Here is a 57671-nt window from a genome sequence, read left to right on the forward strand (position 1 = left end):
TTATTCGGGTTTTTCAGAAGGTGCTTCGGGGGCGATGCGGGCGCGAAAATTAAAATTGTTTAATTTCAATCGTATGGACGCTACACCTATGTGGCGAAGCCATGGGAAACAGACGCAATGGTGTATTAGATAGGCAGTTTTTCTTGCCAGACAACATGCGCTGTTTCTAACATCTCAGGGCAAGCTACCAGCCCGCTACTCTTTCTACGTCGCATCGAAGGAGGGCACCGATGGGCGCAACCGGGTAAGGCGACGGGTTTCTCGTATGGACATCACGTTTCTTCTGAACGGAGAGACAGTGGAGCTGGCGGATGTTGATCCGACAGTGACTCTGCTGGACTGGCTGCGCGAGGATCGAGGCCTGACCGGCACCAAGGAAGGCTGCAACGAAGGCGATTGCGGTGCCTGCACCATCATGGTGACGGATGAGGGCGGCCACAAGGCGCTGAACGCCTGCATCCTGTTTCTGCCGCAACTGCACGGCAAAGCAGTGCGCACCGTCGAAGGGGCCAGCGGCCCGAATGGCGAGGCGCATCCGGTGCAACAGGCGATGGTCGATCTGCACGGATCGCAATGCGGATTCTGCACCCCCGGTTTTGTCATGTCGATGGTCGCAAGCCATGCAAATGGAGCGACGGACCACGACACCCGGCTTGCGGGCAATCTGTGCCGCTGCACCGGCTATGCCCCGATCATCCGCGCCGCCGAAGCCGTCCAGGACCAACCCGTTCCCGTCTGGGTCAAAGACAAACCCGCCGCGGTACAACCATCGTCACCGATGCTGCCGGGCTCGTCCGACGAATTGGCGGCCGTCTTTGCCAACCACTCCAACGCCACACTGATCGCCGGCGCAACCGATGTGGGCCTGTGGGTCACCAAGCAACTGCGCGACCTGGACCCGGTTATTTTCCTCAACCGCTGCGAAGACCTGAAACAGATCACCATCACCGAGGACGAAATCCGTTTCGGTGCGATGGTCGATATGAACCGGATGGGCGAAGCACTGACCGACCTGCACCCATCCTATGCCGAGATGATCCGCCGCTATGCCAGTGTGCAGGTCCGGCACGCGGCCACGGTGGGCGGCAATATCGCCAACGGCTCTCCGATCGGAGACAACCCGCCCGCGCTAATCGCCTTGGACGCGACGCTGCATCTGCGCAAGGGCGACACCCGCCGGACGATCCCGTTGGAAGAATTCTTCATCGATTATGGCAAGCAAGACCGCGCGTCAGGCGAATTCGTCGAAGCCGTCAGTTTCCCACGTCAGGCCGACCGGTTGAAAGCTTACAAACTCAGCAAGCGGTTCGACCAGGATATCTCGGCCGTATGTGGGTGCTTCAATATCACCATTTCGGACGGCACTGTCACCCAGGCCCGCATCGCGTTCGGCGGCATGGCAGGCATTCCGAAACGGGCAACAAACGTCGAGGCCGCGCTGAACGGCAAACCGTGGACGGCTGAGACCATTCAGGCCGCGCTGCCTGCCTTTGCCGAGGACTTTTCACCACTCACGGACATGCGCGCCTCGGCCACTTATCGCCTTGAAACCGCGAAAGCGATGCTGGAACGATACTATCTGGAAGATCAGGGCGAAGTGACCAATGTGCTGGAGGTATCGGCATGAGCGTGACCAAACCCCTGCCCCATGACGCCGCGCCCCTGCATGTTTCGGGTACTGCGCGCTATGTAGATGATATTCCCACGCCAAAAGGCTCGCTGCATCTTGCATTCGGCCTCAGCCCGATTGCCAAGGGCAAGATTACTGCGATGGATCTGTCAGCAGTGAAAAAGGCTGAGGGCGTCGTGCTGGTGATGACCGCCGACGACCTGCCTTTTGCCAATGACGTTTCACCTTCGATCCATGATGAGCCGCTGCTGTCGGACGGCACAGTGCATTATATCGGCCAACCGGTTTTCCTAGTGGTCGCCACCAGCCATCTGGCTGCCCGCAAGGCGGCACGGCTGGGCAAGATCGACTATGCCAAGGAAAACGCGATTCTGACGATCGAAGACGCCCTTGCCGCCGACAGCCGGTTCGAGGAAGGCCCGCGCATCTACGCCAAAGGCGATGCGGATGCGGCCATTGCAGGGTCAGCCCATGTGATCGAGGGCGGATTTGAGCTCGGCGGGCAAGAGCATTTCTATCTGGAAGGTCAGGCTGCGCTGGCGGTGCCGAATGAAGGCGCGGATATGCTTGTGCATTCCTCGACGCAGCACCCGACCGAGATTCAGCACAAGGTGGCTGATGCTTTGGGCGTGCCCATGCATGCGGTCCGAGTTGAAACCCGACGGATGGGCGGTGGCTTTGGCGGTAAGGAAAGCCAGGGCAACGCACTGGCCGTCGCCTGTGCCGTGGCCGCACGCATCACCGGCAAAGCCTGCAAGATGCGTTACGACCGCGATGACGACATGACCATCACCGGCAAGCGCCATGCGTTCCGTATTTCCTATCGCGCCGGATTCGATGAGAATGGCCATATTCAGGGCGTATCGTTCCTGCATCACGCCATCTGCGGCTGGGCACAGGACCTGTCCCTGCCCGTCGCCGACCGTGCTATGCTGCACTCGGACAACGCCTATCTGCTGCCAAATGCGCGGATCGAAAGCCACCGGCTGAAAACCAACACTCAATCCGCTACCGCCTACCGCGGGTTCGGCGGCCCTCAGGGAATGGTAGGGATCGAGCGGGTGATGGATCACGCCGCGCATACGCTGGGCATGGACCCAGTCGAACTGCGGCGCCGCAACTATTACGAACCTGCCCATGCTCCGACCCTGGAACCGGAACATCTGGCAGAGCGTCCACTGGAACGTGTCGACCCGCATGAGGATCTGACAAGCCTGGGCGCCGTTGAGCAGGTTGAGACTGCTCCGCCCGTCCGCCCCGTGCCGGAGGGTGGCAATACAACGCCCTACGGAATGGAAGTGACCGATTTCGAGCTGCACGGAATGACCGAAGCATTGCTGAAATCCAGCGACTATGCCGCGCGCAAAGCGGCAATCCAGCAATGGAACGCTGAGAATGCCGTGGTCAAGAAGGGTATTGCCTTTTCTCCGGTAAAGTTCGGGATTTCCTTCACGCTGACCCACCTGAACCAGGCGGGTGCGCTGGTGCATGTGTATCAGGATGGCTCGGTCCACCTGAACCATGGCGGTACCGAGATGGGTCAGGGCTTGTTCCAGAAAGTGGCGCAGGTTGCGGCCTCGCGTTTTGGCATCCCGCAAGAGATGGTCAAGATTACCGCCACCGATACCGCCAAGGTGCCGAACACCTCGGCAACGGCGGCATCCTCGGGAAGCGATCTGAACGGTATGGCCGTCAAGGCGGCCTGCGATACAATCCGCGACCGGATGGCGAACTATCTGGCCGAACGGCATCAGGCTGATCCATCGACCGTTGTGTTTTCGGATGGTCACGTTTCGGTTGGCGAAGAACGCTATAGCTTCGCCGAAGCCGCGGCGCTGGTTTATCAGGGCCGCGTCAGCCTGTCGGCGACCGGGTTCTACAAGACGCCCAAAATCGAATGGGATCGGATCAAAGGCCGGGGCCGCCCGTTCTTTTACTTCGCCTATGGTGCGTCGATCACCGAGGTTGCCGTAGACACGTTGACCGGCGAGAACCGCATCCTGCGCACCGATATCCTGCATGACGCGGGTGCATCCCTGAACCCTGCGCTGGATATCGGGCAGGTCGAAGGTGCCTATGTGCAGGGTGTCGGCTGGCTGACGACCGAGGAACTGGTCTGGGACGACAGCGGCAACCTGCGCACCCACGCGCCCTCGACCTACAAAATCCCCGCCTGCTCCGACCGGCCCGACATCTTCAATGTCGCGCTCTGGGATGGTGAGAACCGCGAGGACACGATCTATCGCTCGAAAGCGGTGGGTGAGCCACCCTTCATGCTGGGCATCTCGGCCTGGCTGGCGCTGTCGAATGCGGTGGCTGCCTGCGGCGATGATTACCCGGCCTTGGATGCCCCCGGCACAGCCGAAGAGGTCTGGCGCGGCCTCCAAAGGATGAAGGGAGGCATCTGATGGGATTTGACCTAGAGGCTTTGAGGGAGGCGGTCAAAACCCACGGGACAGTGGTCCGGGTGGTCATCGCCGGGATCAAGGGATCGTCACCGCGCGAAGTGGGTGCCGCGATGCTGGTCTGGAAAGACGGACAATACGGCACCATCGGCGGTGGCACGCTGGAATTTCAAGCGGCTGAGGCGGCACGGGCACAAACGGTTCCGTCCCGCCTGACGCAGCACGCACTTGGGCCCGATCTGGGCCAGTGCTGTGGTGGCGCGGTTCAGCTTTTAAGCGAGGTTTATGACACCAAGTCCGTAAATGCACTGGATGATACGATCATCGCCCGCCCAGCGTCCAAGGATGTTATGCCGCTGTCGGTCACGCGTTTGCTGACATCGGCACGGGGTCAGGGTGTCACACCCGAACCTCAGCTTATCGACGGTTGGATGGTTGAACCGGTGCACAAACCAACCCGCAACCTCTGGATCTGGGGGGCGGGCCATGTGGGTCGGGCCTTGGTCTATGTGCTGTCACCTGTACCCGATCTGGCAATCACCTGGGTGGATACCGGCCCCGAACGGTTTCCCGATTTCATACCCGCCGGAGTCACCGCAGTACCCGTTGCCAAACCGGCTGAGCTGGTGCGCCACGCCCCGCAGAACGCCGAGCATTTGGTGCTGACATACTCGCACACTTTGGATCTGGAACTGTGCAACCGGCTGCTTTTGCACGATTTCCACTTTGCGGGGTTGATCGGCTCGGCTACGAAATGGGCGCGATTCCGGTCACGGCTGGCAGCCCTCGGCCATACGCCCGAACGGATTAACCGCATCACTTGCCCAATCGGTGATCCGTCGCTGGGCAAACACCCGCAAATGATCGCCGTCGGTGTCGCCGCGCAAGTGCTGCGCCCGGCCCGGCAGAACGAACTGAAAAAGGACCTGAGCGCGTGACCACTCCTCTATTAAGCTTGCAAGGGCTGACCAAAGCCTACCCCGGCGTCGTGGCCAATGATCAGGTGTCTTTCGACATCGGCGAAGGCGAGGTTCACGCTTTACTGGGCGAAAACGGCGCGGGTAAATCGACGCTGGTGAAAATGATCTACGGATTGGTAAAGCCTGACAGCGGCACAATGGTGCTGCGCGGTCAGCCCTTTGCCCCGCCCGAGCCGCGCGCGGCCCGTGCTGACGGAATCGCGATGGTGTTCCAGCATTTTTCACTGTTTGACGCCCTGAATGTGGCCGAAAATATCGCATTGGGAATGGAAAACCCGCCTGCAATGGGCGATCTCGCCTCGCGCATTCGCGAAGTGTCCGAAACCTACGGGCTGCCACTGGACCCGTATCGCACAGTGGGTGACCTGTCTGCAGGCGAACGTCAACGGGTCGAGATCATCCGCTGCCTGTTGCAGGACCCCAAGCTGCTGATCATGGACGAGCCGACCTCGGTTCTGACCCCGCAGGAGGTGGATATCCTGTTCGAAACGCTGAACAAATTGCGGTCCGAGGGCACGTCGATCCTGTATATCTCGCACAAGCTTGAGGAAATCCGCACCCTATGTGACCACGCCACGATCCTGCGCTTGGGCAAGAATGTAGGGGAATGTGTCCCCGCCGAGACCTCGGCCCGAGACATGGCCGAGATGATGGTGGGCTCGACCTTGCAAACGCCCGAGCGTGGCGGCCGTGACTTTGGCGAAGTGGCGCTGGATGTCAGTGGGCTGTCGGTGCCCTCACCATCGGAATTCGGAACCGCTCTGCGTAACGTTCATATGACCGTGCGCAAGGGCGAGGTTCTGGGCATCGGTGGTGTCGCAGGGAACGGGCAGGATGAGTTGCTGGGTGTGTTGTCCGGTGAAATCCAAACCTCGGCAGATGCGATCAAGTTCAATGGCCAGCCGATCGGCAAACTTGGCCCAACGGCACGCCGCAAACTGGGTGTACTGACCGCTCCCGAGGAACGGCTGGGCCATGCCGCCGCACCGGATATGAGCCTCACCGAAAACGCCCTTTTGACTGGATCGGTTCGGGAGGGGCTGGAAAATAACGGCTTTCTGAAATGGGCTGATACCAAGAGCTTTGCCGAAAGGATCATTCAGGATTTCGACGTTCGCACACCGGGGCCGGAAAATGCGGCCCGGTCTCTTTCGGGTGGAAACTTGCAGAAATTCGTGATCGGACGTGAGGTGTTGCAAAACCCCGACGTGCTGGTGGTAAACCAGCCGACTTGGGGTGTGGATGCGGCGGCTGCGGCGTCGATCCGGCAAGCCATTCTGGATCTGGCAGCAAAGGGAACGGCGGTTGTCTGTATCAGCCAGGATCTGGATGAACTGATGGAAATTTCGGACAGCTTTGCCGCCCTGAATGAAGGCCGCCTGAGCGCACCGCGTTCAACCACCGGTCTGACGGTGGATGAGATCGGGCTGATGATGGGCGGCGCGCATGGAATGGAGGTAGCCCATGTTTGAAGCGTGGAACCGCCATTGGTGCGAAAGTTTACAAAAGATGAAGACACTGGGGGGATGAGCAGATGATTGTCTTGGAGAAACGGCCACAGCCGTCAAAGGCGTGGTCCTATGCGACCCCGTTGGTGGCGGTACTGGCAACAATGTTTTTCGGCGGCTTGTTGTTCGCCATTCTGGGTAAAAACCCGATACAGGCTATTGGGACTATCTTTTGGGAACCGCTGTTCGGCGAATTCGCCTTTTATTACCGCCCGCAATTGCTGGTGAAGGGTGCGCCATTGGTGCTGATCGCAATTGGTCTGTCGCTGGGTTTTCGCGCCGGTATCTGGAATATCGGGGCCGAGGGCCAGTATATCATGGGTGCCATCTTTGGCGCAGGTGCCGGTCTGGCCTTTTACCCTTTGGACGCGTTTTACATCTTCCCGATCATGGTAATCGCTGGCGCATTTGGCGGTTGGCTGTGGGCGATGATCCCGGCCTTTCTGAAAGTGCGCTTTGGCACCAATGAAATCCTTGTCTCGCTGATGCTGGTCTATGTGGCCGAGCAGATGCTGGCCTCGGTATCGCTGGGCCTGCTGAAGAACCCCGAAGGGTTCGGCTTTCCCGGCTCGCGTAACCTTCAATCCTATGAAAGTGCCTATAATGCAGAACTGATTGCCGGTTCCGGCATGCACTGGGGTGTCGTGACGGCCCTGATTGCCGTGATCTTCGCCTATATCCTGCTGAACCGCCACATGCTTGGCTTCCACATCCGCCTGACGGGTGAGGCTCCACGTGCTGCAAAATTCGCAGGTGTGAACCCGGCGCGTCTGATCCTGTTCTGCTTGGGTCTGTCTGGTGCTCTGGCAGGGCTTGCGGGAATGTTCGAAGTGTCTGGTCCCTCGGGCGTGGTCAGCATCGACTTTAACGTAGGCTATGGCTTTACCGCGATCATCGTGGCTTTTCTGGGCCGCCTGCATCCGGTGGGTATCCTGCTTGCCGGTGGCCTGATGGCGCTGACCTATATCGGTGGCGAAATCGCACAATCCCAACTGGGTCTGCCCGCCGCCGCCATTCAGGTATTTCAGGGGATGCTCCTGTTCTTCCTGCTGGCCTTCGATCTTTTGACAAACTACCGCATCCGTGCGGCCCGTAGCGAGGTGGCGTGACCCATGGACCTTGGTGAAATCAATCCCGTACTTCTAGTGGCCTCGCTGATGGTCGCTGCTACCCCCCTGCTGCTGGCCGCAATCGGAGAGCTGGTCGTTGAAAAAGCAGGTGTTCTGAACCTCGGCGTCGAAGGTATGATGATCGTCGGTGCAATCAGCGGCTTTGCAATCTCGGTCGAAACCGGATCGCCCTGGCTGGGCTTTATCGCGGCTGCCATAGGCGGAGCGGTCCTGTCCCTTCTGTTTGTCTTGCTGACGCAATTCGCGCTGGCCAATCAAGTGGCCAGTGGTCTGGCGCTGACCCTGTTCGGGTTGGGGTTCAGTGCCCTTATGGGTCAGAGCTATGTGGGCGTTAAGCCCCCCGACATGGGTGAAATCCACATCCCGTTGATCAGCGATATCCCGGTGATTGGTCCGATCCTGTTCCAGCATGACCCGATCCTCTATGTCGGCATCGCATTGACCGCTGCGGTCTGGGCCGTCCTGAAATACACCCGCGTGGGTCTGATCCTGCGGGCTGTTGGCGAAAACCACGATGCGGCGCATGCCCTGGGCTACAAGGTCATCAAGATCCGCATCCTAGCGATCCTGTTCGGCGGTGCCTGTGCCGGGATGGGTGGAGCCTATATCAGCCTGATCCGGGTTCCACAGTGGACCGAGGGGATGACTGCGGGTGTAGGCTGGATTGCCCTGGCGCTGGTCGTCTTCGCCAGCTGGAAACCGTGGCGTGCCTTGCTGGGTGCCTATTTGTTCGGCGGAATCACAGTGTTGCAGCTGAATCTGCAGGCAGCAGGCGTTGCCATCCCGGTCGAGTATCTGGCAATGTCGCCCTATATCATCACGATCCTTGTGCTTGTGATCCTTTCGGCCGACAAGAGCAGCGCACCTGCCTCACTGGGCCGAACCTTCCATGCTTCGCACTAGGCGGGGCCAACTGAACCAACTTGGGGAGTAACCACATGAAATTCACATCACTTCTGGCAAGCGCCGCCATGGCGCTGGGTCTGGCGACTGGCGCCATGGCCGAAGACAAGACCAAGGTCGGTTTCGTCTATGTCGGCCCCGTAGGCGACGGTGGTTGGACCTATGAACACAACAAAGGTCGTCTGGCCGTGGAGGAGCACTTTGGCGACAAGGTCGAGACCGTGTTCGTTGAATCGGTGCCTGAAGGTCCAGATGCCGAACGCGTGATGACCCAGATGGCACTGGAAGGTGCTGATCTGATTTTCACTACCTCGTTCGGATACATGGATCCAACAATCAACGTGGCCAAGAAATTCCCGAACGTGAAGTTCGAACACGCCACCGGCTACAAAACCGCGCCGAACGTGTCGGTATATTCCGCTCGCTTCTATGAAGGGCGCGCCGTGCAGGGCCACATCGCCGGTAAAATGACCGAGTCGAATATTATTGGCTATATCGGTTCCTACCCGATCCCCGAGGTGATCCGCGGCATCAACTCGGCCTATATCCACGCCAAAAAGGTCAACCCGGATGTCGAATTCAAGATCGTCTGGGCCTATACGTGGTTCGACCCGGCAAAGGAGGCTGACGCCGCATCGGTTCTGATCGAACAAGGCGCAGATGTGATCCTGCAACATACCGACTCGACCGCACCGCAGGCCGCTGCGCAAGAAGCCGGCAATGTGATCACCTTTGGTCAGGCCTCGGACATGAGCGAATACGCCCCTAAACCACGCGTATCCTCGATTATCGACAACTGGGCGCCCTACTACATTGCGCGCACTCAGGCAGTCATGGATGGCTCATGGGAAACCGTGAACACCTGGGACGGCATCAAAGAAGGCATGGTTGAAATCGGTGAGATTTCCGACGCCGTTCCTGCCGACATCAAAGAAGAAGCGCTCGCCATGAAGGCGGCGATGGCTGCAGGTGAATACCACCCCTTCACCGGCCCGCTGAAAAAGCAGGACGGCAGCGATTGGCTGGCCGAAGGCGAAACCGCAGATGACGGTACGCTGGCGGGCATGAACTTCTATGTCGAAGGGCTGGAAGGCGAAATTCCGCAGTAAGCCTCGGAACATCTCAAAAGAAGGGCTGGCCGTTTGGTCAGCCCTTTTTCGTTTCCGACCAAAATCTTATTCAGTTGAACTTGAGCCTTGACGAAAGGCCAAGCGGCGGACCTGATAACCCTAAGCAGGCTAAATCAGACGGCTCGGGAAAAACCGATGGAAACCAACACGAAAGACCACAGCCGCTGGTGGATTCTTGGCGCGATGGGAGCCATCCTTGGGGTGATCCTGCTGGACGAAACGGTTATCAGCGTCGCGTTGCCCACGATCCAGACCGACCTGTCCCTTTCTCCGCTAGAGGCACATTGGGTGGTGAACATCTACTTATTGGTGCTGGCCTGCTTTGCGGGTGCTGCGGGTCGGCTGGGCGATATTCTGGGCATCCGAGTATTGCTGGGTGCGGGTCTTTTGATTTTTGGCCTGTCATCGGCATTGGGCGGGTTTGCCAACAATGGCTTAGAAATACTCACCGCACGCGCAGTTCAGGGCATTGGGGCTGCACTGATCTTTCCTTTGTCGCTGGTGGTCCTGATCCAATCCTTTGCTGAAAATGAGCGCGGCCTGGCCCTGGGTTTGTATGGAGGTATCGGGACAGTCTTTCTGTCGCTGGGCCCGCTGGTCGGAGGGGTTTTGACCGAATACCTGTCGTGGCGATGGATTTTCTGGGTCAATCCGCCAATTGTTCTGGCCGTCGCGGTGATCGCCTGGACATTCTGGAGGGACCCGCCGCATCAGCCTGAAACTGGGTTCGACTGGAAGGGACTCATATTGCTGGTGCCCGGACTGGCCGCTTTGGTGTTCGGTATCATGGAAGGCCCTGACCGGGGGTGGATCCAACCCGAAGTGCTTGCGGCCCTTTGGGCGGGCTTTGCAGCCTTAGTTCTGTTTGTCCGGGTCGAACGAATCTCGGCAACGCCGCTGATCGCAATATCTCTGTTCACCACCCCCGGTTTTGCAGCGTCGAATATGATCCTGTTCACCGCACAGTTTGGCAAAATATCCCTGTTCGTTTTTGGCGCAGCCTACTTTCAGACAAAGCTCGGATTTTCCCCGCTGGCCGCAGGTGCCGCGCTGCTGCCCATCGCGTTTCCGCAAATTTTCGTGGCCCCCATGGCAGGGAAAGTGGCGGACAAATTCGGCAATCGCGGGCCATCCCTGACAGGTACAGCCTTTGGTACCTTTGCTATTGTTCTTGTCGCATTGGGCATGCAACTGAACATTCTGACCTTGATCTACGCAGGGTACTTTCTTTGGGGCTGCGCGGTGCCGTTTCTGTTCGTCTCGCCCCGGCGTGCCATCATGTCATCCGTACCGCAGGACCTGCACGGGCAGGCCAGCGGCATCACCATGACATTTCAACTTTTGGGAGGAACCGTCGGTATGGCCTTGGGCAGTTCGGTCTATGCCATTACCACATCATACCCGATGGTCTTTTGTTTCGTCGCTGCCTTTGCGGCCTGCGTGCTGGCCTATGCCTACGCCTCGATACCTGCCGAGAAAACACCCGGCCGCGCATCTGGTTAAGGCGCGCGGCCGGGTTCTGTTCAGTGACCGGTAAGTACCAGAGTGTTCACCGGCATCAGGATCAGCCGCAACCGCAGCCCAGCCGCGTGGACCACACCGATCGTATCGATCACATGCAGAACTGCGGATTCCCAAAAGCCTAGATCCCCATGTTCCAGTTTTTCATGGTTATCTGTGTAGACATTGGCCAGACAGTTGCTGCCCGGCGGGATGTCGTCGGCCATGCCTTTGTAGAGCGGCTCAAAATAGACCAGAATTGAGCCCGGATTGGTGTTGCTCTGTACGTCCCGCAATTCATCCGAGGGGCGAATTTGTCCCGATGGAATAACATCCTGCACCTCGACTACGACAACAGGAATTACGGTGAAGGGCTTAGTCATGCAGCCCAGCTCACCGATCATGCCCGGCTTGATAACTTGTGCCGCCATCTGGTTGAACGCGGCCTGAAACCGGTCATGACCCGAACTTGAGGGTACCAAAATACCTGCAGGCCGAAGCAACGGGCTGACATAGTCACCAACCTGCAAACCGAACTGTTCGACCCGACCGGTTACCCCGGCACTGATCACTGTTTTGTCCAATTCGGTCAGCGCGGCGTCCAGCTGCGCGTTAGCACTGGCCAGCTGGGCGGGGATCAGTTCTTCGATCTGTTGGATAACGGCAGCCCGCTGCGCGTGCGCCGCGGTCAGTTGCGCCTCGCGCTCGGCTACCAGATTTTCCAGCCGGTCGATTTCTGCCAAGCGCACAGCGCTCGAGCCTTCGTCGCGCAGGGTGGTGTTGCGATCCAGATCCTCAAGCGACTGATCCAGCGCAGCCCGGGCCCCGGCTATTCCGGCCTCAGACTCGGCCAAATCGGTTTGCGCCACTTTCAAAGACGCCTGAACCTGCGCGATCTGAGCATGTGCGGATTCGACCATAGCAGTCTGAGTGAAGTCCTCGATGCGGAAAATCGGCTGCCCTGCAACGACCTGCTGGTTGTTCGTCACGTAGACCTCGGAAACCCGCCCCCCAAGCTGCGGCAGGATCGTTACGGTGCGGAAATATGAAGCCGCCGTTTTGCTGGCCGGGTGGAAATAGAACAGCGTGGTGATCACGGTCAGCGCCATTATGGCACAGGTGGTCAGCCCCCAGCGCAATTCGTACCACATGGTAAACAGCGTAATCTCGTGCCCGATCCGTTTGCCCTGAACATAGCGACGAAACAAATAGTCTGGCAGCACGGTCACCAGCGCGCACATCAGTGTTTCAAGCATCTCTTACTGCTCCTGTGGTACGGCTTTGTCGGTGTCGGGATGGTCAACCGGCGTCTCGGCCACAACCGGATCGGAGGCCCGCTGTGGTGCCAAAGATCGGATCGCATCGGCGATAGATCGTAACGGAGCGGCAAAATCGGGAAACTGAAAGCCTGCAACCAGAATGGCGGCGACCCAGAACAGCCCGTTATGAGTAAACAGCGCCAGCAGAGCCAGAATACCTACCAATTGGAACTGTGGATGGTTGGATTCATGCGCGATTTTTTCCGGGATCGAATGCAGGGTGAAATAGCCAACCCCAATCAGAACGATCACAAGAACGGTAAAGATGAACATAAATGTCAAAAGAAAATCACTGCCGTCAGCCTGGGTCACATAGGATGGAATATGTCCCGTGGCCATCGGATGTATGTCTGCGGTACTCACCCTGCCCTCCAGTTATTGCTTGTTCCTTGTTTGGATGGGTTGATGCGCAAATTCAAGCCTGCTTAGAGTTTCGGATAATGTGTGTGCGTACCCGAAGAAGACGTAAATGAGAGCTTAAATGATTGATTTCCTGATCATCGGAGGCGGAATTGCGGGCCTCAGCGCCGGTGCCCGGCTTTCCCAGCACGGTAAAGTGACCGTGTTAGAAGCCGAAGACGCATTGGGTTATCACGCATCGGGGCGATCTGCGGCTATGTTTTTCGAAAGCTATGGCCCGCCATCTGTCGTTGCGTTGAACAAAGCCAGCGCAGAATACTTACACTCCGAAAACGGAGGGTATCTCTCGCCGCGCCGCGTGCTGCTGATAGGCGGGACAAAACAAGCCGACCTGTTCGATCGTGATATCGTTGACTTGAAGATGCAGCCCATTTCACCGGGTGAAGCCGCCGCACAAGTGCCAATCCTGAATCCGGACACGGTTGGTTTTGCAGCCGTCGATGACACGGCATTCGACATCGACACGGACCGATTGTTGCAGGATTTCGCCCGCGTCATCCGCAGCAACGGCGGCGAGGTACGGACCAAAAGCAAGGTCACGTCCATTCGCAAAAGTGGAAATTGGGTGATCGAAGCAGGTCAGGTGTTCGAAGCCCGCGCAATCGTAAACGCCGCTGGTGCATGGGTTGACGAAATCGCGACGATGGCCGGGATCGATCCAGTCGGCATCACACCACGACGCAGGTCCATGGCCCGCTTGCCTGCTCCGGGCGGGCATGATGTCCGAAACTGGCCCATGATGTTGGGCACTGGGGACATGTGGTACGCCAAGCCGGATGCAGGCAAGCTTTTGGTCTCTCCTTGCGAGGCTGACCCGATGCCACCACACGACGCCTATGCCGACGACATGGTGCTGGCCGAGGGACTGGCCCGATACGAAGAGATGGTCACCGAACCTGTCACACGGGTCGAGACAAATTGGGCCGGATTGCGCAGTTTCGCCCCGGATGGGACGATGGTGCTGGGTCCCGACCCGGAGGAGCCGTCGTTTATCTGGTCAGCAGGGCAAGGCGGGTACGGGTTTCAGACAGCTCCGGCGGCATCAAAACTGGTAGCCGATCTGGCCGTTGGCGCGGTGCCAGACCTTGACAGTACAACCGTTGCGGTCCTGAAACCGGAAAGGTTACGCCAGTGATCAAACGCAACCTTCCGTCCAATGCAAGCGTCGTCACCGAAGGTGAAGACAAGCGATTGATTGCCCCAGCCGCAACCCGCAACTCCGATGTGTTGTGCACCCTTCTGGCACAATGGGCACCGCAATCCGGTCGAGCGCTCGAGATCGCCAGCGGCACCGGCCAGCACGTCAGTGCCTTTGCACGGCGTCTGCCCGATATGCAATGGCAACCCACTGAACTCGAGGCCGAGCGATTGGCCAGCATCGACGCTTATTCGAAGGATATACCGAACGTCGCCCCCGCAGCCAAGCTGGACGCAACCGTTAAGGGGTGGCACCAGCGCCTTCCGAAACAGAACCTGGTTGTTCTGATCAATCTGATCCATCTGATTAGCTGGGCCGAAGTGGAAACGATCGTCATCGAAACTGCGAAAGCTCTTTCCGCAGGTGGACGGTTTATTCTTTACGGCCCGTTCAAACGCGATGGCTTGCTAACAAGCGAGGGCGACGAACGGTTCCACGAAGCGCTGGTTCAACAAGATGCTGAAATCGGGTACAAAAACGACAAAGATATTGAGGATCTGTTTGCAGAGCAGGGTTTGGACATAGTCGAAACCGTCGAGATGCCTGCCAATAATCTGGCATTCGTCGCGCAAAAATGATCATAGACTAGCCGCAAGCGGCGCGCCCCGAGACGCGCCGCTTGCGATGCTTTAGCCGTCCTTACGGATGGTCTCGTTCTTCGGATCATAGGGGCTGTCGCAGGTGACGACAGCATCCCACAGCTTGTCCTGAATTTTGACTTGCAGCTTGGTGCCTTCGACTGCCATCTCGGGCTTGACGTAGCCCATGCCGATGGATTTCTCGAACGCCACCGAGTAGCCGCCCGAGGTCAGACGACCCACGCGCTCTCCTTCCGGTGTGTACAGCGCTTCGCGGCCCCACGGGTCAGCATCATCCGGCCCGTCGATCAGCAAAGTGCAACACTTCACGCGCACACCGGTCTCTTCCAGCTTGGCCTTGCCGTAGAAGTCTTTCGACAGGTCGACAAAACGCGGAAGGTCGGCTTCCAGCGGGGTCGCGTCGCGGCCCAGCTCGGTGCCGAAGGCACGATAGGATTTCTCCTGACGTAGCCAGTTCTGGGCGCGAGCACCGACCAGCTTCATACCGTGCTTCTCACCGGCTTTTTCCAGCAGGTCGAACAGGTAGTTCTGCATCTCGATCGGGTGGTGCAGTTCCCAGCCCAGCTCACCAGTGTAAGCCACGCGGATCGCGTTGACTGGGCACATGCCCAGTTCGATCTGGCGGGCCGACAGCCACGGGAAGCGCTTGTTGGACAGCGCGGTTTCCGGATCGGCGTCCTTGATGACCTCTTTCAAAACGTCACGCGACTTGGGTCCGGCGATGGCGAAGACGCCCCACTGAGTGGTCACGTCCTGGATCTCAATGTAACCGAACTCTTCCATCTTGTCCTCGGCCGCCTTGCGCAGATAGTCGGCGTCGTACTCGGTCCAGGCACCGGCAGAAACGATGTAGTAGTTGTTCTCGCCATTGCGGACGATGGTGTATTCGGTGCGGGTGGTGCCGTGCGAGGTCAGTGCGTAGGTCAGGTTAATGCGACCGACCTTTGGCAGCTTGTTGCAGGTGAACCAATCCAGGAACTGGGTCGCACCTGGGCCTTTGACAACGTGCTTGGTGAAGGCAGATGCGTCGATCAGGCCAACGCCTTCGCGGATCGCCTTGGCTTCTTCGACGGCATATTGCCACCAGTTGCCACGGCGGAAGGAACGGCTTTCCTCGTCAAAGTTCTCAGGCGCATCAACCGGGCCGAAATAGTTGGGGCGTTCCCAACCGTTCACCCAACCAAACTGTGCGCCACGTGCTTTCTGGCGGTCGTACGCCGGAACGGTCCGCAGCGGACGGCAGGCCGCACGCTCTTCATCGGGATGGTGCAGGATGTAGACATGCTCGTAGCACTCTTCGTTCTTGCGCGCCGCGAACTCGGTTGTCATCCAGTTGGACGAATACCGCTTGGGGTCCAGCGAGGCCATGTCGATTTCGGCTTCGCCGTCGACCATCATCTGCGCCAGATAATAGCCGGTGCCGCCCGCCGCGGTAATGCCGAAGCTGAAGCCCTCAGCCAACCACATGTTGCGCAGACCCGGAGCCGGACCAACCAGCGGGTTGCCGTCTGGTGTGTAGCAGATCGGGCCGTTGAAATCGTCCTTCAGGCCGGATTCGGCGCAGGAGGGCACACGTTCGGCCATTGCCATGTACTGATCGGCAATCCGGTCCAGATCCAGCGGGAACAGGTCCGCGCGGAAGCTGTCAGGAACACCATGTTCAAAACGTGCCGGAGCGCCGTGTTCGTAGATACCCAGAATCCAGCCGCCACGTTCCTCACGGGCATAGGATTCGTTGTCAGCGTCACGCACGACGGGGTGTTCCGGATTGCCCGCTTCACGCCATTTGACCAGCTCTGGGTCTTTATCCATGACGATAAAGGTGTGCTCGACCGGGATAGCAGGCATCTTGATGCCCAGCATCTTGGCGGTGCGCTGCGCATGGTTGCCAGACGCGGTCACGACATGCTCGGCCGTGATCACCACCTGCTCGTCGCTCTCGACCAGGTTACCGCCTTTTTCAACCATCTGGGTGCAGGTGACTTCCCAGTGGGTCCCGTTCCAATGGAACGCATCGGCCTGCAACTTGCGGACGATATCAACCCCACGCTGACGGGCACCCTTGGCCATCGCCTGGGTCACGTCGGCGGGGTTAATGTAGCCGTCTTCAGTATGGTAGATCGCGCCCTTCAGGTCCGAGGTCTCGATCAGAGGCCAGCGTTCCTTGATCTGCTCAGGGGTCAGCCATTCGTAGGCAACATCGCAGGTTTCAGCGGTGGACGCATAGAGCATGTATTCGTCCATGCGTTCCTGTGTCTGTGCCATGCGCAGGTTGCCCACCACGGCGAATCCAGCGTTCAGGCCGGTTTCTTCCTCAAGCGTCTTGTAGAAGTCGACCGAGTATTTGTGGATGTGGGTCGTCGCATAGGACATGTTGAACAGCGGCAGCAGACCAGCCGCGTGCCAGGTCGAGCCCGAGGTCAGCTCGTCCCGCTCGATCAGCATCACGTCGTCCCAGCCCGCTTTGGCCAGATGATAGGCAATCGAGGTCCCAACGGCGCCGCCGCCAACGACCAATGCTTTGACTTGGGTTTTCATAACCGGGCGTCTCCCCTTGAATTCAGCTGACACCATATGGCGCATTTGAACACACAGGCGCGATATTCATCCGACCAGTGATATAAAAAAAACGACCCCCAAACTACTGAAGGTCGTTTTTCAGCACGGGGCCCGCCAGTTTACCCGTCTGACAATGTGCAGGTCTTGAGCCTTCCTACGGTTGCGCAATCGCTCAGGGCTCCTGCCCCACCCTTGTTGACGCGAACCGGAGCAGGGGCCTCAGCCGTTTCTTTCTTTTGGAACATGGATTTCAGCCCGCTAAAGAACCCGCCAGAACTTTCCTCCTCGGATTTGGGTGCATTGTCGTCGTTGCCGAAGGATGCAAAGAGCCGCCCGAACATGCCGTCACCACCAATATCCGCCTTTTCAGTCTGCCCCTCTAGCAGGTCCGTCAGTCCTGTACGGTATCCGAACTGAATCAAATCATCCGCAGATTGGATGTTGTTGGCCGTCAGATCAAAAGTATCGCTGGGCAATCCGTACTGCGCAGCCAACGAGTTGGCGACCAGTGCCAGCCCGTCAATATTATTGAGGCGCAGACGCGCGAGTTCTCCGCGCAACTTGACGAATTCGGCGCGCAATCCGGCCATGTTCGCGGCCAGCTCGGCCTCGCTTTCGGGGATGGCGGTTACGCCATTGCCAACACCGGGAACTGGGTTCTTCAGCAGCGCGTTCATTCCGTCGTAGTCCATCTGGGCAAGGAAGGCCTGTACCTCGTCAGCTGGAGCGTCCGAATACAGCTGCAGGCGGATCTCTTCACCAAGGCCGAGTGTCCCCTTATAGACATCAAAGCCGGGTGGAGTTTCGTAGTCCGAGACCGTCGCCGTGACCATGGCCCAGAAAGCCCGGTCATTTACCGTGATCACGCTGTACTTGTTTTGCTTAAACTGAAAATAGGCCACACCACCAATGACCCCGAATGGGGCGTAGTCGCCGCCACTCGTCCCCATCGACTCAATAGATTGCGCGATATTGCCCATCAGCGTGCTGGATCTGGCATCCTGCTTTAGCGTCAACTGAAGCCACAGCGTATAGTCGCCTTTTTCATAGACCCAACTGGTCCTGTCGAGCTTGCGTGCCAGTTGCTGTACTTTCTGCACTTCGACATTTCTGGCTAAAGGCCGGGCGGCTTCGCTGACATTGTTCAGTCGCGGACCTTCGCGCGCATCCAAAGTAAAATCACTGTCTACAATCGAACGGCGCACCCAACCCTCAGACGATTCAGGCATGTAAGGCTTACCGCCAGTCCGCCAGCGCGTTTGCCGTTCACGCTCGGCTTGTTCGGCGTCCTGCTCCTCATGATAGAGAGCGAATCGCTGCTTGACTGTGTCGAAATAGCCGCTGACGGATAAGGTGTTTTCGCTCTGCCTATCCTGCTGGTAATAATCCAGCCCCAGCACAACCAGAACCACGACCAGCGCAAAACCGATGAACCGTAAAGCGTCCATTTAAATCCCCAAAATCAATGACTTTTATTTTGCCGAGATAGTAAGAAATTAGGGCAGTCTTATGGCCTTGGTTTAAAAATTCCTTGCTCGTGTCAGAGTTCACGAGAGGGAAGAATTTTACCCGGATTCATAATGTTATCAGGATCCAACGCTTTCTTCATGGCACTCATATAAGAGACAGCCGGGCCAAGCTCCTTTAGCAGGTAGAGCTGCTTACCCTGCCCAATGCCATGCTCGCCGGTGCAGGTCCCCTCCATCGAAATGGCCAGATCATTCAACCATCCGACAAATTCATCCGCCCGCGCTGTTTCAACAGGATCGTCCATGTTTACCAACAATAAGGCGTGAAAATTCCCATCCCCTACATGCCCGACAATGGGTGCCAGCAACCCCAGGCTTTGGGCTTTTTCGCGGGTCGCAGTAACGCAGTCGGCAAGACGCGAAATAGGAACGCAGACATCGGTGGAAATTCCACGCGCACCGGGGCGCAGCTGCAAGCTGGCCCAATATAAATCGTGCCGCGCCTGCCACAGCTTGCTACGCTCTTCAGTGGTCGACGTGGCCACAAAATCGGTTCCGCCATGTTCTTCGGCGATCTGGCCAAATGTCTCGGCTTGCTCGACTACGCCGTTCTGCGATCCGTGAAATTCCAACAGCAGCAAGGGCGTTTCCGGCAGGGTCAGGCCAGAATACGCGTTGGCAGCCCGTACCGACACCTCATCCAACAGCTCAATTCGGGCCACCGGAATGCCATACTGGATTGTCATCATCACAGCCTGACAGGCCGCATCGACAGACGGAAAGGAACACCGGGCCGAGGTGATTGCCTCGGGGATGCCTTGCAAGCGCAGAGTCAGTTCGGTGATGATACCCAGCGTGCCTTCGGCCCCGATCAGCAAACGGGTCAAATCGTACCCGGCCGAAGATTTGCGAGCCCGATGGCCTGTGCGGATAATCTGCCCATCGGGCATCACCGCCTCAAGGCTGAGGATGTTGTCCTTCATCGTGCCATAGCGCACCGCATTGGTGCCCGACGCCCGCGTCGCGGCCATACCCCCCAGCGAGGCATTCGCGCCGGGGTCGATGGGAAAGAAAAGGCCTTGATCACGCAGGTGGGTGTTCAAGTCCTCTCGCGTGACACCCGGCTGCACCACGCAGTCCAGATCGCCCGCGTGGACGGCCAGCACCTTGTTCATCTGGGTCAGGTCGACCGAGATACCACCCGCCGGGGCATTCACGTGTCCTTCAAGCGAGGTGCCGGTGCCAAAGGCGATAACAGGAACACGGAGTTGCGCGCAGGTCTTGACGATCTCGGACACTTCTTCGGTCGAATGCGGAAACACCACCGCATCCGGGGATTGATTTTCGATCCAGGTGGTCGTGTGACCATGCTGTTCCCGGACCGCCTGACTTGTTTGCAGGCGATCACCAAACTTTTGCTTCAGAATGCCGGCAGCGGTTTCAATCCCGGCTTCGTTTCGGGGCAACGCGACTGCCTGCACCATGTTGCCTTCTCCCTATTCGCCCAACGCGATCCCTTCGCGGCGTGGATCGGCCCCACCGATAAGACCGTCGCCGATTTCAATCGCATGCAGCCCCGAGGTCAGATCCCTTGCGTTCACCTCGAACCCCATTTCGATCAGAGCGTCCGTATATCCTTCGGCCGCCGTCCCCTGCTCAACGTCATAGGTACCAAACCTGTTGACCAGATGCGGCAGGGATAGCGCCTGTTGCACGTCCATATCCCAATCGGCCCAAGCAATAATCGACTTGGCTACGTAACCAATGATCCGGCTGCCACCAGGTGAACCAATGGCCAGAACCGGCGCACCGTCTTGCATCACGATCGTAGGGCTCATCGAAGACCTTGGGCGCTTGCCCGGCTCCAGTCGGTTGGCAATCGGAACGCCATCACTGTGGGTCTTGAACGAGAAATCGGTCAGTTCGTTGTTCAGCAGAAACCCGTTGGTCATCAATCGCGAACCGAACCCGTTTTCGATCGTCGTGGTCATCGACAGCACGTTGCCATATTGATCGACAATCGAGATATGCGAGGTCGAAGGCAGCTCCAGCGACGCATCGTCGGCCCAGTTCGATGCATGATCGAATTCGGGGTTGCCGGGGGCGACCTCGATCAAAGCCTCCTCTCCACTTAGCAGTTGGCCGCGCTGCGACAGGTAATCCGGGTCGACCAGACCCTGCGTCGGCATCGGAACAAAATCGTGGTCCGCCATAAAACGACCGCGATCCGCAAATGCCAGGCGCGAGGCATCTCCGATCAGACGCCAGGCATGCGCGTCCTCAGGACCCATCGCGGCCAGATCATAGCCTTCAAGCATCCCAAGTATCTGACCAACCGTCAGCGCCCCGGACGAAGGCGGGCCCATGCCGCAGACTTCATATGCGCGATAGGTGGCGCAGACCGGTTCACGCTCGATCACCTGATACAGAGCCAGATCGACGCCAGACAGGACACCGGGATTGCCCGGCGCATTGCGGACCGTGCTGACAATACCGGCAGCGATTTCACCGCCATAAAATCCCGCTGCCCCGTCGCTGGCCAGTGTTCGCAGAGTATCGGCATAGGCCGGGTTGTTCAGGCGCTGACCCTGTTGCAGAGGCTCCCCCCCGGGCAGGAAGTACTCGGCCGTAACCGGGAAGCGCGACAGCCGTTCGGCGTCCGCTTCGACAAGGTTTGCAAGGCGTGGAGAGACAAGAAAACCATCGTCAGCCAGTGTGATCCCGTCCTGAAACAGGCTGGGCCACGGGCTACGACCCCAGCGTCGGTGGGCCTCTTCCAACAGCGCCGGTGTGCCAGGAGTACCGACAGACAGCCCACCTACAACAGCGTCATAGAATTTCAGAGGCTCGCCGTTCTCGTCATGAAACAGCCTGTGCGTAGCTTCGAGCGGCGCTGTTTCCCGTCCGTCCAGTGTGGTCAGCTTGCCGGTCGCCGCATCGTACCAGACCAAAAATGCACCGCCGCCCAGGCCCGAGGACTGCGGCTCGACCAAACCCAAAACGACCTGTACGGCCACCATCGCATCGGCAGCTGATCCTCCGGCCCGTAGAACCTTGGCTCCGGCCTCTACCGCCAACGGATTCGCAGCGGCAACCATCCAGTTCTGCGACGTGACCGGAGCGCCGGCCAATTTCGCCTCCAGCGAAGCAATGACCTCATCCGTGAGGCCTTCTTGCACTTGCCCCTCCGAGGCCCCCTCGGGGGCCACCGCATCCGCAGCCTCCTGCGCGAACGAGGCGCCGCTTACGCTCAATGCCGTAAGAAACAATCCCGAAATCAGAGTTCGTCTCATTGTGTCCTCCTGAAAACTATGTGTTGGCTTCTGCAAACGGATAGAAATCCAACTTGTCACAACATGGATGGTACAACCTGATCCGGCGGACGGTGTCCGTCTTCGAAGGTCTTGATGTTGATTATAACTTTTTCGCCCATTTCGATCCGCCCCTCCAGGGTGGCCGATCCCATATGAGGCAACAAAACGACATTCGGCATCTGCCGCAGGCGCGGGTTCACATCTGTCCCGTGCTCGTACACATCCAGCCCTGCACCGGCCATATCACCCGAGCGTATCTGCCGCGTCAGCGCGTTTTCGTCGATCACCTCACCCCGCGATGTATTCACGATGACCGCCGAGGGTTTCATCAGCTTCAACCGCCGTGCATTCATCAGGTGGAAGGTCGATGGTGTGGACGGGCAATGGATAGAAACAACATCCATCCGGGCCACCATCTGATCGAGGCTTTCCCAATAAGTCGCCTCAAGCTCCTGTTCGATCTCGGGGCGCAACCTGCGGCGATTGTGGTAGTGTACCTGCATTCCGAAGGCACTGGCGCGGCGGGCCACGGCCTGACCGATCCGCCCCATGCCCAGAATGCCAAGTCGACGCCCACCGATACGCCCGCCCAACAGGGCGGTCGGTGCCCAGCCAGTCCAATCGCCCTTTTGCATCACGGACAAACCTTCGGGAATTCGACGCGTCACCGACAATATCAACGCCATGGTCATGTCGGCCGTATCGTCGGTCAGAACACCTGGTGTATTCGACACCAGAATGCCGCGCTGCCGGGCAGTCGCAACGTCGATATTGTCGACCCCTGCCCCGTAATTGGCTATCAGTCGCAGGCTTTCCCCCGCCTGACCCAGCACCCCCCCGTCGATTGTATCAGTCACTGTCGGCACAAGAACGTCCGCGCTTTTTACCGCAGCCACCAGTTCCTCGCGCGTCATAGGCGTATCGTCGTCGCGCAACTTTACATCAAACAACTCGCTCAGCCGGGTTTCTACCGCCTCTGGCAACCGTCGCGTAACGACAACACTCAGACGTTCTCTTGGCACCTTCGCACTCCCATCGCTTTGCAAACCTTCGCACGCCATGGCATCGTGGCGCAGGATAAGGCGGGGCACAAGAACCCCATAGGCATTGAGACGACCTTTTTTCGAAACCAGATCAACAGGCAAAAGAGCAGGCAGTCAGTGAGTGGTTTTTTAACGGTAAATCGCCGCCTTCTGGCGGGTATATCTGCATTTTTGATTGCGCTTGGCCCTCTGGTGGCCAGTGCTCAGGATAAGCGCGGCCCCGTTACCAACCTGCCCCTGCCCCGATATGTTTCAATGAAGGCAGCAGAGGGCAACGTACGCCGTGGCCCATCGCTGACACACCGAATCGACTGGGTGTTTAAACGACGCGGAATGCCGCTACAGATCACGGCCGAATACGGTAACTGGCGCAAGGTTCAGGACCGCGACGGTGCCGGTGGATGGGTGCACTATGCCTTGCTGTCAGGTGTTCGCACCGTGCTGATCGAATCCGAATTGCTGGCCGTTCACACCAGCCCCGATCCAAACACGCAAATCAGTGCGCAGTTCGAATCCGGCGTTGTAGCGCGCCTGGGCAGTTGTAACCTGGATTGGTGCCACGTTTCCGCCGGCGGGTATCGCGGCTGGGCTCTGAAATCGAATCTCTGGGGAGTGGACCCGTCTGAAATCCGCGAATAGTCCGCCAGAGGCGCCAACAACGCTCAATTTGTGCGCGCTATGAAATCACATGTCAGCCTCACCAAATCCGGGCCGACATCCTCTTGCAGGAAATGGCCCGCATTCGGCAGCAGGACATGAGGCTGCCCCGCAGCCCCGGGGCACAGCCGTTGAAATACAGCGTCAACACCGGCCATCACCATATCGTCAGCACCAAATGCCGTCAGCACGGGTGTATTCAATCCGCGAATGACATCCCAGGCTTTGCGATTCGCATCTGACGAAGGGTTATCAGGAGAATCGGGCACCAACATCGGAAATTGCCGAGCCCCGGCTTTGTACGACTCGTCAGGGTACGGCGCGTTGTAAGCTGCAATAACTTCATCCGAAAGCTGGGATACCGTCCCTCCTTTAAGGATACCCCCTGCCGGGAACTCCGGGACTTCCTGACTGAACTTCCGCCAGTTCTCAAAAGCTTCGCCCATCGGCTGGTCGCCTGTCGGTAAGGCAGTGTTTGCCACCACGATGCGCGCAAATCTGTCAGGCATCTCGGCCCAAAGCCGCAATCCTATCAATCCGCCCCAGTCTTGGCAGAACAGCGTGATGTTGCGCAGGTCAATCGCTCGCAACCACTCACCCATCCATGAAACATGCCGTTCATAAGTATAGTCACTGCGTTTGACGGGTTTGTCCGAACGTCCGAACCCAATCAGGTCCGGGGCGACCGCGCGAAACCCTTCGGCAACAAACCCCCTGATCATATGGCGATAGAGGTAAGACCAGCTCGGTTCTCCGTGCATCATCAGAACGGGCGCGGCATCCTGTGGCCCTTCGTCCACGTAATGAACGCGCAGGAAACCACCCTCGGTATCTTTCACCTGCTGATAATGTGGATCAAAGGCATAGTCAGCCAAGTCCTGAAACCGCTCATCAGGGGTGCGTAGTACTTTCATGTCTCACCCTTCCCTTCGCCCAGGTGTTGTAGGTCAAACGCAGAAGCTTTGACAGCTTGCGCAACAGGCAAGACCCTCCTTATCACACGACACCGTTAACGGCGTCATACTCAAATTTAATTCGCGAAGGGCCGAAAGGAGGCATCGAGATTTCACCCTAAGATAGTGGTCAGAATTGAACCAGAGATTGCCGTGTACGCGCCACGAAAAAATATTTTCTCACCTTGCTCATTTTTTGGTGGAAAGGTCTTGAACCCTCCAACCAACAATCGTAGATAGCGCCTCACCGTTGGGGTGTAGCCAAGTGGTAAGGCAGCGGTTTTTGGTACCGTGTATCGTAGGTTCGAATCCTACCACCCCAGCCACTTTCCATGAAAAATTCAATAAAATCAGTAGATCGGTTTAAAATCGCTGCTGGCACGATCGCCCGGCTGTCACGTGATAGCCGTGCAGCTAACGTGAACCAGAGCCCCATTGGGGAAACAAAAGGACAATCAAACCGGCTCTCAAACTCGTTTCTCTCCGAGCGAAGCAAGACTCACGTCCCTCCCGCACCTGCATTGGGGATCCCTACTCCAGTGCCCGAGGAAGGAGACAAGAGAATTTTCATCGAGCCTACAACGCCCGCAACGCCCCAAGCCATCCACGCCATTTCACGAGAGATTGTTCGAAGCCAATTCGAATTGTTACTCAGCAACTTCTCTGATCCAGCCTTCGATGCTGAAGCGCAGATTTCGCACCTGCGCGCCGAGCTCGAACAGCTTCAAATCGAGGTGCGGGGCAGAGACTTATCGCGCCCTATTCGTGTCGCAAGGGAAGTCGCAGCAAAGATCGAAGAGCAGGCTGTGAATCCTATGGATGCCGGGGCAGCAAGGCAGTTTGCGACAACCCTTAAAGCGACCTGGAAAGCAGAGCTTACTGTCCTGGAAGACTTTGAGGACCCGCTGACAGTCGCAACCGGGCTCTTCGAGCGGTTTCAGATTGTTCCGAAAGACGGGCGGATTCCGCCATTCGTATCAATCAGCAAGGCCGTCGAGATTGCAAAGCAAGGAAAGACAGACGGAATGTGTGGCAAGCTGGATGCTATGGGCGGGCTACTGCTGGAGTTCTTCGGGAATGTCTCTCTTGATCAAGCGGCAAGACGTATAGTCGAATTCTGTCGTTTTCTTCATCGGCTGCCGCGAGATCACGGCCAAAAACACGGGAAGAACCGCCACAAAAAAGAAGGGGCATCCCCGCCAAAGTGCGAATTGATCGCTGCTGCGCATGCCCATGATGCAGAGTGCTATGAAAAAGTTCGAGCGATGCCAGGTGCCAGCGAGCGACAGCAACTGGCGAAGCTTCCTGATCTACTTTCAATACGAATGACGCAAACAAACTTGGAACGCCACCTCGACAGAATCCATGACATTCTCCGTGCTGCGGCCACCAGCCTTGGCTACTCTGGCGATACCAGGGTGCTCACTTACTCTGCACTCGCACAAGAGATGGCGAGCTTCAGTCAAGAGTTAAGAATGCAGGAACCGCTATTTCTTCGCATGACGCGCCCCAAAACGCGCTCCCGGTGGAGCGGGATCCGCCTCAAGAAACTGCTGACCTCACCGATCTATAGAGGGTGCTTTAGTCAGAAGCGGCGTACCCGTTCCGGAAAGAAGATCATTCGCGACGCAATCTATTGGGTCCCCTTGATCATCATGACCATGGGCACGCGGCTCACGGAAGTACTCCAGCTCAAAGCAGGTGAACTGATTTGGCATGACGATGGTGTATTCTGTTTGCGCTTCGCTTGGACCGTTGAACAAGACGGAAAGACGAAATCCAGCCGCCGGGTGGTTCCTATCCCCCAAGTCCTTTTGGAGTTGGGCCTCGTAGAGTGGATCAAACAGAAGGGCTTCGACGCAGACAACTTGCTGTTTCCAGAGATTTTCAAACGGAATCCTGTCCACTCGGATCAGACCTTTACCAAGCGTTTCTGGACCGTTCGAAAGAACCTTGAGCTATTGGACCACAGTGAAGACTTCTATGCACTTTGCATGTCTCTCTCCTCCGCACTTTGGCGTGCTGGAGTGGCCGAATCTGACCGCCAAATAATCATTGGGCACACGTCAAAGACTACGATTGGTCAATCTTATACGTCAGCGGACATGCGGAAATTGAAAGAGATGCTCGACCTCGCTGATTTCAAACTCAAAATCTTCAATTCCCGAGTCCATGGCTTCCCAGTCATTGGAGATTGCGGACTAATTTCGGGTGCACCCGCAAACGTTGAGGTGATCCTCGATGCCAAAGGCGCCGTGGGCGCTGTTCGGGTGACACGAGAGGGTGACAAGAAACAGCTGGCCGCTGCCTGTGTCTCGAATTCTGATGCTATGAAGTTGCCCGGGTGGAAGAAACCTGATTGTGTTTCCAGAGAACGCGCAGCCCAAGCGGTTCATGACTTGACTTCGGAATTTGCCCTGATCCCTCCTGGCAATGCTGCGCAAGCAGAAGCGTTTGAGCAGTTCATGGCATTTGGAACATCGCCCAGCGATTGAAGTGGGCCAGATCCTTCACCTTTCTATGCCAGAGGTCGATCGTATTGCCCTTTGTTTTTTGACTGGAAAATGATGGAAACGCTTAGCTTCATCGTCGCGACGTCGAGTTTCATCCATACCCTGCTTTCGACGCAATGATAGACGGGCGCGAAGTGTGTCACGCAACATTATCAACTCAACAAAAAGCCTCCGCACGCGACGCCGCCGAGGAAGACGCCCAGGAAAGCCCAAGGGCAGGAACCCTGGGTCTTCTTGGGTTGCGCCAAGAAATTCTCCATTTCGCCCCTCAGGACCTCCGCATGCGCGCTTTGGCTTTCTATCACCAGCTTCAGCTCCCTTATGCTGGAAGAATGCTGGCGCTGCGTCTGTAGCAGCTGCGCTACCGCCCCAACTGTCCGGTCGGCTTTGAGTGACGCTGCTTTTGCTGCCATCTCTGTGTTTTCCATAACTCTTTGCCAGTCCATTGATCGTCTCCAATTGCTCGTTGGTTTGATTGATTTCACGGATGAGGGCATTTGCTTCTAGGCGGGTCTTCCCAGCGTCGACGTGCTCCCATTCGTTCTTAGATTCGAGGGAGCCGCCTTTTGCTCTAACTGCTCTACTCGCCGATCCCTCGTGGATTGTGGGAATGCGTTCGATGCCCCGCGCTGCAAAAGAGCGGTGATCGATTTGTGAGTTTTGGTCAAACCCCCAATCCGTCATCATTTGGTTGTGTAGTTTCGCCCAATCGCGGGCAGCATTCTCTACAGCGTGTTTGCGAGCCATGCCGATAACGCTTCGAGGTCTCCCCCGTCCGCCACTGCGTTCTTATGTGTCGAAGAGAACGATATGGGCGTGTAGATTTTTTGATCATTCCCTTTGACGTCATGAATGGCGGCCACGAACCCGGCTTTTCGCTTTGTCATTTCTTCACAGAATGCTCGCACCAAGGCCTCTCTCTGCCCGGATGTAGGCTCTAAAGGAAGGGCAATGATAAAGCGTTCTGCGACCCTGCCCTTGCGTTTCGCAGCCGCGTTCTCCGCATCTTTTGCTGCGGCATTCAGTGAAGGAGATGACAACCTCTCATGCATCACGACCCGGGCCGCTTGGGGCCTGGTGATGTAGCGCAGATGAGCCGCTGTCTGACCAAGCCGTGCTCGACGGTTTTTGCGCTCCACTTTCACTGAAAAAGTCTTCGTGCTGTGTCGAAATGAGAATAATGCCATGTCTTTTTTTGATCGATGGGACAAAATCCTTAGATTTTGTCCGTTGTGCGCCTTCAAAACCGGAAGTAGGGACCAATTCACATGAACGAAAATTTTTCTAAGTCGCTCGACAGGTTGGCAATTCACCTTTCGGGACATTGTAGAAACTATAGGCTTGTGGACCTCAACATAGAGTCGTTGAGCGCCGACCAACGGCGCGGCGCAATTACCACGATCCCTCAGCTGTCATCCAATTTTTTATGTTAAACAGTGTCGGTGATGGAAGAGTGTTGCTCATCCAAATCACCGACACAACATTCGGCTTGCAGTACGGGCGGCTTGATGAGGTTTAGATTACGTTGCCGCTGACTTCCTCGATAATCCGCCCGCGCAGACTTCCGTCGAGTTCGAATTTGTGCATCACACCGTCAATCAGAACGACTTGCACGCACCGCAGGCGCATTGGTTCGTTTCCATAGACGCCAACGCACACGTGGTCGGCGAGGTCAAAGGCGTAAAACCCCTCTAGCATGGTTCCGTCTTCCAGCTTCAGTTTGGTGCTATTGCTCCCGTCATAATACACCAACGCCTTGGCACCGGTATTTGCGTTCTCAAACGTAACGGTTTTGTCGGCCAGACGAATGCTTACCTCTTCGGTCGTCAGACGATGGGCCCCGTTCGCGAGCGCTTTTTTTAGCTGAGTTTCTGCAAGTGCCGGGGCAGAAAGAGCTGTCAGGGCAAGTAGCGCGGCAAAGGTATTTATACGAATTTTCATTTGATGTGCCTCCATTTTGTGCCGAACGGTTGCCGCTGCTTGTTGCGCGACGGCGCATCACGCGCGGACATCCGGGCTTGCAAATCAGAGTCTGCGCGACGGTGCGGACTTGTGCTTAAGGGGCACATGAGGAATTCTAAGGGCGATCTGAGTTGTCATAAGGCAATACAGGAGAGTGTATATGCGGTATCGGTTCGACCGTTTCACGTTTGATCCCACACGCGGGCTCTTTCGGGACGGCGAAGCTATCCCTCTTGAACCCCGCGCGCTAGACCTGCTGCACTATTTTCTGAATGAGAAAGAGAGGATCATCTCGCGCGAGGAACTGTGCGATGCCCTTTGGGATGGAAAGATCGTATCGGATGCGGCGATAAGCACGCAGATTCGGTCGATACGCAAAGCATTGAGCGATGACCGGGAACAGCAGCGCTTCATCAAGACTTACCCGCGCAGAGGTTTCAGTTTTGTCGCCCCTGTCAAGGCCGATGAGGAGCCGCAAATCCCTGAGGACCAGAACGCAACCTCTCAAACCATACCGTCTGCATCAGGCGACAGCGGGAGGGAGCGAACTGGGACCCGAGCAGGTGTTGCGCGATACGCCGTATTGGCGGTGGTCATTACGCTCGGGATTGTTGGCTATCTCTTATGGCAAAGCACTCAGTCCGAAACGGCTGGTGTTGCAAAGCCGCTCGGCCCGTCCATCGCGGTCCTGCCCTTTGACAACCTTTCAGGCGATGAAAGCAAAACCTATCTTGCGGATGCTTTCACCGAGGACTTGATAACGGACCTTTCTCGTATCCGGGATGCATTCGTCATCTCACGCAGCACATCCTTTACTTATCGCGGTAAGAGCGTTGGCGCGTCTCAGGTAGCGACAGAACTTGGGGTGCGTTATGTGCTTGAGGGGAGCGTCCGGCTAGAAGGTGACCGCGTCCGGGTTAATGCTCAGTTGATTGATGGCGAAAATGACAGCCATCTTTGGTCAGAGCGATATAATCGACCGGCCGCTGATCTGTTCGAAGTTCAGGGCAATGTAACCGGTCAGATCGCGTCGGTGTTGCGGGCAGAACTTCGGAAAGCCGACCTTGGCCGTCAGGACCCCGAGCTGATGGACAACGCCTGGGATTATGCGCTGCGTGGAAACGTATTGCTCTACAACCATCAAAGTGTCTCGGACTATCAGGAAGCCTACGCACTTCTGACCAAAGCGACTGAGCTTGATCCCGAAATTGCATCCGCTTGGGGTGGGCTTGCTTTTGTTCATCTTGTCGGTAGCTTAGCGGCCGTGCCCGGAGTCAGCCGCTCAGATTCCGCGCAGCTGTCGCTGGAGGCCGCTCTGAAAGCAACGCAAGCGGACCCATTGAATGCCGAACCCTATTGGCTTGTTGGTACAGGCTACGCGCGCATGGGCCAACCCGAGTTGGGAATGCCGGCCTGTCGAACAGCAATGGACCTGAATCCCAACATGGATTGCGGATACGTTTGTGCAGGCCTGGTGCACATGGCGAGTGACGAACCGGAGAAAGCCATCCCGTATTTCGAGTATGCGCTGGAGCTGAACCCGAGGTTTCGCCCTTTCACCAAAGAGAAGTATCTTGGTCTGGCACACATCCAGAACAAGCAAAACAATCTGGCAATCGCCGCTTTGGAGCGAGCACTTGCGACAGCCCCACAAGATTCATTCGCTAACCTTGCGATGGCTTCAGCGCTGGCGCTGGACGGCAGGGTTGATGCCGCCAGCGAACTGCTTGATCGGCACTTCAGCGAAACAGGCGCCTCACGGCCTTCAATCGAGGCTTTGCGCTCAAGCCTAGGTTGGATGGGTGCTGGGACCGAAGATATGCTGCGTGGGCTAGGTAAGGCGGGCCTTTAGAAATCAACTATTTCGTTCAATATAAGTATTTTCAAGTCCGGTAAAAAAGGTTGGCGAACGCCCCGTTCCGGCGCGCGACTCGTTGAAAGCCGAGCAGCCGCATCGCGTACTTTGTGGTGAGTAGGTCACAGCGGAGGCTGTTAAAGACGCGCTTGAAATCACCCCGAAGCTATCAATCTCAGCCATGCGCAGGCAATTCGCAGGATCAAAAAACCACTCCGAGAACCGATGGTTCTGGGTGGCAAGTTTGCAAAGAGCGAATGTGCCCGAATGAAAATCGGTGCCAGGCTTGGCACAACTCTATGCCGTAGCGCTTCCTGTCGGTCAGCCTGCACTATCCTCCTGTAAAGGGGCAAACCGTCCCTCGGGCATGTCAACAGCTCTGTAGGCTTCCACGAAAGGCTGGATGTGTTCGTCGGGGCGCGCAAAGCGCCGATACATCCAGACAATGTCAGCAATTTTTATACCCGGACGAATCTTGTTGAGCCTGTCCCGCGCGGAAATGGCGGCGTCGCGCGGACCCAGTTCAGCCAGTATCGCAACCTCGATGGACACCGACCACCAAATATCCGGCTGTGCCCCCTTGCGATAGGTGCTCAGCGCTGTTTCATAATCTCCGTTCAGGAAATGATACTCGGCCAGCGCCTGATACCAGTTCGGGTCTGCTGCATTTGGATCAAGCGCAATTGCATTCTCAACAAGAGCGGCGCCCAATTCCAGACGCCCGGACCATATGAATTCATAACCGATTTGCCCTTGCAAATAGCGATCTGTCCCCAATGCAAGCGCTGTTTCGGCGGACGAGAAGAACCCGTCAAGATCGCGCTGAATCTGAAGCACAAGGGCCAGAAGGAAGTGAGCGCGTGCAGAATACGGGTTCAGCGAGACCGCGTTCCGCGCCGCCTCTTCCGCGCGTCGGATTTTCTCATCCTGTGTCCCTGGATACAGCCCGGTAAAAAGCTTCACATCCGTTAACAGTGCCTCGGCCAATTGCGCCCACCCACGCCAGTACTCGGGTTCGTCTTCGACAACCCGCAGGATACAACCGCGGACGCGCTCTTGCATATCTCGTCGGTTCAGAAAACCGACACGCAGCAGGGAACATTCATAAGACGAGAGATGCTCCGGAGGTTTCGCACGCGCATGACCTGCGTGAATGCGCTTGATCGCCCCGCCCGCGTCACCCACAGCAGAGGCAACTTTTTCGGTAATACTCAGTTGAACGTCCAGAATATTTGAAGTCGTGAGACTTTCGTCATACGCCCCCGACCAGACTTGAAGCCCCGAAGTTGTGCCTATCAGTCGTGCGGTCACACGCAGACGATCTGCAACCTGCCGGACAGAGCCCTCCAGCAAATAGTCCGCGCCGAATTTCTGCCGGATACTGTGCGGTTCACTTTCGTCCGGTCCAACGGAATGAGTTGATTGGCGGGACAGTACATTGAGGTCCTGGTAGCTCCCTAGCTCAACGATGATGTCTTCGCCAATGCCAACAGCCAATAAATCGTGGGCGTCCGTATTGCTAAGGTTTTGAAACGGCAGAACCGCAACGGTCGGACCCGTTGGCTCTGTTAACAGAGCAGCTTCATTAAAGGTCAAAGCGTCGGGTGGCTCGTGATCAAAGCCGATCCACAACGTTAACAAGCTTGCAACGCCCAGACCAACCAACACCGATGCACCGGTCATCAATGGAAGCTTGTTTGATCGCCGTTTGGATGCGGGCGCTCTAACAGGCATGACGCGGAAAACCCGAACCGGTTCAGCGATGTTCTTTAGGTTTTTCAGACCGAGGTCCTCAAATCCTGCATCCACCTTGCCCATTGCCTGGTGCGCGACACTCTCAGAAACCGCTACACCGCCTGAGTCAGCCAGACCTTCAATGCGGGAGGCAATATTCACCCCGTCACCATAGATGTCCCCATCAGCGATCATGACATCACCGAGGTTTATCCCGATCCGAAGTTGCAACCGCGACTGGTTTGCGAGCGTCGGAGCAGCTTCAGCCATTGCCCGCTGGATCTCGACGCCACAGGTTACGGCATCGACAACCGAAGCAAATTCGACAAGAGCACCATCCCCCATCAACTTAACGAGGCGCCCGTGATGTCTTGCAACTACGGGATCAAAAATCTCTGAACGCAGTGTTTTGAGGGCGGACAATACCCCTGCCTCGTCGCTGCCCATCAACGACGAATACCCAACGACATCGGCAGCCATGATCGCGGCGAGTCGGCGCTGCATGGGACCCTCCTACTCACAGTCTAACGGATGTCACGAAATCTCGACAATGCATGCCCTTCTGATAATCCAACTATTTTGGCCGTCATGGCACTGACTAAATGTAAGCTTCGCCTCATCCGCAGTGTCCGCTTCCGGGGATCTGCAAAGCTCGCTGGTGAATGTCCGCTTCGGGCTGATTGCGGTCCTTTGGAGCAAAAAAATGCGGATGTCCGCAAAGTCCGCAACGCGGTCATCAACTTCATTTCGTCAAATGTCTGCCCTGATCGAAGGCTGTCATTAATGTGTTGATCCACTGTTTCAGATGCGAGTGATTGGTTCTTGCGAAGGCAGAGGCATTAAGTTGCGCAGGTTGGCAGGGTGCCGATGCCTGGTGTGGGGGGGCTGGATGGAGACTTCGCTATGTCTAGTATCCAGCTTCCTATAGTCAGACCGACCCGCCCGCCTTGGAACAAGGGCCGAATTGTTGGCCGGAAACGTCCCCTGCAGCCAAGACAGGTCTGGGCAATTCGTGCGCGTCTCGAACTCGCTGGGAGCCAGCGCAACCTCGTGCTGTTCAACCTCGCGATCGACAGCAAACTTCGCGGATGCGATCTTGTTCGGTTGAAAGTGGCCGATCTTGTCGTTGCCGGAGCAGTCCAAAACCGAGTGTCGGTCATACAGAGCAAGACAGGCAGGCCAGTTAAGTTCGAGGTGTCGGAGAGCACGCGACGATCGATTCTTGAGTGGGTCAAGTTGCCCGCCATGCTAGGTCGCAGGTTTCTCTTTCCGAGCAGGCTTCACGCTTCGTCTCACCTGTCGACTCGGCAATACGCGCGTCTCGTCCGCAAATGGGTGTCTATCATCGGACTAGAGCCTTGTGGGTACGGGACGCATTCCCTGCGTCGCACTAAGGCGGCTCTGATATATCAAAAGACCGGCAACCTTCGGGCCGCCCAGCTTCTGCTCGGACATACAAAAGTAGATAGCACGGGTAGGTATCTTGGAATCGAACTCGACGATGCATTGAGCATTGCAGAGAAGATCGATCTTTGAGGATTTGGCGGACGGCAGCTGCCGTCCGTCATCTCAACTTAAACCGAGTGTTCAAACGTCTAGACGCGAACGGCTGCTCCTCTGGATAGCAGACCTTATTCCTTTTGCGTTCGATGACCTACTTGCGGACAAAACGGCCATTCGCATTCATCGTCTCGGTGTCCACATCCAGCCCGAAGCAGATCTTCAAAACCGAACTTCCTAATGCCGACTTTGCGAACAAATCCATTTATTCGCATTCACCACTGCAATGCCCACACTCAGCCCGACCGAGCATTTTAGGCTGTGAGTTTATTCGAACATATTTAAAGCAGTTTGTTAGTTGGATTTTGTGAGAAAAATGCTGGTTGCCGGGTTCAGATCGTCATTCGGATCCGTCAGAATACCAGCCGGGAATGACACCGAGATAGGTCGATCCTTTGTATCAAGGCAGAGCATGTGGTTATTGTCTCCGTCGCCCAGATCGGCAAGCGCCGTGGGTGTCACTATGCGTTCAGATCCATCCTCGGCCACTACAGTAATGCTGTACAGATCACGCTCCACATCACCGGGTTCCTTGCCATTGGCCAGCGTAACGCCACCCGCCCAAGTTACCCTAATTGCTTGTACGATGTTGTCACTCGGACAAAGGCTTCCTCTGGTTCGACGGGGTCCCAAGTTTCCGACCAAAGTCCAATCCTCAACAACCCTGGCAAAGATTATTGAGGGCCCGTCTTCCAGGGAAGTCACGGCTACAGTGGCACCTCGAAAATCAAGTGTCCCTTCGATGGAATGAAGGTGCCCAATAACTTCGACTGCAACGGGGGGATCCTCGGAAGCGTTCCCAAAATCTCCGATGAGAAGCACCGTGCGCAATTCACCGGGATCGGTAGCGGGCAACACTGACACGCAGTGCATTGTTCCGATCTGGCCTGACTTTGTTACAACTCTGAAGTCACCTGCCTGCAAAGTTTCCAGATCTACCTCGGTAGAAAAAATGACAGGCATCCCGTCTTTGCCCCTGGAACCTCCGCAAATGAGATTTGCTACTCGGGGCAACGCATCAAGCCCGTGGAACGCAGAAAGCAACTCGGCATCTTGTCCTCCAGCTGAACTCGGCAATCCGAGGTTTGGGGTTGTATCTTCAAGTTCTCGACTTGAAACGTCCTGCGCGCATAAAGCCGTTCCCGACAAGACAAACGCAGTGACAGGTCCGAGCAATGCGATCGCTTGAAGCCAATTCCTAAACTGATTCTGCAATAAGGTATTTCTCCACATTTGATCCTCGGCGCTGTGCGCTATCGGGCTGTTACGTGTTGAAATTTAAGAAATTCACGCAAACAAGTCTGGTCGAACTTGCCGCTATGCGGTTGCCAACAACGCATCGGAAAGCTCGTATTCCGAAAGGGCCCCTGGTGCGCCTATAGCAACAAGTCTTGTTTCGGGTTTTCGGTGGCCCCATACTCCATCTCTTGCGATGTCCATGCGTTTTCCGACAACCTGCACAAGAATGCGATGATCCGGATCCTCCTCGCTAAAAACAAAACCCTTGAGGCGATAAACGTCGCCAGGAAGCTGTCGAATTGCACTCCGAAGAGAAGACAAGCTTATCGGGCGTTCAGCTTTCATCACAGTTGTTGAGAAGCTGTCCGAGTGATCAGAGTGGTGGCAACCACAATCCGGCCCATGTTCGTGGTGATCGGGTATTTCTGTTTCAAGTTGTTCGGCGGCAAAGCGACCAACTGAAAGAAGGATGTCCAGTGGGACGTCTGCGTTGACAGCTTCGACCAGACGATATCGACGGAAGCGAGACCCGAGCCAATCGTGCACCCTTTGAACAGCCGCCCTGTCAACGAGATCGACCTTGTTCAAAATAACCATGTCCGAGAACGCAATTTGACGGAGCTTCAGTTCCATTTGTTCCGGCGCAGCAAATAGCTGTTCCGCATCGACCAAACACATAAGGCTGTCCAAGCGGATCATGTCCCGAAACTTCTGATCGGTAAATGTCATCGCGATTGACGACGGGTCCGATACGCCACTTGCTTCAAGGACGATGTATTCCGGTTTTTCAGGTCGGGCGAGAACGGCTTCCACTGTTTCGATCAGGTCATCTCGGATTGAGCAGCAAACGCAGCCATTCGCCAGGCTCATCACATCATCTTCCAAGCCAACGACTAAGTCGGCATCAACGTTGATGGATCCAAAGTCGTTGACCAGTACTGCCACGCGCAGACCGTGGTTACCTGTCAGGATCCGGTTCAAAAGTGTTGTCTTACCAGCTCCAAGGAAGCCGGTAAGGATTGTAACAGGGATTGCGGATGTCGAGCCGAATTCAATCATTGTTCGATCTCCTCTCAGTCTTCATCGCGCGAGCCGATTACATCCGAAACTTTTATGGTAAAGTCTTGCGGCCAGTCACCACCGGGCGCGCGGAAAACGTCAGTTGGGTAGTACTCGCGTGGATCAATCTCCATATCTCTGTACTTCTGATCTTGCTGATCTGCTCGAGTGAGCCTCGGATTCGGTAGTGTGATTTCATCAGGAAGCTCAATACGCCCTGCCTCGTCTGCCGCAGCCAGTTCGCGAAATGGTGGGACAGTGCCGGATTTTCCGGGCAATGCAGCTTTCCTGTACCAGATCGCATCTTTGGTCACGTTAACAACGGCTACATCGAGACCCCATTGGAACAGACCGTCGTAGTGGGCACGAATACCAGCCAGCATTTCAGCGTCGATGTCTTCGTCTTGCGTATAGTGTGTCACCATTCCCAAACGCGGCCTTGCGTCAGCAAAGAGCTTACCCACTGCATAGTGAGAGGTGTGATGCGTATCGATTGTGTAATTAAACAGATCCTGTGGGATACCGTATTTGTAGGTCATCAGCTGACCAACATCCTGTCCCGACATTTCTGTTACAAAGACATCAACACCTTCGCCGTATTTCCGTGAAAGCTCGTCTGGTCGGCCATCGCCTGTCCATACAAAGCTTAGACCATTCCAATCCAGCCGATATCCGACGGCACCGTCCTTGGCATGGCTGCGCGGCCAGGAGCGCACTGTGACGCCATCTTCGTCATAAACAATGCCGCCTTCTTGACGGAAATCGAATTCATTGACTTCGATCTCGTAACCGTCACCAATTGGGAATACGTCGAAAGCTTCGAGATGCCATTTGAGCATCTGCTGCATACCTTTGACCATTCCGGCTGTTCCAAGCTCGGGGGTTCGACCAGAGGGGCCGTGAATGCGCAGCGGTGTGTATCCTCCTGACCAAGCCCGGAACGGGTAGATGTAAGGGATGTCGGCATAGTGGTCGACATGCAGATGAGAGATGAAGATGTCGTTGATCAGCTGCCCCGGAACTTGCATGGCAATGATATTGCGGACACAACCAGATCCAAAATCGAAGAAGAAACGTTTTCCATTTCCCAACTCCACCATGATGCAAGTACCCGCCTGATCTTCACGCGGCGGATATGGTGTTGAACCACAGAATGAGATGCGCATCTCATCTGGCCCCAACTCCTCACTAAGTGGAAAATAGTTTGCATTTGAACCAGTCATGTACTTCGTCGGACGGAAGTACTCCGGCAACGAGATGCCACCTGCGGGTCGGCCACCGTATGGATTCTTGAGTGTTTCTCCCAGGGGGCCGTCTCCTTCGTGGGCTTCTGCACTTCCTGCCGCAAACCCAGCCGCCCCAGTCGCAGCCGCTCCAGTTGCTAAACCCTTCAGAATACTCCGCCGCGACGGGTCTTCAATTTTATCTGTCTCCTGAACCTGTTTGTTCTCCAGTTCTTTCCCATTATCTTCCTTGGTCATGGATTGGTCCTCAATTAAAAGTGTCTCAAAGGATGCGCTTCACCATCCGGCGAAGCTCGTTCACGAGTTCAGATCTGATGTGGGTCCATTCCGTGCGCTCTGAAGTTGGGATCGATCCGTCATCCAACAGCTCGGAAACTTTCTTCAGGTCTTCGATAACTTCTTTGAGTATCGCATCCGTTTCGATACGCCCCGACAACGCCTCGGAAAGTTCTGGAATCTCTTCAGTCAAGTCCACCGCCACTGGATAAATCCCGGTTCCCACTATCTATTCTCACATCGAGATGAGTGTGGTTGACCGCGAAGGCCAAGTGAGTCACCGTGAGTTGGGGGTGAGTTTGCCTTGAACAAAGCCAATGATTTGCCGATAGATCAACATGTTGTGCAGCCGTCGCCGGATCTTGTCCGGGAAGCGCTCGAGCGCGTTGTATCGAGCGACGAGTTTCAAGCTTCGCCCCGTCTCCAGCAGTTTCTTACATACGTAGTCGAGGAAGCAATCGCGGGTCGCGGTCCTCAGATTCGAGGCAAAGCTATCGCTGTCGAGGTCTATGGGCGACGCATTGATGGCACTGGCAGTCAAAATCTCGTTCGCGTCGAAGCCAGGCGGCTACGTCGGTTGTTGCGTGAGTTTTACGAAGATCAATGGGACGGCGAGGGTGTTCGCATTTTTGTTGACCCTGGCGGTTACAAGCCGCGGTTTTCATACGAACCTGCAATTGAAAACCGCACATCAAGTGTGTGGAACAGGGATGAGGCGGGTGGGGGTCGGCCTTCGCTGCCACTTATGCCAGTTGGGCTGGGTGTCCTTGCTGTAATCGCTGTGCTCGGTATCTGGTTGAGCCGGGAAAACACGGATGTTTTGCCCACAACTCAATCCATCGAACAGGCTGAGCGAACTGCGCTTGGCGAGCAATCTTTGACACGGCTTCAGGCGGCTAATCTTGCGGATCAAGCCCGAGGCATGTTTTTCCCGGTTTTTGACGTCAAACGCCAGCAAATAGCACTGGGAATGTTTCAGCATGCCACCGAGCTCGACCCAGCACTCTCCGATGGTTATGCCGGATCGGCACAAGTCCTGGCGACTTTGGCCATGCTGTCCCCTGACAAGGCGCGAAGAGATGACCTCTTTATTCAAGCTTCGGAGATGTCGGGGAGAGCGCTTGATTTATCTCCAACCGATGCCTGGGCAAACGGTGCGAATGGTTGGGTACTGGCCACCCAAAATAACCCAGCCGAGGCTATGAAATACGCAAGATTGTCCGCTGAACTTGAACCGAAGGATGGTCATATTCTGGATATTGTTGGCATTACCGCCATCATGGCGGGCGCTCCAGATGTTGCGGCCGAGGTTAGCAATCCAGAAAGACCCAGGTCAGGATCAGGCCGCTTTGGCGCACGAAATATTTGGGGTGTATCACAGCTTATGCTCGGGAATTACGAAAAGGTTGTCCAAGCTTTTCAAGGCGCGCCCGCTGCTGGTGCGCCCGTAAGTGCTCCTTCGCTCCTATTTCAGGCCGTTGCGCACGATCAGTTGGGACATGCCGAAGAAGCACAACGACTGGTCACTGAAATGCGCAAGACATGGCCGGAGTTTCCTTCTGAGTTTCTCGCTGGCAGGATTTTCCAAAATGATGACGCAACGCGGGAAGCGATATTGGATACTCTGATCAAATACTGATGAAACGCGTCGCATGGTTGTCGACGCAAAGTCTACTTTCTGCGCATAACCGTCGTCGGCGCAGACTGCAGCATTCGGCACTTTGGGCTCGGTGAGGTCATTCGGTGCATTCGACATGAACGACTGCTTTGCGGACAAAGCCGTCTTAGGCCGGCGCTGCAGATTTCGCATTTCCACCGACAACCCACAAACACAACACCGCAAGCAAAACCTCTATCGCAAATGCGGCAAGAATGTTTTCGGATGGCCAACCATCGAGGACGAAACTGATTGTCCTGCCCACGGCGAAAGCTGAGAAAACCGTAGCCCCAAGCAAGGCTGAGGCCTTGACCAACTTTTGGTAAAATGCTCCGCACAAAATGATCAGGCCAAGTACCGCGAGATTGGCAGCAGGTGCACGCAACTCACTCATCAGGTTTGGCTGCGGCGAGAGTACGATGCCGTAGTTGGCGTAGAAAGACTGTGGGTCCAGAGTGATGGCCAAACCTATGGCGAATGCAGTTAATCCGGACATGCCCAAGAAAAGTCTGCCTCTAAGTTCAAGTTTCATGTTTGTCTCCAATGTCCTTTGGCCTGGCTCAAGCGGCTTTGGTCCACGCGCCAGACATTTCAGCTTTGTTTGCGAAGTCGGCGAAGTCGCGTGGCGCGCGTCCAAGCGCACGCTGGACCCCGTCCGCGAGGTTCGCGTTGCGCCCGTCAAGCGTTTCGCGCGCAATGTCGGTGATCACATCAGCAATCATCTCGCCATTCGCATGCGCGATTTCCACGTGGAAGTCTTCGAATGAAATTGGCAGGTATTGCACAGTCCTGCCCATGGCGCGCGAAAGCTCTGCGGCCATGTCTGCAAACGTCATTAGACGGGGGCCGGTGACCTCGTACAGTTCGCCGTCGTGTCCTTCTTCTGTTAAAGCAGCTACGGCAACATCGGCGATGTCGTCCACGTCGATGATTGGTTCGCGTACATCGCCGGCGGGCATCGGCAAGACACCTGCCATGACCGGACCAAGCAATGCCCCTTCAGAGAAGTTTTGTGCAAACCATGCTGCACGAACGATAGTGAACGGAACTCCGGCATCGCGTACAACCACTTCCGCTCGCTCCGCATGAAACTCGCCACGCCCGGTCAGCAGCACAAGACGCTGTAATCCCTTTTCACGAGCCAATGCTGTGAAGGCTTCGACTTGCTCAAGCGCGCCTGGAAAAGCGATGTCAGGAAAATAAGAAATATAGGCAGACGAGACGCCTTCCAGGATTGCGGGCCAGGTCTGCGGTTGTTCCCAGTCAAATGGGGTTTCACTGTTCCGCGATGCGCGCCGGACTGCCTGCCCTTTTTCTTCCAGACGTGTCGCGATCCGTGATCCGGTTTTGCCTGTTGCGCCAAGTACAAGAATGGTTTGCTGTATCATTGGTCATCTCCATGAGTTCACTTGATGGCCCGAAATTAGGCAATCAATAGAGATGTTCTATTCTTCAAAATCCGATATTCTTATTCGATCGTCCAAAGTAGATGGACGAAGAGCTAAATTTCAGCCAAGGTCCCTACATGAACAAGGTTGAACCGCATGTCCCTGACCCAGATGCACTGGCACAGCCGACCGGCGATCCGCTGGGGGAAATCCTCCATTTGCTGAAATTGACAGGTACATTCTATTGCCAGTCTCGCATGACTGCACCATGGGGCGTATCGATACCGGGATTTCCCGGCGTACTGAGCTTTGCGGTCATCACACACGGGCGGTGCTTGATGAAGGTCGGCGACGATGACCCGTTCGAGGTCGAAAAAGGCGATCTGGTCTTGATGACCAACGGAGCACCGGTCGGTTTCTTTAGCTCAGAAGACACGCCGCTTTTGACGCTGGAGGAGTTGCCCATTCGCAAGTTAACCGAGCTTTATGAAACACTAGAATACGGCGGCGGCGGCGCGGAGACGGGCATCATGTACGGCTTGGTCCGAATAGATCACGCCGCCAGTGATATGTTGATGCGCTTGCTTCCGGATGTACTCAAAATCGACCCGTGGGAGGAGGACGCCGGAAGCTGGTTACAGGCAACTTTGCAATTCATCGCAAAAGAGGCGCGGGATTTGAGACCGGGCGGCGAAACCGTGATCACGCGACTGGCCGATGTGGTTGTCATTGAGGCCATTCGTCGTTGGCTGAACAGCGCACCCGATGCAGATCGCGGCTGGTTAAAAGCTGCGCGAGACCCGCAGATCGGACGCACGATAGTCGCAATTCACCGTACGCCTGCTGCGGCTTGGACAGTCGAGTCTCTCGCGGAGGTTGCCGGTATGTCCAGATCCGCTTTCGCGGCACGGTTTACTGAGTTGGTAGGCGTTCCAGCAATCCAGTATCTTGCAACGTGGCGTATGCACCTGGCCAGCGAAAGGTTGGTGTCCACCGATCAACCTATCTCGCAGATTGCCGCTGACATCGGATACTTGTCAGAGCCTGCGTTCAACAAAGCCTTCAAACGGGTATTTGGCGCACCACCGGGAAAAATCAGGAAGAACGGAGTTCACTCCGTATCCAGGCGAAACTTGAGAAACTGAGCGTCTTCGCATTCGATCTCGCCGATGTGTTTGGCACCGAGTTTCCGGAGCGCACCCAGATTTTTTCTACTTGGTGGCAGCAGAAACGTGACAAAGGGGATTCGTTTATCAGCAATCGCAAAGTCGATTGCCATTTTGGAAATCCGTTTCCCAAGGCCAAAGGCGTCGGGCCGCAAAACCAACCCAAAATCCCACTCGTCATCTTCTTTTTGAAAGCCCCCCCAACCAACATACCGACCGCCTGACAAAAACGCCCAATGTCCAAGACCGTCCCGTGCCCAGTAGCCTTCCTTCTTGGCGATAAACTCTCTTGCGACGTCAACATTCCATTTGAACGTCAAAAGCGGCATATGCTCTGCTACCCGGGGGTCGGACATATGAACCGCAATGTCATTCGGATCGATTTCCGAAAGGCGTGCAAATGAAATCCCATGTTTCATCATTATACTCATTTGATTGCCCGAGCTGTCGCTTGCATGCAAAGTAATTATGGCGCGAATACTGTTTCACAGCCTTCTCGCGACAATGTACCGGCTCGGCAATAACCCGGCTTGATCCGCTGTCTCGACGATAACGAAGCCCGCAAGTTCAATGGCGTGCTGGAGTTCAGCTACGGATACAAATTTTACGAACGGAGCTTTCCCGAGCACCTGCATAATCGGGATCGCTATTCGGCTGATTATGCCATATTTGAACCCTCCACTCTCTGGAGCGCAAACGGTCTTGGAAATGAATACCCCACCGGGTTTTGTAAGGGTCGCAATGTGTTCGAGTGCATGGCCCATATCGGGTACAAGGTGCAGTAGATTATGTGCGAGGACAGCGTCGTAAGAACCATCGTTAGGATCGTGCTGCAGAACCTCGGCCACTTTGAACGTTACATTCTCCAGCTCTTCTTCAGCGAGTTTCTCGTTGGCGATTTCGATCATCCCCGGTGCGAGATCGGAGGCAGTGACTTGAGCCACATGTGGTGCCAGTAGCAACGCGGTTGACCCCGTCCCACACCCGATTTCCAGCACGCTGTCTTCGGCTTTCAGGTAGGACTTTGTACGTTCGAGCGTGTTCAGATACCCTTCCATATCTCGGATAGGGTCAGCCGCATATTTGCGCGAAATCTTGCTCCAAAATGCAGCATCTTTGGACAATGCAGCCATATCGTTTCTCTTTTCCTTTGGTGTCACCGCAGCCAATATCTTAAAACGCCGATTTATTAAATTGCCATATATTGCAGAACTGTTATGCATTAATGCATGAATTGGGAGGCTATCAATTTCGATTGGAACCAGGCTCGGTCCTTTCTTGCAACGGCAGAAGAAGGCTCGTTTTCCGCTGCGGCGCGCGTGCTTGAGCAGACCCAGCCAACCGTCGGTCGTCAGGTCGCCGCGCTGGAACAGGCGCTTGGCGTCACCTTGTTTGAAAGGGTTGGCAAGTCGCTTAATCTGACAACAGCCGGTGCTGAGCTTTTAGTGCATGTCAGTGAAATGGCAAATGTCGCGAACAGAATTTCTCTGACCGCAACAAGCCAGTCACAAGCAGTTGAAGGGCAAGTCAGGATCACTGCTTCCGACGTGATGTCAGCCTATCAGCTACCGCCTATTCTCAAACAGATCAGGCTCGCGGCACCGCGGCTTGAGATCGACGTTGTCGCAGCAAATGACATACGAGACATACAGCGACGCGAGGCAGATATCGCAATTCGGCATGTGCGCCCGACACAGCCGGACCTGATTGCAAAGCTCGTGGCAGAAGCGACGGCACATTTTTACGCTGCCCCTTCATACCTCGAACAGGTTGGGCGACCACGAAATGAAGACGAACTTGCTAAGTTGGACTTCGTCGGCTTTGGCGATGTTAACACGATGATTAGATTTCTCAATTCGGCTGACATCGAAGTAACCCGCAAGAATTTTCGGATTGGATCGCAGAGCGGGATAGTGTCATGGGAGCTTGTGCGCCAAGGCTTCGGCATTAGTGTTATGTCAGACGATGTGGCGGCCCTTACACCCGGTGTGGAGCGTGTTCTGCCCGAACGCGAACCATTCAAATTTCCTATCTGGTTGGCCACACACTCTGAGTTACAAACAGCGCGAAGGATCAGGTTGGTTTTTGATCAGCTTGCAGACCATCTCGGCTCGCGGACATATTGTTGAACGTGAGTTGGTCTGGTGTCGTGAACTGGAGTCTGCTTCGGGCTCGGTTCGGTCATTCGTGAAATGACTGCGCAGCGGACAAAGTTGCCGTAGGCTCAATGGTTGTTGAGGACCGGTCTCAGCCCAAAGCGGACCTTTTCAACCAAGTTTTGCAGTTTAGTAAACGCGCAACAGAGCGGAATTTAGACTATTTCCGCCCAAAAACCACTTCCAGAACGCGATCCCCCAAACTGACTTGGCAATATCAGGTTCAATGCGGGCGACACGCGTACCAATGTTGCCCGATTAGTCAGTTGCGAAGCAATAAAACAGGCCCGCCCCGCCAGAACGTGGCAGATGTTCCTCTCCGCAACCGCGCGAGCCGTGCGATGAGTTCCAGGACAGCATATTTCGAGCATCATTGAGACCGATACGGTCATGATGCCCGACAATTGCAGATCCGTCCTCGCTGTTCGAAGTCCAGTTGCTGCATGTCGTGTCACCACCTGCCGTCGAGAAGTAACCCGCAGAATCGGAGCCGGTCAGAATGTCATGTTTGTTTGGCTGACTGCCACGCCCATTGACAGGGTTACCATTCTCGTCGAGCGCGGTCTGTAGATTGATATTCACGCCGTCACTGTGTAGGTCATCAACATTGTTGGCGATGAGCTCTCCATTGGCATTGTACCACGGACCCGATCCGATCCGGTCGCGGGCAGAAACGCCATTGGTGATTGTCATCGGGTCGGTGCTGCGATCAATGGACATTGAGGTGCTCAGATAGGCCGCAAAAGTCTTGGTAGAACCGGTCGCGGAAGCAAGCGCATTGCAATGAGCATCGGCGCCTTCGAGCCCGCCTAGATTTGCACCGTCCCCCTTGCCCACACTAGTGATGAAAAACGACATCTCCTCGCCTGCCGATTGCGCGTGTGCAGTCGCCGCGATACAGCAGATTACGAGTGCAACAACCCCATGAGCAGTTTTTCTGTTGGTGAACTTCGACATGTGTGTCTCCCTTCGTGCTGTTTGATCACAGATGCTAGCTATATGTGACGATCAGGTCCATCCAAGTAACGGATGTATGACACTATGGTGCTGGAGCCATTCACTACAGCCGGTCGTGCATGACCGACCCTGTGGCCCTATTCATTATTACCCAACTCCTATCTTACGTGTTAAGTACGGTCGCTCACCTGTTCCCAGGATCATTTGTAACGATTGACTAAGGGTCGTGACGGAATGACACAAAAAATCGCTCTTTGGTCCATTCCGATATCCATTGCGGTACTGGCCCTAAAACTGTTGGCTTGGTGTCTGACAGGCTCGGTGGCGTTGTTGTCGGACGCAATGGAATCTACCGTGAATGTCGTTGCGGCGTTGCTGGCATACTTCGCAGTTCGGGTTGCAAACAAGCCCCCTGATGAAAACCACCCCTTTGGTCACAAAAAAGCCGAGTATCTTTCTGCCGTCGTCGAGGGCGTACTGATTGTGCTGGCGGCGTTCTTGATCATCAGAGAAGCTGTGCTGGCACTCCCAAACCCGCATCTTGAGGATGCACCGCTGCTTGGAATCGTCGTCAATGTTATTGCAACGGGTGTGAATGGCGCATGGGCTCACCTATTGCTCAAAATTGGCAGGCGCGAGGGTTCGCCTGCATTGGAGGCAAGCTCCCGGCACATTTTCACAGATGTCATGACCTCAGTTGGTGTCATCGCAGGTCTGATACTCGCACTTGTCACCGGCTGGCTGATCCTCGATCCGATCCTGGCAATTCTTGTTGCACTGAACATCTTGTGGGAGGGCTGGAAAGTTATTCGGTCGTCCGTCGATGGCCTGATGGATGTGACACTTTCGGACCATGACTTGCAGACTGTTTCCAACGCAATCGAAGCAAATCTCGGCACAGCCTTAGAGTACCACGACCTCAAAGGGCGCAGATCCGCAAATGTCATCTTCGTGGAGTTTCATCTTGTTGTGGACGGCACCATGCCAGTCAGTGCAGCGCATGATATATGCAATGACATCGAGGAAGAATTGGATCGTTTGTATCCCGGTTCCGTCTTTGTCATTCACCTCGAACCTGATGACGAGTTGAAGGGTGACGGGGTCAGATCACACTAAACTGGTCACATGGCTCAGCAAAAACTCTATTGGTTTGACTGATCTGGCTAAGACGTTCGGCTTGAAATTCGTCAGACCTAAGCCCGATGTGGGAAAGTCGAACCAGAAGTAACCTGTCTCCAACGTCACGAAGCGTGATGCTCAGAATTGGAGGCAAAAATGAAAATTCAAAGAAAGCTGGGTCAACTTCTTAGTACTGCGGCGTTGGCTTCGTTCATCGCGGCGACACCATATGTGCCAGTGTTCGATGCCGATGGTCGCCTGCACTTTGATCCGCCATATGCCTTTGCCAAGAGCGGCAGGGGAAGCGACGGGGATGGTCGCGACGACCGAGATGATGACCGAGACGACAACTCAGGGTCTGGTAGCAGCGGCCGAGACGATGACCGGGATGATGATCGCGACGACGACAGAGATGATGACCGTGATGACAATTCGGGGTCAGGAAAAAGTGGTCGCGACGACGATGACGATGACGATGACGATGATGATGATGACTCCAAACGTTCCAATGAAGGTGGCGGAAAGAAGGATCGGTCTCAAGCAGGGGGCAAGCCGTCGGGTTCGGCTGGGATAACAAAGGTCGAAACAAACGCTAACGGGATTGAAGTGCGTTACGCCGACGGAACCAAGGAGGAGATCGAAAACGGGCGGTATGAGAGAAAGAACGCGCAAAACCGAACTGTTGAGGAGCGCCCTGCGACCGGTGCGGACGTCTCAAGGCTTCGGTCTTTGGCGAATGGTATCTCAATCGACAGCGTGCGTTCTGCTGGGCAAGGCGGCACTGCTGGAAGTCGGCCCACGAAAATCGAACGCCAAGGCAACAATATCGAAGTGAACTATGCCAATGGTTGGAAAGAGGAGATCGAGTTTGGGCGCTACGAGTTGAAAGACCCGTACAACCGGACTGTTGTCGAGAGAAACGCAACGGCCTCTGATCGCCGGAGGTTACAGTCGGTTACCAACTGAACAGCAACACCAGGCGATAATCCGTAGGCGGCTTCTCATTGAGAGGGCCGCCTTCGTCGTTAAAGAGACCGCTGTTAATCTCCCTTGTTCCAAACATCATGCGCAATAAGCGCGGCCTCTACCCGATTTCGCGCATGAAGCTTGGACAGGATTGCCGTCATGTAGTGCTTCACGGTCTTTTCCTGAAGGTCTAACTCATCAGCGATTTCACGATTACTCAATCCTTTGGCCACAAGTCTAAGTATCTCTTCCTCACGATGCGTAAGGTCATCGAGAATGCTGCTGTTAATAGACATGCCGGTGTCGGCGTTGATTTGAAGCAATACTCGCGAGGCCAAGCCCGGAGAAACGAACCCTTCACCTGCGGCAATGCTGTGTAAGGAAGCGGTTAGTTCGCTCGCGGTTACTCCCTTCACAATGTACCCAATCGCGCCCGCCTCCAATGCGTCCGCGACATCGCTGCTGTTCTCTGAGACCGTCAAAATTGCAATGACGGGTGGATTTTCCATTGCAGCAATTTTACGTGTCGCGCTTATCCCGCCACCGGGCATAGAGAGGTCAAGAATAGCTATGTCCGGCTGATGCGTGCCGACCAGCGACACTGCCTCTTCAGCGTTGGACCCAGCGGCCAAAACTTCAAAACCATCAGCTTCATCCAACGTTCGTTGCAAACCATCCCTGAATATCGGGTGATCATCAGCTATTACGACAGACGTAGTCATGATGTGCCTAACTTTCTGGGAAATAGTGTCATAGCAATGGTGGTGCCTTCGCCCGGTCTCGATGCGACTTCGAACCGCCCACCAATACTCTCGACCCGATCTCGCAAGCCCATTAACCCCTGGCCACCATCGTCTCGCAACGCGGTTTCTTCTGACCTGTCAAATCCAGGCCCGTCGTCTTTGACCTTTACAACTATGCGGTCGTTCTGCGCCTCAGAGATAACAGTGCACTTGGAAGCTGGAGCATATCTAGCGGCATTGGAAAGCGTTTCCTGGAGGAATCGAAAAACGCACAGCTTGTCGGACAATGACAACTCTGGGGCCCGGCAACCCAGGAATGAAATATCCGGCCGTAACGGGCTGTGTTCGGCGTGATCCTCTACGGCTCTCTTCACGACATCGACGAGTGACAGGCTGTCGATATCTGGCGCGGACAACCCTCGCGATATTGCACGAATTTCAGCCAGAGATTTTTGCAAAGACTGCTGAATTTCCTCTGCCTCTTTAGGCCTTTCGGACTCTTTGGAAAACGCCGCCTCCAGTCTAAGGGCGGCGAGCGACAGGTATTGCGCAGGACCATCATGCAGTTCGGCACCGAGTTTCTTGAGGAACCGATCTGTTTGCGTGGCATATCTTTCTGACGCCTCGACCACACGCGACCGCAGCAGGGCATTCTGCTCAGCCATCCTCTCACTTTCGGTCAGGCGTTGTTCAAGAAGAGACCCCTGTCGTCGAATAGTTTTGTCGCCAATAGCGACGATGGAATACAGTACAATCGTACTTGCCAGAAATGCGGAACCGACGACCAACCAACTTGTTCGCCTAGCCTTGGCTAAGTCCAACTCAAGCTGATCAGCTCTTTCGTAGAACTCCGCAACTGCGATGATTTCGCCGGACCAAAGTTCGCGGATAGGGCTGTAAACTTCAAGTAGTGGTATCCCCAATGCCGCCTCGGCGGCGCTCTCGGCATGATCAAGCTCTTCGAAAGAGCCGGAGATATCACCGCTCCACGCCCGCCTTAAGTCATCCGTTGGATTGAAACGGATTCCAATGATGTCTGTATCCGAGGCATGCGCAATCACACCGCCTTGCTTCCAGAATTTGTAGGAGACGATGCGGTCACGCATTGGCTGGGTCATAAAAATCTCGTCCAACGCCAGGCTCGCCTGCTCTGAAAGGCGGTCGCCATGTGCTAATTCCTGGCTGAGCGGGGATACTACGCTTTCCATATATAGAGCCGCAGAGTTAGCGGAGTTTTGCACGACTGCATTCTGGATTCGATTTGACACCCACACCCCGACGATTGCAGTAGCAGTGCCCATCACAACGATGCTGGCCGCAAGAAACACTCGCGACAACGACCAATTGCCAATCGTCAGGTCAGCTACTTTCACTCTCATCGTGAAATCGAATATGAACTACAATCTGTTACCGCACCACAGACCTTGGTCTGACGCGATCTGGCCAAATCTCAGACCTTTTGATTCCGCCCGGCGGCCAGAGTCAGATATCATCCATCGTTCTCAGTCTTTGCAGCATCGGGCATTGAACGTTTCCGCTATCACAATTGGCCGTAAGCTCACTCAAGGCGCGCTCCAGACGTCTGAGCTCATCAATTTTGCTTCGAACGCTGGCAATGTGTGCCTCGGCCAATTCTTTCACAGATCGACATTCTTCGGCACTTCCTTCTGACAGCTCCAAAAGCGCTTTTGCGTCTGAGAGAGGAAACCCCAGGTCGCGGCATTTCTTTAAAAATCGAAGTCTTCCAACATCGCTCGCTGAATAGAGGCGGCGATTATTCTGAGCTCGTGCGGGCCTTGGCACTATACCTTCGCGTTCATAGTAGCGGATGGTTTCTATTCCAACCCCGCTTTGCCGGGAAGCCTCACCTATCGCAATCATGTGAAGTACCTCCGCTTGATCCTGTAGTTACTACAGGAGTTATACGCTCTGAATGCCGGTGCCTCAACACATTCAAATCGAGTACCCAGGGAGCGAAAGAAGAAGAAGTATTTGACCCTCAGCTACCTGGGATCGGTTTCCGCTCTGGGGGTTGCGACATGCTGTGTTCTTCCAATGGCCATGATGTTGCTCGGCTTTGGTGGCAGTTGGTTGGCGATATTCGGAAAAATAGCGGCAGCAAGCTACTATGTTCTCGCCATCTCAACAGCGCTGATCGCGGTTTCGTGGTTCGTAGCGCATCGAAACGGGACGTTGGCAAATCTGAAATGGTGGCTTGTCGGAAGCACGGCGATCACCGCGCTGGCATGGGTCATCGTGTTCAATGAGGCTCAAATCAACGATTATCTAATCATGCCGATGTGAGACAATGACAAAACAAACTGTGGTGCTGGATAGCACTTTGACCTGCCCTCGGTGTGGGCACGTTGAAATCGAGAAAATGCCAACTGACTCGTGCCAGTGGTTTTATGAATGCAAATCATGCAAGTCAGTTTTGAAGCCTTTAGAAGGCGATTGCTGTGTTTTTTGTTCCTACGCAACTGTCCCGTGCCCGCCAATTCAGTTAGGTGACTGCTGTTGTGGATAAGCGGGCCGCAACCGCGACATCCGAGAAAGATGTTGATTGTCCGTGTTGGCTCGTCCACCAAAGTTTGCAAAGTCTGGTTTCCGCGCATTTCTGTAATTGGGGCATCGCGCAGCATCGGTCAAAGTGGGCTCAAAGCAGTCTTTCTCTGCGTAGCGCATCAATGACCGCAGTGCGGACATAGCCGACATTTCATGCTACATTACTGAAAGCTGGGGAGGATTTTAAATGAGGAAGTTGGCCATATCCACACTGCTTTACCTGTCCCTTACCTCAACGGGATACTCGGATGTATTTCAGGGCTTAGCGTGGCCAGACCCATCGATACCTATCCCAGATAATGTGAGATCCTTCATACACTCAGAATGCGTTGAATTTCAGGATTGGAGCGAGGAAACTGTCGTGGAATGTGTATCAAGAGAGATGTACGGCTATCGCGCTGTTGTTACGATGCTTACGGACAGTAAATTTGGTGAGCGGGCGGCAGAGCGCTATCGCGGCTGCACAGCAGGTCTTGGAAAATTAGGCGGTAGATTTCACCGTCGCAAAGCGGAGTGCGTGAGCACAGCATATAAAATCGTATGGCGCTTCGAATACAGTGAAGAAGTGGTTTTGTCGAGAATGCGGAAAGCCGAGTTATCGGCGCCTGCATCCCCGGCCAGAAACAGCGGAAGAAAGCGGTAAAATACGACAGAGCGCCGCTACTAACGCCGCATCCGGATCGAGATCATGTTCGGCAGGCTGAAGGATTGGCGGCGCGTTGCAACCCGATACGATAGCTGCCCCAAGGTTTTCCTATCAGCCTTCGCCCTTGCCGCTATCGTCATTTATTGGCCATGAGTCCTTACCCTAACAGCGACGCCCGTTGCGATCAGTTCCTCGTTGACGAGAAAATGGCTGTTAGATGAGATTAGACCATCAAATCCAGTCAATCGAATGTGAGAATTAATGCGTGTACTTCTTTTCATTCTATTCCCCATTCTATTCGTCGGCTTGGTGGCTTTTCTGATTTTTGGGTTGAAACCACCCGACAGTATTAAGCTGGCTGCCGGGATAGATGGTGGCGGATATTGGCAGGTTGGGCAACTCTACAAAGCAGAACTTGCACGTGATGGTATTCAGGTGGAATTAATTGAAACTGAGGGTTCCGTTGAAAACATTCTGAAACTTACTTCCGGCGAAGTGGATGCCGCATTTGTTCAAGGCGGCCTCAAACTGCCGCAGGACGAAAGTTTGCAATCGTTGGGCGCCATTTTTCTGGAGCCAATGGTGGTGTTCCGAGGAAAGTACAGTTCCGTCGGACCTAACGCAGGGGAATGGGGGGACATACGGTTAGCTGCAGGAGCCAAGGCATCTGGCACTCGCGCCGCCGCTATAGCACTGATTGAGGCCGCAGAGTTGCAAAACGTTGGCATAACCCTCATTGATTCCGGTGGCCATGACGCAATAGAGGCGTTGTATGCCAACCAAGCGGATGTAGCGTTGTTTGTCGCTCCTCTTGATGCCCCTTACCTAATGGATGCAATATTTGATCCAGAGATTGTTTTCATCCCTATGGCTTTGGTTGATGCACTTGCATTGAAACTTCCAGGCGCAAATTCGGTAACTGTACCAGCTGGTTCGATCACTCTAGATCCTCCAAGACCGCCTGAGGACGTTAAGATCTTGGCGTTGAGAGCTTCATTGATAGCTGCAGCCGATCTGCACCCAGCGGTAGCCGATAGGTTGGTGAATGCGGCAAAGAGCATTCATAGCGAACCAAATATACTTCAAAGCGCGCGTGAGTACCCAAACACGGCTTCGCCACCTGTTCCACTAAACAAAATCGCCAGAGAACTGATTAACTCTGGACCAAACTTTTTGCATGGTCTCTTCCCCTATTGGATTGCAGCACAGTTTGGTAGCGTGTTGCTATTGCTATTGCCACTATTGTTCTTGGCTCCATTTCTGCGGGTCGTCCCATCCGGCTACGTGTGGTTTCAAAAGCGCCGAGTCTGGCGTTTTTATCAGCGCATCTCTGCACTCGAAGTGGAACTTAGTCAGGCCAAAACCATAACCGAGGTTGAGGCAGTCGCAAAACACATTGAAGAAGTGGACACTACTCTTGCAAATCTCAATCTACCGCTCGCGTATCGCCAGGGAGCGTACGACGCGCGAATGCACATAGATCTAATCCGACAGGAGATTGCGCGTCGTCGATCTGCAGAATAAGGGCATTCCAGGTCGCCGACTGGAGACGTAACTACTATGTTCGACATGAAAATCTCTGTAGTGTTTTAGCTATTTTAAAAATTAGGTGTTTTTGCGATGGTTTCAGCACCTATGGATAGCAACTGATTGATCAAACCCTCAACTTCCAACACCCCAAGGATCTGAAATCCATAGCTTTATCAATTGCTTAATTGGACACACCTTAATTACTAAAATTTTAGTTTGACAGTGACGGCGATTATCACCGATGCTGCTTGCCATCCGGTTTACATCGGATCACATAATCTTTGGGAGGAGACAGATGCGGAGACATCTACTTTCCGCCGTGGCGGCAGCAGCCGTCATTGCGGGGCACGGTTCTGCTTGGGCCGACGAAGCCGCAGCACAACGTTGGATCGACGACGAATTCCAGCCATCGACCTTGGCTAAGGACGAACAGTTGTCCGAAATGAAGTGGTTCATCGAAGCTGCACAACCTTACTCGGGCATGGAAATCAATGTACTGTCCGAGGGCATCCCGACGCATTCCTATGAATCCGAGGTTCTGACCAAGGCGTTCGAGGAAATTACAGGGATCAAGGTCAACCACCAGATCCTCGGCGAAGGAGAAGTAGTTCAAGCGGTTCAGACCCAGTTGCAAACCGGGCGGAACCTGTATGACGGATATGTCAACGACAGTGACCTGATCGGAACGCATTCGCGCCTGCAGTTAGCTTATCCGCTGACCGATATGATGGAAGGCGATTGGGCAGCGACCACATCGCCGACGCTGGATTTGGATGACTTCATGGGCATCCAATTTACCACAGGTCCTGACGGCAAGCTGTATCAGCTGCCCGATCAGCAGTTCGCGAACCTTTACTGGTTCCGGAAAGACTGGTTCGATGATGAGGACAACAAAGCCGCATTCAAGGAAAAATACGGCTATGACCTTGGCGTGCCGGTCAACTGGTCCGCTTACGAAGACATCGCCGAGTTCTTCACGAATGAAGTCAAGGAAGTCGATGGTGTGACAATCTATGGCCACATGGATTACGGCAAGCGCGCACCTGACTTGGGTTGGCGCATGACCGATGCTTGGCTGTCGATGGCCGGTGCTGGTGACGTGGGCGAGCCGAACGGCGTACCGGTCGACGAATGGGGCATCCGCATGGAAGCGGGCACCTGTAACCCGGTCGGCGCTTCGGTGTCGCGCGGTGGTGCTGCAAACGGTCCGGCTGCGGTCTACGCGATCCGCAAATGGGACGAATGGCTGCGAGCCTATGCGCCTCCGGGTGCAGCGTCTTATGACTTCTACCAGTCGCTGCCGGCGCTCAGCCAGGGCAACGTGGCCCAGCAGATCTTCTGGTACACCGCCTTTACTGCCGACATGGTGAAGCCGAAATCCGAAGGCAACAATACGGTGGACGACGAAGGGACGCCGCTGTGGCGGATGGCGCCCAGCCCGCACGGCCCCTACTGGGAAGAAGGCCAGAAGGTTGGCTATCAGGACGTGGGGTCGTGGACCTTTCTGAAATCAACGCCCTCAGATCGTGCTCAGGCGGCCTGGCTCTACGCTCAGTTCGTGACCTCCAAGACCGTCGACGTGAAGAAGTCCCATGTGGGTCTCACCTTCATCCGCGACAGCTCGGTCAACCACGAGAGCTTCACCGAACGCGCCCCCAAACTGGGTGGTCTGGTTGAATTCTATCGCTCGCCTGACCGCGTGGCATGGTCCCCCACGGGCATCAACGTCCCGGATTACCCGAAGCTGGCCCAGATCTGGTGGCAGCAGATCGGGGACGTGAACTCGGGTGCCTTCACCCCGCAAGAGGCGATGGATCGTCTGGCCGAAGAGATGGACATCACCATGGCCCGTATGCAGGCCGCAGATGAAAGCGCCGGCGTCTACGGTGGCTGCGGTCCACGCCTGAACGAACCGCAGGATCCTGCCTTCTGGCTGGAAAAAGCGGGTTCGCCGAAGGCCAAGCTTGAGAATGAAAAGCCGCAAGGCCAGACCGTCAACTATGACGAGCTGGTTCAACGCTGGCAGTCTCAGTAAGCCCGTAAGAACCGGGGGTGCCGCTGTAGGCATCCCCACCCCAAAGGCCAGTGCACTGCACTGAAGGACCGGAACCCACGGACATGATCGAACTTCAAGATGCCACCAAACGGGTTGGCAATGTCATCCACATCAAACCAACCAACCTGACGCTGCAAACCGGCCATTTCAATGTGCTGCTGGGCGCGACAGGATCGGGTAAGACCTCTCTGATCAAGATGATGGCCGGGCTGGACCCGATTGCTTCGGGCAAGGTCTTTATGGATGGGCAGGACGTCACAAAGCTGAACACGCAAAAGCGACAGATCAGCTTGGTGCACCAGTTCTTTGTGAACTACCCGCATATGACCGTTTTCGACAACATTGCCTCGCCGCTGCGTGTGGCTGGGATGGCAAAATCCGAGATCGCAGGTCGTGTGGAAGAGGCAGCCGACTTGCTGCAGCTACGCCCAATGTTGCACCGCCGCCCGCATGAGCTGTCGGGCGGGCAGCAACAACGTACCGCCTTGGCCCGCGCGATTGCGAAAGAGAGCCGCGCCGTGTTCTTGGATGAGCCGCTGGCCAACCTCGATTACAAGCTGCGCGAGGAATTGCGGGAGCAATTGCCCGATTTGTTTGCAGGGCGCGGAGCCGTAGTGGTCTATGCCACGTCCGAACCTGAGGAGGCGCTGCTGCTGGGCGGCTACACCGCGCTGATGGAAGACGGTCGGGTCACCCAGTTCGGGCCAACCGCCGACATTTACCGCAACCCCGAGAACATCGCGGCAGCGCGCGTCTTCTCGGACCCGCCGATCAACGTAGCACGCATCACCGTGTCCGGCGCTCAAGCGCAGCTGACAGGTGGAGGCGGCTGGTCGGTCACGGATATGGCCGACGGAGACTACATGGTCGCTGTACGCCCGCACCGCGTGACACCGTTCCGCACGTCCGACGCGGATGTGGAGCTCACAGGCCGCGTGATCGTGACTGAACTGTCGGGTTCGGATTCCAGCGCGCATTTCCGGCATGGAGATGAAGCGTGGGTTTCGCTCGCAGCTGGTGTTCACCCCTATCAGGTCGGCGAAGATCACAGTTTCTACATGAATCCGGCCCACTGCCGGTATTTCGGCCAAGACGGCCAAAGGGTGGCCTGACATGGCACAGATCAAGCTTTCAAATCTGCGACACAGCTATATGTCTACACCGAAAGGTCCTGAGGACTACGCGCTGAAGGAAATCGACGTGACTTGGCGCGATGGCGGAGCCTATGCGCTGCTCGGCCCGTCTGGTTGCGGCAAGTCCACGTTGCTGAACATTATCTCGGGTCTGTTGACGCCGTCCGAAGGGCAAATCCTATTCGACAGTCAAGACGTGACCGCCCTTCCCCCCGATCAGCGCAACATCGCGCAGGTGTTTCAATTCCCGGTGATCTACGACACGATGACTGTTGGTGAAAATTTGGCGTTCCCGTTGAAAAACCGCGGCGTGGACCCGGCGACAATCAAGCGTCGTGTCGATGAAATCGCCGAAATGCTGGACGTCACGGATATGCTCAACACCCGTGCTAGCGGCCTCAGCCCGGACAACAAGCAGAAAATCTCGATGGGTCGCGGTCTAGTCCGCGACGACGTGAACGCGGTCATGTTCGACGAACCTCTGACTGTGATTGATCCGCATCTGAAATGGAAACTGCGGTCCAAACTGAAAGAGCTGCATCAGCGCGTCAAAGCGACGATGATCTACGTGACCCATGACCAGACAGAGGCGCTGACCTTCGCCGACGAAGTGGTCGTGATGCAGGAAGGCGAAGTCGTTCAGATTGGCACCCCAGTCGAACTGTTTGAACGCCCGCAGCACACATTTGTCGGCCACTTCATCGGCTCCCCAGGCATGAACGTTCTGCCATGTGAGGCTAAAGGCGACCGCGCCTTGTTCGAAGGTCACGAAGTGATGCTGGAAGGACCGACCCACGGCGACGGAGGCCGCACCGATCTGGGCATCCGACCCGAATATGTGGGTTTCGGCGACACCGGCATTCCGGCGCACGTAACCAAAGTGTCGGACATTGGCCGTCACTACGTGGTCAGTGCGATGGTCGGCAACACCGCCCTGAAGGCCGTGACCGAACACAGCGTGCCCGAACCCGGATCACAAGTCTCCCTGCAATTCAAACCTGAACAATCCCGCGTCTACCGCGACGGCTGGATCGCAACCGAGGAGCGGGCGCAATGAGAACCGAAAACCAAAAAGCATGGTTCTTTGTCCTGCCAGTACTGGCGCTGGTCGCGTTCAATGCACTGGTGCCGATGATGACCGTCGTCAACTACTCGGTGCAGGAAACCTTCGGCAACAACCAATTTTTCTGGGAAGGCTTGGGCTGGTTCGAACAAATCTTGCGATCCGATCGGTTTCAGGCCGCGTTGGGTCGGCAATTTCTGTTTACTTTCTTGATCTTGCTGATCGAAGTGCCTCTTGGCATCATCGTGGCCCTGTCGATGCCACGCAAAGGGTTTTGGGTGCCGGTCTGTCTGGTGCTGATGGCTTTGCCCATGCTGATCCCGTGGAACGTAGTCGGCTCGATGTGGAACATCTTTACGCTGCCCAA

Annotated in this window: 50 protein-coding genes, 1 tRNA gene and 1 pseudogene (1 of these 52 only partly in view); 28 read left to right on the plus strand and 24 right to left on the minus strand. The window is 55.7% G+C overall.

The features are described 5' to 3' along the window. Window positions 1–265 precede the first annotated feature (265 nt). The 8 genes from xdhA (at window position 266) to ACR0IY_RS07735 (ending at window position 11189) form a co-directional block, all read left to right on the plus strand. Window positions 266–1627, plus strand: coding sequence for a xanthine dehydrogenase small subunit (gene xdhA, locus ACR0IY_RS07700; protein ID WP_480671891.1), 1362 nt, complete (start codon window positions 266–268; stop codon window positions 1625–1627). Next, window positions 1624–4038 (plus strand): xanthine dehydrogenase molybdopterin binding subunit, encoded by a 2415-nt coding sequence (xdhB, locus tag ACR0IY_RS07705; RefSeq protein WP_480671893.1) that lies wholly within the window; start codon window positions 1624–1626, stop codon window positions 4036–4038. Before xdhA ends, xdhB begins: the two co-directional genes overlap by 4 nt. Next, window positions 4038–4973, plus strand: a complete 936-nt coding sequence (xdhC, locus tag ACR0IY_RS07710) for a xanthine dehydrogenase accessory protein XdhC (RefSeq protein WP_480671894.1) — start codon at window positions 4038–4040, stop codon at window positions 4971–4973. Before xdhB ends, xdhC begins: the two co-directional genes overlap by 1 nt. Then, window positions 4970–6487 (plus strand): ABC transporter ATP-binding protein, encoded by a 1518-nt coding sequence (locus ACR0IY_RS07715; protein ID WP_480671896.1) that lies wholly within the window; start codon window positions 4970–4972, stop codon window positions 6485–6487. The genes xdhC and ACR0IY_RS07715 overlap by 4 nt, the downstream gene beginning before the upstream one ends. Before the next feature lie 62 nt (window positions 6488–6549). Then, the gene (locus ACR0IY_RS07720) at window positions 6550–7632 is read left to right on the plus strand and encodes an ABC transporter permease (RefSeq protein ID WP_480671898.1); all 1083 of its coding nucleotides are present in this window, start codon (window positions 6550–6552) and stop codon (window positions 7630–7632) included. A 3-nt stretch (window positions 7633–7635) separates the two neighbouring features. Further along, window positions 7636–8556, plus strand: a complete 921-nt coding sequence (locus tag ACR0IY_RS07725; protein WP_480671900.1) for an ABC transporter permease — start codon at window positions 7636–7638, stop codon at window positions 8554–8556. Window positions 8557–8591: 35 nt separating this feature from the next. Then, a complete protein-coding gene (locus ACR0IY_RS07730; RefSeq protein ID WP_480671902.1) occupies window positions 8592–9665 on the plus strand; it encodes a BMP family ABC transporter substrate-binding protein in 1074 nt (357 codons plus the stop codon). Between the two features lie 156 nt (window positions 9666–9821). Next, the gene (locus tag ACR0IY_RS07735) at window positions 9822–11189 is read left to right on the plus strand and encodes an MFS transporter (RefSeq protein WP_480671904.1); all 1368 of its coding nucleotides are present in this window, start codon (window positions 9822–9824) and stop codon (window positions 11187–11189) included. Window positions 11190–11209: 20 nt separating this feature from the next. Here ACR0IY_RS07735 and ACR0IY_RS07740 read toward each other — a convergent pair whose 3' ends face one another. Then, window positions 11210–12442 carry an HlyD family secretion protein gene (locus ACR0IY_RS07740; RefSeq protein WP_480671906.1) on the minus strand — a complete coding sequence of 411 codons (1233 nt, stop codon included), beginning with the start codon at window positions 12440–12442 and terminating at the stop codon, window positions 11210–11212. Window positions 12443–12445: 3 nt separating this feature from the next. Beyond that, window positions 12446–12868 carry a hypothetical protein gene (locus tag ACR0IY_RS07745; RefSeq protein ID WP_480671908.1) on the minus strand — a complete coding sequence of 141 codons (423 nt, stop codon included), beginning with the start codon at window positions 12866–12868 and terminating at the stop codon, window positions 12446–12448. A gap of 118 nt (window positions 12869–12986) precedes the next feature. On the opposite strand from ACR0IY_RS07745, the gene ACR0IY_RS07750 reads away from it, so the two are divergent. Next, window positions 12987–14060 carry an NAD(P)/FAD-dependent oxidoreductase gene (locus ACR0IY_RS07750; protein ID WP_480671910.1) on the plus strand — a complete coding sequence of 358 codons (1074 nt, stop codon included), beginning with the start codon at window positions 12987–12989 and terminating at the stop codon, window positions 14058–14060. Beyond that, window positions 14057–14701, plus strand: a complete 645-nt coding sequence (locus ACR0IY_RS07755) for a DUF938 domain-containing protein (protein ID WP_480671912.1) — start codon at window positions 14057–14059, stop codon at window positions 14699–14701. The genes ACR0IY_RS07750 and ACR0IY_RS07755 overlap by 4 nt, the downstream gene beginning before the upstream one ends. Before the next feature lie 51 nt (window positions 14702–14752). On the opposite strand, the gene ACR0IY_RS07760 is transcribed toward ACR0IY_RS07755, so the two are convergent. From ACR0IY_RS07760 to ACR0IY_RS07780, 5 genes are all read right to left on the minus strand, one after another. Next, window positions 14753–17260, minus strand: a complete 2508-nt coding sequence (locus ACR0IY_RS07760; RefSeq protein WP_480671914.1) for a GcvT family protein — start codon at window positions 17258–17260, stop codon at window positions 14753–14755. A gap of 140 nt (window positions 17261–17400) precedes the next feature. Beyond that, window positions 17401–18729, minus strand: coding sequence for a hypothetical protein (locus ACR0IY_RS07765; RefSeq protein ID WP_480671916.1), 1329 nt, complete (start codon window positions 18727–18729; stop codon window positions 17401–17403). 92 nt (window positions 18730–18821) lie between these two features. Beyond that, window positions 18822–20234: an FAD-binding oxidoreductase gene (locus ACR0IY_RS07770; RefSeq protein WP_480671918.1), complete on the minus strand. Its 1413-nt coding sequence runs from the start codon at window positions 20232–20234 to the stop codon at window positions 18822–18824. Window positions 20235–20246: 12 nt separating this feature from the next. Continuing rightward, window positions 20247–22043, minus strand: coding sequence for a gamma-glutamyltransferase (ggt, locus tag ACR0IY_RS07775; RefSeq protein ID WP_480671920.1), 1797 nt, complete (start codon window positions 22041–22043; stop codon window positions 20247–20249). 56 nt (window positions 22044–22099) lie between these two features. Next, on the minus strand, window positions 22100–23086 hold the full coding sequence (locus ACR0IY_RS07780; protein WP_480671921.1) for a 2-hydroxyacid dehydrogenase: 987 nt from the start codon (window positions 23084–23086) through the stop codon (window positions 22100–22102). Between the two features lie 138 nt (window positions 23087–23224). Here ACR0IY_RS07780 and ACR0IY_RS07785 point away from each other — a divergent pair, with 138 nt between their 5' ends. After that, a complete protein-coding gene (locus tag ACR0IY_RS07785) occupies window positions 23225–23746 on the plus strand; it encodes an SH3 domain-containing protein (protein ID WP_480671923.1) in 522 nt (173 codons plus the stop codon). A gap of 23 nt (window positions 23747–23769) precedes the next feature. Here ACR0IY_RS07785 and ACR0IY_RS07790 read toward each other — a convergent pair whose 3' ends face one another. Continuing rightward, complete coding sequence (locus tag ACR0IY_RS07790) at window positions 23770–24678, minus strand: haloalkane dehalogenase (protein WP_480671925.1); 909 nt, start codon at window positions 24676–24678, stop codon at window positions 23770–23772. A gap of 290 nt (window positions 24679–24968) precedes the next feature. On the opposite strand from ACR0IY_RS07790, the gene ACR0IY_RS07795 reads away from it, so the two are divergent. After that, a tRNA-Gln gene (locus ACR0IY_RS07795) sits at window positions 24969–25043 on the plus strand. Between the two features lie 213 nt (window positions 25044–25256). Then, window positions 25257–27212: a tyrosine-type recombinase/integrase gene (locus ACR0IY_RS07800; RefSeq protein WP_480671927.1), complete on the plus strand. Its 1956-nt coding sequence runs from the start codon at window positions 25257–25259 to the stop codon at window positions 27210–27212. Between the two features lie 15 nt (window positions 27213–27227). Here ACR0IY_RS07800 and ACR0IY_RS07805 read toward each other — a convergent pair whose 3' ends face one another. The 3 genes from ACR0IY_RS07805 to ACR0IY_RS07815 form a co-directional block, all read right to left on the minus strand. Beyond that, window positions 27228–27977 carry a MobA/MobL family protein gene (locus ACR0IY_RS07805; RefSeq protein WP_480671929.1) on the minus strand — a complete coding sequence of 250 codons (750 nt, stop codon included), beginning with the start codon at window positions 27975–27977 and terminating at the stop codon, window positions 27228–27230. Further along, window positions 27956–28417, minus strand: a complete 462-nt coding sequence (locus tag ACR0IY_RS07810; RefSeq protein ID WP_480671931.1) for a MobA/MobL family protein — start codon at window positions 28415–28417, stop codon at window positions 27956–27958. Before ACR0IY_RS07810 ends, ACR0IY_RS07805 begins: the two co-directional genes overlap by 22 nt. A gap of 328 nt (window positions 28418–28745) precedes the next feature. After that, window positions 28746–29171 (minus strand): hypothetical protein, encoded by a 426-nt coding sequence (locus ACR0IY_RS07815; RefSeq protein ID WP_480671932.1) that lies wholly within the window; start codon window positions 29169–29171, stop codon window positions 28746–28748. A 181-nt stretch (window positions 29172–29352) separates the two neighbouring features. Between ACR0IY_RS07815 and ACR0IY_RS07820 the strand changes: the two genes are divergently transcribed. Next, window positions 29353–31044 carry a winged helix-turn-helix domain-containing tetratricopeptide repeat protein gene (locus tag ACR0IY_RS07820; RefSeq protein ID WP_480671934.1) on the plus strand — a complete coding sequence of 564 codons (1692 nt, stop codon included), beginning with the start codon at window positions 29353–29355 and terminating at the stop codon, window positions 31042–31044. Between the two features lie 324 nt (window positions 31045–31368). Here ACR0IY_RS07820 and ACR0IY_RS07825 read toward each other — a convergent pair whose 3' ends face one another. Next, window positions 31369–33285, minus strand: coding sequence for an adenylate/guanylate cyclase domain-containing protein (locus ACR0IY_RS07825; protein WP_480671936.1), 1917 nt, complete (start codon window positions 33283–33285; stop codon window positions 31369–31371). Between the two features lie 399 nt (window positions 33286–33684). Here ACR0IY_RS07825 and ACR0IY_RS07830 point away from each other — a divergent pair, with 399 nt between their 5' ends. Continuing rightward, complete coding sequence (locus tag ACR0IY_RS07830) at window positions 33685–34317, plus strand: tyrosine-type recombinase/integrase (protein ID WP_480671938.1); 633 nt, start codon at window positions 33685–33687, stop codon at window positions 34315–34317. 318 nt (window positions 34318–34635) lie between these two features. Here ACR0IY_RS07830 and ACR0IY_RS07835 read toward each other — a convergent pair whose 3' ends face one another. The 4 genes from ACR0IY_RS07835 to ACR0IY_RS07850 all read right to left on the minus strand — a co-directional run bounded on the left by ACR0IY_RS07835 (window position 34636) and on the right by ACR0IY_RS07850 (window position 38352). Beyond that, entirely contained in the window at window positions 34636–35574 is a 939-nt protein-coding gene (locus tag ACR0IY_RS07835) for a hypothetical protein (protein WP_480671940.1), read from the minus strand. A gap of 84 nt (window positions 35575–35658) precedes the next feature. Then, window positions 35659–36639, minus strand: coding sequence for a CobW family GTP-binding protein (locus ACR0IY_RS07840; protein ID WP_480671943.1), 981 nt, complete (start codon window positions 36637–36639; stop codon window positions 35659–35661). A gap of 14 nt (window positions 36640–36653) precedes the next feature. Further along, window positions 36654–38120, minus strand: a complete 1467-nt coding sequence (gene gntH / locus ACR0IY_RS07845) for a guanitoxin biosynthesis MBL fold metallo-hydrolase GntH (protein ID WP_480671945.1) — start codon at window positions 38118–38120, stop codon at window positions 36654–36656. 25 nt (window positions 38121–38145) lie between these two features. Next, a complete protein-coding gene (locus tag ACR0IY_RS07850) occupies window positions 38146–38352 on the minus strand; it encodes a hypothetical protein (protein ID WP_480671947.1) in 207 nt (68 codons plus the stop codon). A gap of 111 nt (window positions 38353–38463) precedes the next feature. Between ACR0IY_RS07850 and ACR0IY_RS07855 the strand changes: the two genes are divergently transcribed. After that, a complete protein-coding gene (locus tag ACR0IY_RS07855; RefSeq protein WP_480671949.1) occupies window positions 38464–39798 on the plus strand; it encodes a tetratricopeptide repeat protein in 1335 nt (444 codons plus the stop codon). Window positions 39799–39943: 145 nt separating this feature from the next. Here the strand turns inward: ACR0IY_RS07855 and ACR0IY_RS07860 are convergent, their stop codons facing one another. Both ACR0IY_RS07860 and ACR0IY_RS07865 read right to left on the minus strand, forming a co-directional pair. Further along, complete coding sequence (locus ACR0IY_RS07860; RefSeq protein WP_480671951.1) at window positions 39944–40348, minus strand: DUF4345 domain-containing protein; 405 nt, start codon at window positions 40346–40348, stop codon at window positions 39944–39946. A 28-nt stretch (window positions 40349–40376) separates the two neighbouring features. Further along, a complete protein-coding gene (locus ACR0IY_RS07865; protein WP_480671953.1) occupies window positions 40377–41204 on the minus strand; it encodes a Rossmann-fold NAD(P)-binding domain-containing protein in 828 nt (275 codons plus the stop codon). Between the two features lie 137 nt (window positions 41205–41341). On the opposite strand from ACR0IY_RS07865, the gene ACR0IY_RS07870 reads away from it, so the two are divergent. Beyond that, entirely contained in the window at window positions 41342–42349 is a 1008-nt protein-coding gene (locus ACR0IY_RS07870) for an AraC family transcriptional regulator (RefSeq protein ID WP_480671955.1), read from the plus strand. On the opposite strand, the gene ACR0IY_RS07875 is transcribed toward ACR0IY_RS07870, so the two are convergent. Both ACR0IY_RS07875 and ACR0IY_RS07880 read right to left on the minus strand, forming a co-directional pair. Continuing rightward, window positions 42316–42801, minus strand: a complete 486-nt coding sequence (locus ACR0IY_RS07875; protein WP_480671957.1) for a GNAT family N-acetyltransferase — start codon at window positions 42799–42801, stop codon at window positions 42316–42318. The genes ACR0IY_RS07870 and ACR0IY_RS07875 overlap by 34 nt on opposite strands. Before the next feature lie 54 nt (window positions 42802–42855). Next, window positions 42856–43503 carry a class I SAM-dependent methyltransferase gene (locus tag ACR0IY_RS07880; protein ID WP_480671959.1) on the minus strand — a complete coding sequence of 216 codons (648 nt, stop codon included), beginning with the start codon at window positions 43501–43503 and terminating at the stop codon, window positions 42856–42858. A gap of 96 nt (window positions 43504–43599) precedes the next feature. Here ACR0IY_RS07880 and ACR0IY_RS07885 point away from each other — a divergent pair, with 96 nt between their 5' ends. Beyond that, entirely contained in the window at window positions 43600–44499 is a 900-nt protein-coding gene (locus tag ACR0IY_RS07885; RefSeq protein ID WP_480671961.1) for a LysR family transcriptional regulator, read from the plus strand. Between the two features lie 285 nt (window positions 44500–44784). Here the strand turns inward: ACR0IY_RS07885 and ACR0IY_RS07890 are convergent, their stop codons facing one another. Continuing rightward, entirely contained in the window at window positions 44785–45483 is a 699-nt protein-coding gene (locus tag ACR0IY_RS07890) for a hypothetical protein (protein ID WP_480671963.1), read from the minus strand. A 234-nt stretch (window positions 45484–45717) separates the two neighbouring features. On the opposite strand from ACR0IY_RS07890, the gene ACR0IY_RS07895 reads away from it, so the two are divergent. Together ACR0IY_RS07895 and ACR0IY_RS07900 are read left to right on the plus strand one after the other, a co-directional pair. Continuing rightward, window positions 45718–46599, plus strand: coding sequence for a cation diffusion facilitator family transporter (locus ACR0IY_RS07895; protein ID WP_480671965.1), 882 nt, complete (start codon window positions 45718–45720; stop codon window positions 46597–46599). A 159-nt stretch (window positions 46600–46758) separates the two neighbouring features. Beyond that, window positions 46759–47568, plus strand: a complete 810-nt coding sequence (locus tag ACR0IY_RS07900; protein ID WP_480671967.1) for a hypothetical protein — start codon at window positions 46759–46761, stop codon at window positions 47566–47568. A gap of 74 nt (window positions 47569–47642) precedes the next feature. Here ACR0IY_RS07900 and ACR0IY_RS07905 read toward each other — a convergent pair whose 3' ends face one another. The 3 genes from ACR0IY_RS07905 to ACR0IY_RS07915 all read right to left on the minus strand — a co-directional run bounded on the left by ACR0IY_RS07905 (window position 47643) and on the right by ACR0IY_RS07915 (window position 50192). Beyond that, on the minus strand, window positions 47643–48290 hold the full coding sequence (locus ACR0IY_RS07905; protein WP_480671969.1) for a response regulator: 648 nt from the start codon (window positions 48288–48290) through the stop codon (window positions 47643–47645). Further along, on the minus strand, window positions 48287–49690 hold the full coding sequence (locus tag ACR0IY_RS07910; RefSeq protein ID WP_480671971.1) for a sensor histidine kinase: 1404 nt from the start codon (window positions 49688–49690) through the stop codon (window positions 48287–48289). The genes ACR0IY_RS07905 and ACR0IY_RS07910 overlap by 4 nt, the downstream gene beginning before the upstream one ends. 103 nt (window positions 49691–49793) lie before the next feature. Continuing rightward, window positions 49794–50192, minus strand: a complete 399-nt coding sequence (locus ACR0IY_RS07915; RefSeq protein WP_480671973.1) for a MerR family transcriptional regulator — start codon at window positions 50190–50192, stop codon at window positions 49794–49796. Between the two features lie 111 nt (window positions 50193–50303). On the opposite strand from ACR0IY_RS07915, the gene ACR0IY_RS07920 reads away from it, so the two are divergent. The 8 genes and pseudogenes from ACR0IY_RS07920 to ACR0IY_RS07955 all read left to right on the plus strand — a co-directional run. Beyond that, window positions 50304–50615 carry a hypothetical protein gene (locus ACR0IY_RS07920; protein WP_480671975.1) on the plus strand — a complete coding sequence of 104 codons (312 nt, stop codon included), beginning with the start codon at window positions 50304–50306 and terminating at the stop codon, window positions 50613–50615. 4 nt (window positions 50616–50619) lie between these two features. Beyond that, window positions 50620–50838 (plus strand): GDCCVxC domain-containing (seleno)protein, encoded by a 219-nt coding sequence (locus tag ACR0IY_RS07925; protein WP_260023730.1) that lies wholly within the window; start codon window positions 50620–50622, stop codon window positions 50836–50838. A 635-nt stretch (window positions 50839–51473) separates the two neighbouring features. Further along, window positions 51474–51675, plus strand: a pseudogene (locus ACR0IY_RS07930) (transposase); the annotation flags it as partial. A 108-nt stretch (window positions 51676–51783) separates the two neighbouring features. Continuing rightward, a complete protein-coding gene (locus ACR0IY_RS07935) occupies window positions 51784–53046 on the plus strand; it encodes a TAXI family TRAP transporter solute-binding subunit (RefSeq protein WP_480671977.1) in 1263 nt (420 codons plus the stop codon). A 301-nt stretch (window positions 53047–53347) separates the two neighbouring features. Further along, a complete protein-coding gene (locus ACR0IY_RS07940) occupies window positions 53348–55087 on the plus strand; it encodes an ABC transporter substrate-binding protein (protein ID WP_480671979.1) in 1740 nt (579 codons plus the stop codon). 83 nt (window positions 55088–55170) lie between these two features. Next, window positions 55171–56220 (plus strand): ABC transporter ATP-binding protein, encoded by a 1050-nt coding sequence (locus ACR0IY_RS07945; protein WP_480671981.1) that lies wholly within the window; start codon window positions 55171–55173, stop codon window positions 56218–56220. A 1-nt stretch (window position 56221) separates the two neighbouring features. After that, window positions 56222–57298: an ABC transporter ATP-binding protein gene (locus ACR0IY_RS07950; RefSeq protein WP_480671983.1), complete on the plus strand. Its 1077-nt coding sequence runs from the start codon at window positions 56222–56224 to the stop codon at window positions 57296–57298. Beyond that, window positions 57295–57671, plus strand: the start of a protein-coding gene (locus tag ACR0IY_RS07955; protein ID WP_480671985.1) for a carbohydrate ABC transporter permease. The gene runs 487 nt beyond the window's last position; 377 of the gene's 864 nt are visible here — the first part of the coding sequence; its start codon is at window positions 57295–57297; its stop codon lies beyond the right edge, outside the window. Before ACR0IY_RS07950 ends, ACR0IY_RS07955 begins: the two co-directional genes overlap by 4 nt.

Source organism: Ruegeria sp. BC1 (assembly GCF_056539305.1).

What these genes read in the sequence shown, in the direction of transcription:
- xdhA (WP_480671891.1), top strand. Translation starts at nt 266, where the DNA reads ATGGACATCACGTTTCTTCTGAACGGAGAGACAGTGGAGCTGGCGGAT.
- xdhB (WP_480671893.1), top strand. Translation starts at nt 1,624, where the DNA reads ATGAGCGTGACCAAACCCCTGCCCCATGACGCCGCGCCCCTGCATGTT.
- xdhC (WP_480671894.1), top strand. Translation starts at nt 4,038, where the DNA reads ATGGGATTTGACCTAGAGGCTTTGAGGGAGGCGGTCAAAACCCACGGG.
- ACR0IY_RS07720 (WP_480671898.1), top strand. Translation starts at nt 6,550, where the DNA reads ATGATTGTCTTGGAGAAACGGCCACAGCCGTCAAAGGCGTGGTCCTAT.
- ACR0IY_RS07725 (WP_480671900.1), top strand. Translation starts at nt 7,636, where the DNA reads ATGGACCTTGGTGAAATCAATCCCGTACTTCTAGTGGCCTCGCTGATG.
- ACR0IY_RS07730 (WP_480671902.1), top strand. Translation starts at nt 8,592, where the DNA reads ATGAAATTCACATCACTTCTGGCAAGCGCCGCCATGGCGCTGGGTCTG.
- ACR0IY_RS07735 (WP_480671904.1), top strand. Translation starts at nt 9,822, where the DNA reads ATGGAAACCAACACGAAAGACCACAGCCGCTGGTGGATTCTTGGCGCG.
- ACR0IY_RS07740 (WP_480671906.1), bottom strand. Translation starts at nt 12,442, where the DNA reads ATGCTTGAAACACTGATGTGCGCGCTGGTGACCGTGCTGCCAGACTAT.
- ACR0IY_RS07750 (WP_480671910.1), top strand. Translation starts at nt 12,987, where the DNA reads ATGATTGATTTCCTGATCATCGGAGGCGGAATTGCGGGCCTCAGCGCC.
- ACR0IY_RS07760 (WP_480671914.1), bottom strand. Translation starts at nt 17,260, where the DNA reads ATGAAAACCCAAGTCAAAGCATTGGTCGTTGGCGGCGGCGCCGTTGGG.
- ACR0IY_RS07765 (WP_480671916.1), bottom strand. Translation starts at nt 18,729, where the DNA reads ATGGACGCTTTACGGTTCATCGGTTTTGCGCTGGTCGTGGTTCTGGTT.
- ACR0IY_RS07770 (WP_480671918.1), bottom strand. Translation starts at nt 20,234, where the DNA reads ATGGTGCAGGCAGTCGCGTTGCCCCGAAACGAAGCCGGGATTGAAACC.
- ggt (WP_480671920.1), bottom strand. Translation starts at nt 22,043, where the DNA reads ATGAGACGAACTCTGATTTCGGGATTGTTTCTTACGGCATTGAGCGTA.
- ACR0IY_RS07790 (WP_480671925.1), bottom strand. Translation starts at nt 24,678, where the DNA reads ATGAAAGTACTACGCACCCCTGATGAGCGGTTTCAGGACTTGGCTGAC.
- ACR0IY_RS07805 (WP_480671929.1), bottom strand. Translation starts at nt 27,977, where the DNA reads ATGGCTCGCAAACACGCTGTAGAGAATGCTGCCCGCGATTGGGCGAAA.
- ACR0IY_RS07810 (WP_480671931.1), bottom strand. Translation starts at nt 28,417, where the DNA reads ATGGCATTATTCTCATTTCGACACAGCACGAAGACTTTTTCAGTGAAA.
- ACR0IY_RS07815 (WP_480671932.1), bottom strand. Translation starts at nt 29,171, where the DNA reads ATGAAAATTCGTATAAATACCTTTGCCGCGCTACTTGCCCTGACAGCT.
- ACR0IY_RS07820 (WP_480671934.1), top strand. Translation starts at nt 29,353, where the DNA reads ATGCGGTATCGGTTCGACCGTTTCACGTTTGATCCCACACGCGGGCTC.
- ACR0IY_RS07825 (WP_480671936.1), bottom strand. Translation starts at nt 33,285, where the DNA reads ATGCAGCGCCGACTCGCCGCGATCATGGCTGCCGATGTCGTTGGGTAT.
- ACR0IY_RS07830 (WP_480671938.1), top strand. Translation starts at nt 33,685, where the DNA reads ATGTCTAGTATCCAGCTTCCTATAGTCAGACCGACCCGCCCGCCTTGG.
- ACR0IY_RS07835 (WP_480671940.1), bottom strand. Translation starts at nt 35,574, where the DNA reads ATGTGGAGAAATACCTTATTGCAGAATCAGTTTAGGAATTGGCTTCAA.
- ACR0IY_RS07840 (WP_480671943.1), bottom strand. Translation starts at nt 36,639, where the DNA reads ATGATTGAATTCGGCTCGACATCCGCAATCCCTGTTACAATCCTTACC.
- gntH (WP_480671945.1), bottom strand. Translation starts at nt 38,120, where the DNA reads ATGACCAAGGAAGATAATGGGAAAGAACTGGAGAACAAACAGGTTCAG.
- ACR0IY_RS07860 (WP_480671951.1), bottom strand. Translation starts at nt 40,348, where the DNA reads ATGAAACTTGAACTTAGAGGCAGACTTTTCTTGGGCATGTCCGGATTA.
- ACR0IY_RS07865 (WP_480671953.1), bottom strand. Translation starts at nt 41,204, where the DNA reads ATGATACAGCAAACCATTCTTGTACTTGGCGCAACAGGCAAAACCGGA.
- ACR0IY_RS07870 (WP_480671955.1), top strand. Translation starts at nt 41,342, where the DNA reads ATGAACAAGGTTGAACCGCATGTCCCTGACCCAGATGCACTGGCACAG.
- ACR0IY_RS07875 (WP_480671957.1), bottom strand. Translation starts at nt 42,801, where the DNA reads ATGAGTATAATGATGAAACATGGGATTTCATTTGCACGCCTTTCGGAA.
- ACR0IY_RS07880 (WP_480671959.1), bottom strand. Translation starts at nt 43,503, where the DNA reads ATGGCTGCATTGTCCAAAGATGCTGCATTTTGGAGCAAGATTTCGCGC.
- ACR0IY_RS07885 (WP_480671961.1), top strand. Translation starts at nt 43,600, where the DNA reads ATGAATTGGGAGGCTATCAATTTCGATTGGAACCAGGCTCGGTCCTTT.
- ACR0IY_RS07890 (WP_480671963.1), bottom strand. Translation starts at nt 45,483, where the DNA reads ATGTCGAAGTTCACCAACAGAAAAACTGCTCATGGGGTTGTTGCACTC.
- ACR0IY_RS07895 (WP_480671965.1), top strand. Translation starts at nt 45,718, where the DNA reads ATGACACAAAAAATCGCTCTTTGGTCCATTCCGATATCCATTGCGGTA.
- ACR0IY_RS07900 (WP_480671967.1), top strand. Translation starts at nt 46,759, where the DNA reads ATGAAAATTCAAAGAAAGCTGGGTCAACTTCTTAGTACTGCGGCGTTG.
- ACR0IY_RS07905 (WP_480671969.1), bottom strand. Translation starts at nt 48,290, where the DNA reads ATGACTACGTCTGTCGTAATAGCTGATGATCACCCGATATTCAGGGAT.
- ACR0IY_RS07910 (WP_480671971.1), bottom strand. Translation starts at nt 49,690, where the DNA reads ATGAGAGTGAAAGTAGCTGACCTGACGATTGGCAATTGGTCGTTGTCG.
- ACR0IY_RS07915 (WP_480671973.1), bottom strand. Translation starts at nt 50,192, where the DNA reads ATGATTGCGATAGGTGAGGCTTCCCGGCAAAGCGGGGTTGGAATAGAA.
- ACR0IY_RS07925 (WP_260023730.1), top strand. Translation starts at nt 50,620, where the DNA reads ATGACAAAACAAACTGTGGTGCTGGATAGCACTTTGACCTGCCCTCGG.
- ACR0IY_RS07935 (WP_480671977.1), top strand. Translation starts at nt 51,784, where the DNA reads ATGCGTGTACTTCTTTTCATTCTATTCCCCATTCTATTCGTCGGCTTG.
- ACR0IY_RS07940 (WP_480671979.1), top strand. Translation starts at nt 53,348, where the DNA reads ATGCGGAGACATCTACTTTCCGCCGTGGCGGCAGCAGCCGTCATTGCG.
- ACR0IY_RS07945 (WP_480671981.1), top strand. Translation starts at nt 55,171, where the DNA reads ATGATCGAACTTCAAGATGCCACCAAACGGGTTGGCAATGTCATCCAC.
- ACR0IY_RS07950 (WP_480671983.1), top strand. Translation starts at nt 56,222, where the DNA reads ATGGCACAGATCAAGCTTTCAAATCTGCGACACAGCTATATGTCTACA.